Here is a 57671-nt window from a genome sequence, read left to right on the forward strand (position 1 = left end):
GGCCAACGCCTCGGCGCAGCCCTATGAACCGCTTGCCGCAGACAAGGTATGGGCGCTGCGGCTGGCGCGGACGAGGCTCGATTCGAGCAACATGCTGCTGCGCCACAAGACCAGCCGGCGGCAGCTCTACACCCATGCCCGCTCCGAATACCTCGTCACCCAGGCCGATGAGGTGCTGCTGGCCAATGAGCGCGGCGAGATCTGCGAAGGCACGATCACCAATGTCTTCGCCGATTTCGGCGACGGGGTGCTGGCAACACCCCGGCTCGACTGCGGCCTGCTGCCTGGCGTACTGCGCGGCGCGCTTCTGGATGAAGGCCGCGCCAGTGAAGCAATCTACAGCTTGAATGACCTGAAATCCGCCAAGGCGCTGTTCGTCGGCAATTCGCTGCGCGGGCTGATCCCGGCAAGACTGATCTGAGGCATGACGTCCCTACCCGCCCACACGCCGTACGACGGCTCGTCGAAACTCTTCACCATCGGGCTGAAGCCGCTCGACCCCGCGGACTGGATCGAGGTAGACGGCCATTTGCTGCCCTACCTCGCCGAAAAGCGCCGGCTCTATGCCGAAGTCCCTGAACGAGTCTTTGTCGAGCAGGACGGTACGCGCGACGCCCAGCAGGAAGTGCTCGAATTGCTCGGCGCTTACCTGCCGGAAAGATTTCCCGACACCCACCGGCGCAGCGATGCAGGCGTTGCGGTCGTGGGTGCGACGAGCCGTCCCACGATCCCCTCCAGCCTCGCCGGCGCCCCCCTCGTCGCGGCCTCGCTGCTGGTCCAGGAAGACCTGATCCTCATGCGGCGGGGCGAAGACGGCTGGCGGCTCGCCGCGGGTTCGCTGTGCTTTCCCTCGTCCTGGTCGCTTGTCGAAAAATTCGGCAAGCCGCTGCAGCAAATCCACGAGCCGGTGCCGGGCTTCGGCCCAGGCACAAGGCCGGCCGATGTGATCAACCGGATGTTCGATGGCCTGCAGGGCCAGGCTGTCGAACGTTACAATTGGTCGATCCAATCAGGCGATGCACTCTACCATCCGCTGTCCAATATCGAGCGCATCGACCGGGCCACCAGCCGGCCGACGCGTTTCCCCGACGGTGACGTGAAGACGCACGCCTTCATCCGGGTCGAGCGTCAGACGCTGCGCAAACTGCCCGCCTCACGCGACATCCTGTTCACCATCCGCATCCATCTTGACCCGCTCGCCGTGCTGGCGCGGCACCCGGACCGGGCAACGCTGGCAGCGTCCTTTGCCGCGCAGCTCGAAGCGCTCGATGTCGCCCAGCTCGACTACAAGGGCCTGACATCGGATCGCGATCGGCTGATCGCTGTCCTTAACCACATGGCCAAGCACGCGTAGTCGCTGGTTGGCGCTTTTCGCTGGTTTGTGACAATGATCTGTGGTGTAGCGCATGGCCGTTGGGCGAAAATGCCCGGCTTTTGCACGCAGTTGTCCAGCTTTTGCAGGCGGTTGCCCAGCTTTTGGACGGAGTTGAAGGAGTGCCCGATAAAATGGCGAATGAAAACTGGCCCGTTTACGGTGAGATCACCGGCCCCGTGGTGATGATCGGCTTCGGCTCGATCGGACGCGGAACGCTGCCGCTCATCGAGCGCCATTTCAAGTTCGACAAGTCGCGCATGACAGTCCTCGACCCCCGCGATACCGATCGCAAGCTGCTCGACGAGCGTGGCATCGCCTTCGTCCAGGAAGCGGTGACCGAGAAGAACTACAAGAAGCTTTTGACCCCGCTTCTGACCAATGGCGGCGGCCAGGGCTTTTGCGTCAACCTGTCGGTCGATACCGGCTCGGTGGACCTGATGCGGCTCTGCCGCAAGCTCGGAGTGCTCTATATCGACACCGTCGTCGAGCCTTGGCTTGGCTTCTATTTCGACGCCAAGGCCGATAATGCCAGCCGCACCAACTATGCGTTGCGCGAGGCGCTGATCAAGGAAAAGCACGACAAGCCGGGTGGCGCCACCGCGATATCGACCTGCGGCGCCAATCCCGGCATGGTGTCGTGGTTCGTCAAGCAGGCGCTGGTCAACCTCGCTACCGATCTTGGCATGGAATTCTCCGAGCCCGCGCAGGACGACCGCGAGGGCTGGGCCAAGCTGATGAAGAAGGCCGGCGTCAAGGGCATCCACATCGCCGAGCGCGACACCCAGCGCACCAAGAAGCCCAAGCCGATGGATGTGTTTTGGAACACCTGGTCGGTCGAGGGCTTCATCTCCGAGGGGTTGCAGCCAGCCGAGCTCGGCTGGGGCACGCATGAGACCTGGATGCCCAAGAACGGCAAGAAGCACAAGCATGGCTCCAAGGCCGCGATCTACCTGGAGCAGCCCGGCGCCAACACCCGCGTGCGCTCCTGGTGCCCGACGCCGGGACCGCAATATGGCCTGCTGGTGACGCACAACGAGGCGATCTCGATCGCCGATTTCTTCACCGTGCGCTCCAAGAAGGGCAAGGTTCAATACCGCCCGACCTGCCACTACGCCTACCATCCCTGCAACGATGCGATGCTGTCGCTGGACGAGATGTTCGGTGCGGCCGGCAAGCCGCAACCGGTGCACCACGTGCTCGACGAGAACGAACTGGTCGACGGTGTCGACGAACTCGGCGTCCTGCTCTACGGCCATGACAAGAATGCCTACTGGTACGGTTCGCAGCTGTCACTCGCCGAAGCGCGCAAGCTGGCCCCCTACCAGAACGCCACCGGCATGCAGGTCACCTCGGCTGTCCTGGCCGGCATGGTCTGGGCACTGGAAAATCCCGCCGCCGGCATCGTCGAGGCCGACGAGATGGATTACAAACGCTGCCTGGACGTGCAGTCGCCCTATCTCGGACCGGTCAAGGGCTATTATACCGACTGGACGCCGCTCGACAGACGCCCGGGCCTCTTCCCGGAGGACCTCGACCGAAGCGACCCGTGGCAATTCCGCAACATCCTCGTCCGATAGCAGCACCCGGACCATGCGCCATTGCCTTGCAATCGCCCGGAAATCGGGCGATTGAAGGGAGGCGGCCTGGGGTGGCGATGTGCGTCCGTTGAACGCTTAAGGCATACCCCGGCACTTTGGACGTTCGCGTCAATTCCCAGAAATCGGCCCGATTTGTGGGACGGCGCGTTTGGAGAGGATTTCATATGACGATTGCGCGCAAAGTTCTTTCGACGGGCCTGGCGGGCGCCCTTGCCTCGATGCTTGCTGCCTGTGCCACCAGCGGCCCAGATACGCCGCCCATGGCCGCCGCCCCGAAAGGGGTCGAAGGTTCCTGGATCGATGCCAAGGGCACTGGCCTGTCGACCTTCACCGGCGGCACCTTCACGACCGTCGCCACCGACACGGGACAGAAGCTTGCCGATGGCAGCTATACGATGACCGGCGCCACTTCGGTGCAGATCAACGGCACCTCACTGATCCGCCAAACCCCGGTAAGCTTCAATTGCCTGATGGTGTCGACCAGCCAGCTCAACTGCACCAGCTCCGCCGGCCAGAATTTCGTGCTGACGCGGCGCACCTGAACTCGGCGAACATTCCAGTCACAAAGGACGGCGGCCCCTCGGTCGCCGTTCTTTTTTGTGCCGGCAATAGCCCGGGTTTCGCGCCTGGAGATACCGCCGCATTTCCGCTTGCGTCGGCCCGAACGCGATGGGAACATGATCGAAACGCTGGCTGTAATACCAGTCGAGCAAGGGCGCCAGACGCCTCTGATCAGCCTACCGGGAGACGAAGATGAAGAAGCTTGCCGCCATTGCCGCCCTTTCCGCGTCGACGCTTGGCCTGTCGGCCGGCGCATCCTTTGCCGACTACACACTGAACGTCCTGCACATCAATGACTGGCACAGCCGCATCGAAGGCAACAACAAATACGAATCGACCTGCTCGGCCGAGGAGGAGACCAAGGGCGAATGCATCGGCGGCGCCGGCCGGCTGATCACCGCCATTGCCCAGGAACGCAAGAAGCTGGAGGGCCAGAACGTGTTGCTGCTCAGCGCCGGCGACAATTTCCAGGGTTCGATGTTCTACACGACATACAAGGGCAAGGTCGAAGGCGAGTTCCTCAATGACATGAAGTTCGACGCCATGGCACTCGGCAACCATGAATTCGACGACGGCGAGGCGGCGCTGGCGCCGTTTCTCGACATGATCAAGTTCCCGGTGCTCGGCGCCAACGTCAAGGCCAACGCGCAGTCCAAGCTCGGCGACCGCGTCAAGCCGTCGATCGTCGTCGAGGTCGGTGGACAGAAGATCGGCATCATCGGCGCCGTCACCAACGACACGCCCGAACTCGCCTCCCCTGGCCCCAACATCCAAATCGAGGACGACGTCAAGTCGATCACGGCCGAGGTCGAGAAACTCAAGGGAGAAGGCGTCAACAAGATCATCGCCGTGACCCATATCGGGTACAACAGGGAGCGCGACGTCATTGCCAAGATCCCTGGCATCGACATCGTGGTCGGCGGCCACAGCCACACGCTTCTGTCCAATACCGATCCGAAGGCGGCTGGCCCCTACCCGACCATGGTCGACAACCCCGGCGGCTACAAGGTGCCGGTGGTGCAGGCGGCGTCCTATTCGAAATATCTCGGCGAGTTCAAGGTGGTGTTCGACGACAATGGGGTCGTCAAATCGGCAAGCGGCGACCCGATCTATCTCGACAAATCGATCACGCCGGACCCAGCCGCGCTCGCCCGTATCAAGGAGCTTGGCGCGCCGATCGAGGCCTTGAAGAACAAGGAAGTGGCCGAGACCACCGACGTCATCGACGGCAGCCGCGAAAGCTGCCGCGCCAAGGAATGTGCGATGGGCAACCTCGTCTCCGACGCCATCCTCGACCGGGTCAAGGGACAGGGCGTCGAGGTCGTCATTTCCAACGGTGGCGGCCTGCGCGCCTCCATCGACAAGGGCACCGTCACCATGGGCGAGGTGCTGACCGTGCTGCCGTTCCAGAACACGCTGGCGACCTTCCAGATTTCTGGCAAGGACCTGGTCGCCGGCCTCGAAGGCGGCCTCAGCCAGATCGAGGACGGCGCCGGCCGCTTCCCGCAGGTGGCGGGCCTCAAATACTCCTTCGACAGATCGGTCGCGCCCAATGCCGGCCGCGTCAAGTCGGTGCAGGTGATGGAGAACGGCGTCTGGACGCCGATCAATCCGACCAAGGATTATCTGGTCGCCACCAACAACTATGTCCGCCAGGGCGGCGACGGCTACAAGGTCTTCGCCGAAAAGGCCAAGAACGCCTATGATTACGGCCCTGGCCTCGAACAGGTCGTGGCCGACTATCTCGGCGCGCACCGGCCCTATACGCCGAAGCTCGATGGCCGCATCACCGAGATCGCCGCGACGACAGCGGCAGCTCCCCCCGCCGAACCAACCAAGCCTGCCGAACCAGCAAAGCCCGCGCAGACCGCAGCGCCGGCGCCGGCCCCGGCTGCTAAACCGGCTGCACCGGCCATGCCGGAATTGCCTGCCAACTCAGGCGATATCGCCAACACGCCGCCGGCCATATCGACGCAAAACGCGCCTGCACCACCGGCTCCGCCGGCACCTGACGAACCGGCGAAGCCTGCCGAGACCGCTCCCGCGCCGGCCATTCCTGCCCCGGCGACGCCCGCGCCCGCCGAGCCGGCAAAGCCCGCTGAAGCCGCGCCAGCTACCGGCGGCCATGTCGTCGTGACTGGCGATACGTACTGGGCTCTGGCGAAGAAGGCCTATGGCGATGCGACCAAGTGGAAGCTCATTTATGAGGCGAACAAGGGGCAAAAACCGCATCGGCTTATGCCGGGCGCGACACTGAACATCCCGGCGAAGTAATTTCGCCCAGTTCCGCCACATCGCCCGCCCGGGGGAACCGGACGGGTTTATATTCTATGGCCTAATGCATGTCGCCCGGAAGTGTCCTCCGGGACCACGATATGCACAAATCAGAAGCTTACGGCAGGCCGGGCGAATCCTATCCGCCGCGACATGCTGCAAGGTGCGGCCAGACGCGGCATTGAAAGCTCCTGCAGGATGGTTAGGTTCACGTCTTGGAGACCCATATGCCGCTTTCCACTATTGTCGATCCCAAAGCCGCGAAAGCCCCTGGTCCACGGCCGGTCGGGCATCCGCCAGTCACGACCGGCAAGGTAGGGGTCATGCTGGTCAATCTTGGAACACCAGACGGCACCGAGTTCAGGCCGATGTGGCGTTATCTCAGGGAGTTCCTGTCCGATCCACGCGTTATCGAGCTCAACAAGGCGATCTGGTATCCGATCCTCTATGGGCTCGTGCTGACCACGCGACCGAAGAAGTCGGGCGCCAACTACGCCAGGATCTGGAATCGGGAGAAGAACGAGTCGCCTTTGCGAACCTATACCCGCGCACAAGGCGAAAAACTGGCCGAGGCACTACGCGATCTGCCCAACGTGGTCGTCGACTGGGCGATGCGCTACGGCAACCCTTCGACGTCGAGCGTCGCCGAAAGGCTGGTCGCGCAAGGCTGCGACCGCATCCTTTCGTTCCCGCTCTATCCGCAATATTCGGCAACGACGACCGCCACCGCAAACGACCAGCTGTTTCGCGCCTTGATGAAGATGCGGGCAGCACCTGCCGTCCGCGGCGTGCCGCCCTATTATGATGAACCTGTCTACATCGAGGCGCTGGCCAATTCGATCGAACGGCACCTGGCGGCCCTGGATTTCCAGCCGGAGGTGATCATCGCCTCCTATCACGGCATTCCAAAACCCTATTTCGAGAAGGGCGATCCCTATCATTGCCATTGCCTGAAGACGACGCGGCTGCTGCGCGACAGGCTCGGCTGGGACGAAAGAAAACTGATCACCACCTTCCAATCACGCTTCGGGGCGCAAGAATGGCTGCAGCCCTACACCGACAAGACCGTGGAGAAACTGGCCAAGGACGGTGTCAAGTCGATCGCCATCGTCAATCCGGGGTTTTCCGTCGACTGCATCGAAACGCTGGATGAGATTGGCCGCGAAGCGGCCGAGACCTTCCACCACGCCGGCGGCAAGAACTTCGCCCACATACCATGCCTCAACGACAGCCCGGAAGGCATGGCGGTGATCGAAGCGATGGTACGGCGCGAACTGTCTGGCTGGGTCTGACACCGGAACAACACCAGCTCCGGAGCGTTGAGCAGCGCCTCCGGGGAATCCGATGCTCCGCAAACTTGACCTCAGCACTGGCCGGCCCGTCTGGTCCGCCTATCGGGCGCCCGCGGTGCCGACTGGCAGTTTGACCCGGGACGTCAAGACCGATGTGCTGATCGTCGGCATGGGCATCAGCGGCGCCATGATGGCCGAGGCGCTGACAGCCGACGCTCACGCGGTGATCTGCATCGACCGGCGTGGGCCGCTGAAAGGATCGACGGCGGCAACCACCGCGCTTGTGCAATTCGAGATCGACCAGCCGCTTTCAACGCTCTCGGGGATGATCGGCAAGAGCCAGGCACGGCAGGCCTGGCGACGCTCGCGGCTGGCCGTTTCCAATCTTGCCGCCCGCATCGCCGAACTCGGTATCAACTGCGGCATGAGCCGCACCCAATCGCTCTATCTGGCTGGCACCGTGCTCGGCCCATCGGAACTCCGGGACGAAGCCGAGGCGCGGCAGATGGCCGGCATCGGCGCGACCTATCTTACATCGGCGCCACTGGCGGAAGCATTCGGCATCGACCGCGGTGGCGCCATCCTGAGCCATGGCAACATCGCGCTCGACCCGCGCAAGCTGACGGCAGGGCTGCTGCTCAAGGCGCTGGAGCGCCAGGCACGCTTTTACGCTCCCGTAGAAGCGACGGCGATCGAGGGCAGCGCCGATGAGGTGGTCGTGGCAACCACGGGCGGGCCCACCATCACGGCACGGCATGTTGTCCTGGCCACCGGTTACGAGCTGATCGACATAGTGCCGGCGGCCGCTCACCGGGTCATCTCGACATGGGCGATTGCGACATGTCCACAACCACGGAAGCTCTGGCCGGGCGCGGCGTTCATCTGGGAGGCGTCGGATCCCTACCTCTATGTCAGGGCAACCGCCGATGGCCGGGTCATCTGCGGCGGCGAGGACGAGGAATTCCTCGACGAGACGAGGCGCGATAAACTGATCGCCGACAAGAGCGCCTGCATTGCCGCAAAACTCGACCTGATGTTTCCGCACCTCGACGTCAGGCCCGAATTTGCCTGGACCGGCTCCTTCGGCACCACGACCACCGGCCTTCCCTACATCGGCACTCTTCCCAGGCACCCGCGAATCCGTGCCGTGATGGGTTATGGCGGCAATGGCATCACCTTCTCGCGGATCGCCGCCGAGATCGTCTCGGCTTCGATCCACGGGTTTGAAGACACGGATGCAAGCATATTTGCCTTCAACCGCTGAGTGCATACCCACAAACAATCCCTCATCACCTGATTGTAACGCTCCTGAAACACACTTAAGTCTTTGGTGAAGCCGGTTGCGCGGGAATGGCTCGCGCGGCCTGCTTCTGAGGGAGGGCCAGATGGATTTCAGTGGTTTCGATATTGCGGTCGTTGTTCTGGTGGCGCTTGTCGTACTGGTGCTGTTCAAGGGCATCAAGACAATCCCACAAGGATACAACTATACCGTCGAACGCTTTGGTCGTTACACCAAGACACTGAGCCCCGGCCTGAACCTCATCTTTCCGTTCGTCGATCGCATCGGCGCCAAGATGAACATGATGGAACAGGTGCTCGACGTTCCGAGCCAGGAGATCATCACCCGCGACAATGCCATTGTCGGTGTCGACGGCATCGCTTTCTACCAGATCCTCAATGCGGCACAGGCCGCCTATCAGGTTGCCGGCCTGCAGAACGCCATCCTCAACCTGACGATGACCAACATCCGTACCGTCATGGGTTCGATGGACCTCGATGAGCTGTTGTCGAACCGCGACGCCATCAACGAGCGCTTGCTGCGCGTCGTCGACGAGGCCGCGCATCCGTGGGGCATCAAGATCACCCGCGTCGAGATCAAGGACATCAACCCGCCCGCCAACCTGATCGAATCGATGGGCCGCCAGATGACCGCCGAGCGCAACAAGCGCGCGCAGATCCTGGCCGCCGAAGGCCTCAAGCAGTCGCAGATCCTCGAAGCCGAGGGCCGCAAGGAAGCCGCCTTCCGCGACGCCGAGGCGCGCGAACGCTCCGCCGAGGCGGAAGCCCGCGCCACCCAGGTGGTGTCGGAAGCGATCTCCAAGGGCGACGTCCAGGCACTGAACTACTTCGTCGCCCAGAAATATACCGAAGCGCTGGGCAAGATCGGCACCGCCACCAACAGCAAGATCGTGCTGATGCCCTTCGAGGCGTCGTCGCTGATCGGCTCACTCGGCGGTATCGGCGAAATCGCCAAGGAAGTCTTTCGCAGCGAAGGCACGACCGGCGCGCAAAGGCAGGCAGCACGTCCGCCTGTCGTCAGGCCCTCCGACAACTGAGATAGGCCACTCTCATGATCGACCGCATCGTTTCTGAACTCGGGCCGTGGAACTGGATGGTTCTGGGCTTCGTGCTCCTGGTGGTAGAGGTCATCGCACCGGGTTTCTTCATGCTTTGGATCGGGATCGCCGCTCTGATCGTCGGCGCGGTGTCGCTGCTGATCTGGGATGTCGCTATCTGGACATGGCAGGTCCAGGTGTTGCTATTCCTCGTGCTGTCGCTGGTTTCAGCCTTTGTCGGCAAGAAACTCATGGGCGGACACGACCAGCCAACCGATCAGCCGCTGCTCAATCGCCGTGGCGCCCAGATGGTCGGCAGGATGGCGACGCTCGCCGAACCGATCCGCGACGGCCGTGGCCGCATCAAGCTAGGCGACACGCTGTGGCGTGTCTCCGGCCCCGATCTGCCCGCCGGCACTCAGGTGCGTGTGACAAGCGCTGCGGACACGGACCTGGAACTGACGGTGGAACAGGTCCGAGCCTCCTGATGGCGCAAGCGCACAAGGCGTTGAGATTCAGGCCAGGCCGAGGCTAGAATGATGCATTTCGGGGTCGCTCTTGCGACTAGCGGGCGGACATTGAGTCCCTGAGCACCGGGCTACGCCGGCCGAAGCCTTCGCTACCACGATCCTTCATGAGTGCTTCGGCCCGCGCAGGCCGGAAGCGCAGAAAGCCTTCGTTCGCAGGTCGGCCCCACCTGAAGATCACTACCTTAGGCAGCGCCGATGCGCAGCAGGTCGTGAAAATGCACCACGCCCAGCGGCATGTTGTTCCTGGTCACCACCAGCGCACCGACATTGTACTCGTTGAGCAGCGCGATCGCAGTGCCTGCAAGCGTCTGCGGGTCGACGGTCTTGGGTGTGCGGGTCATCACCTCGTCGACGATGACGTCGGCCAGGTTGCGGTGCAGGTTACGCGCGACATCGCCGTCGGTGATGATCCCGGCCAGTTCGCCTTTAGCGTCGACGATCAGCACGCAGCCGACCTTCTTCTGCGACAGTGTCATCACCGCTTCCGGCATCTTGGTGCCGAGCGAAGCCAGCGGCATCTGCTCGCCGACACGCATGATCTCGGAGACCATGGTCAGGTTGGCGCCGAGCTGGCCGCCGGGATGGAAGGTGCGGAAATGGTCCGGCGTGAAGCCGCGCGCCTCGAGCAGCGCGATCGCCAGTGCATCGCCGATGACCAGTTGCAGCAGCGTCGACGTCGTCGGCGCCAGGCCATGCGGGCAGGCTTCCGGGGTGCGCGGCAAAAGCAGCACGACGTCGGCCGCGCGCGCCAGCGCCGAGGTTTCGCCGGAGGTGATGGCAATGAGCGGAATGGAGAAGCGCCTGGAATAGGCGACGATGCCCATCATCTCCTTGCTCTCGCCCGACCACGAGATCGCGATGATGGCGTCGTCCCTGGCGATCATGCCGAGATCGCCATGATTGGCCTCGACGGGATGGACGAAGAAGGCCGGCGTGCCGGTCGAGGCCAGCGTCGCGGCGATCTTCGAACCGATATGGCCGCTTTTGCCGACACCGGTGACGATGAGCCGGCCCTCGATCTTCGAGATCATCTCGACGGCCTGGGCAAAGGGTGCCGCCAGTCCGTTCTCAAGCGCCTCGGCAAGGGCCGCAATCCCCGCCTGTTCGGTTGTTACCGTTCTCAGAGCCGATTCGATCGACGCTTGCCTGTCCAGAGGCTTCTTATCGAGAGATCTCGCATGCATGGATGATGCGATTAGCGCTTTGCCGCCCGCCTGTCCAACGGAAATGGCCTCTGCATGACGGCCGGATGTGCGCGGTCGTCGGGGACGACGACAAGGATCAAAATAGAAGGCAGGATGCGGACCCGCATTGTCGCCCGCGGAAATACGCGTTTGGAGCCAGTGGGCGCGCGCGGCCTCAACCCTCCGTTAACCATCCCCATTTACGGTTCGGTAAGTATGGCGCGCGTGCGCCGCGCAAGCAGTGGTGGCGATGTCCGGGGTCCAGCCAGAAAAATTGAGAGGGCGACAGGGCAACGCGATCTGCGCCTTGCTGCTGGCGACCAGCGTCCTTGCCTTGCTGCGCCCTGCGCCACTCCATGCCCAGGAAACGGAACTGCGCGGAGAAGTGTCGGAATCGGCGATCCTGTCCGACCAGCAGCGCAAGGCGAGAAACCTGGTTCTTGCCCAGCAAGCGGCGGCCAACGCTGCCGCGCAGGACAATGCGCCGGCGCGAACGTATCTGCCGGCCAGCGCCGGCGCCGTTCCTGACGACGCGGACGCCGCGAACTCGACCACCAGCGTCTTCGACCCGCCCCAGGCCAGCGACGACGCCTCCGCCGACGCACCCACGCCACCCAAGCCACGCCGCGCTACGGCCGCCAGGCAGAATGCGGCCGACAAGGCAAAGGACAAGGTCGCCGACAAAAAGAAGAAGAAAAAGAGCACCACGGCGGCTACGGACCCAACCACCACCGCCACGACGGCCGCGACGGACGACACCGGCGATATCGCGGCGGATCAGGAAGCGGCCAATCGCCGTGCACTCACCATCGACAGTGTGGACAAGCAGAAACTCGACGCTGGCGCCGAGCGCACGGCCGCAATCGAGGGCCTGAACAAGAAACCCGAGGACGATCCGTTCGCTGCCACCGGCGTCAAATGGGGCTCCTTCATCATCCGGCCGACCATCGAACAGGGGCTGACGGCGACGACGAACGGCGATTCGAGCAGTGCCGGCACATCGGCGCTGCTGTCCGAGACGGCGCTGCGCTTTACCGCCGCTTCCGACTGGCGTGAAAACGCCGCGACCATCGACGGCTACGGAATTTTCCGTGAAACCGTGTCGGGCTACCCGGTTCACGATGCGCAGGGCCGCATCGAAGGCCAGCTCGATCTCGACCTCGACCATGAATTGCGCGCCATCGCCAAGCTCGGCTACGAAGCCGTGCCGGAATCCGCGTCCTCGCCCGATGCCATCGCCGGCGTCAGCACCCAGCCGCTGCGGCAGACCATCGACGGCAGCATCGGCGTCGAGAAAGCCGTCGGCAAGATGCAGTACACGTTGACCGGGGCGGTCTCGCACGACTTCTACGGTGACGCCAAGCTCTCTGACGGCACTTCGCTGTCGCAGAAAGATCAGGACAACACGTTCTACACTGCAACCTTGCGCACCGGCTACGAGATTTCCCCGGCGCTCACGCCCTTCACCGAGATCGAGGTCGGCCGCCGGGCGTACGACCAGCGCATCGACAATGAAGGCTTCGAGCGCTCCTCGACGCGTCTTGGCGCCCGCGCCGGCCTTCAACTCGATATGGGTGAGAAGCTGTCGGGCGAATTCTCGGCCGGTTGGCTCAGGGAGGCGATCGACGATAACAGCCTGGAAGCGATTTCGGGGGCCACTCTCAATGCCGACCTCAAATGGTCGCCGCAGCGCGGCACCACCATCGGCTTGACCGGCAAGACCACCGTCGAGACCACGACCACATCGGGCGAAAGCGGCGATATTCTCTACTCCGGACGCTTTACGGGCGAGCGCGTGATCCGATCCGATCTTACCGCGAATGCGGCCTTGGGCCTGGATTGGCGCGACTATGTCGGCATTGACGGCCACGACAGGATCTTGAGCGCCGAGGCCGGGCTGACCTGGTGGCTGAACCGCTATGCGGGCCTCACCAGCCGGGTAAGGACCGAAAAGCTGACCAGCAATCTGCCCGGCCGCGACTACACCGCCAACAGCATCTTCGTCGGGGTGAAAGTGCAGCGTTGAAGGCGTGCGCCAAGGCATGTCGAGGTTCAGGTCAGGCCGAGTCGAGAATGGCTGATACCGAGAACCGGAGCGGAGCGTACTTTGAGTACGTGAGCACAGTTGTACTGCGACGCAGTAGAACTGGGAATCGTACGAGCGGCCATTCGCAGGCCGGCATCACCTGAATATCGGCATACTCTAAATGGCTGCCCCGCGCCGTTCTGATGGCTTCATCTCGTCGAGCAGCGTGCGGATGACGCCGGCCATGCTCTGGTTCATGTCGCTGCGCCACAGCGCGAAAGCGACATTGGCCTCGACGAAACCTTCCGGCGAACCGCAATCAAAGGTGCGGCCCTTATAATGGTAGCCGTAGAAGGCCTGCTGCTTCTCCAGCTTCAGCATCGCGTCGGTGAGCTGGATCTCGTTCCCGGCGCCCTTTTCCTGGCCTTCCAGAATTCCAAAGATCTCGGGCTGCAGGATGTAGCGGCCGTTGATGTATAGATTGGACGGCGCGGTACCCGACTTCGGCTTCTCGACCATTTCGGTGATGCGGAAGCCGTGATGCGTGTCTTCGCCGCGTCCGACGATGCCGTATTTATGAGCCTCCGCCGGGTCGCATTCCTGCACGGCGATGATGTTGTTGCCGGTCTCCTCGTAGAGCTCGACCATCGCCTTCGTGCAGCTCTTTTCCGACTGCATGATCATGTCGGGCAATAACAGGGCGAACGGCTCGTCGCCGACCAGTTCGCGCGCGCACCAGACCGCATGGCCAAGACCCATCGGCACCTGCTGGCGGGTGAAGCTGGTCTGTCCCGGTGCCGGCTGCAGCCGCTGCAGCCGGGCAAGCTGCTCGTCCTTGCCGCGCTGTGCCAGCGTGTCATAGAGTTCGAACTGGATATCGAAATGGTCCTCGATGACCGCCTTGTTGCGGCCCGTGACGAAGATGAAATGCTCGATGCCAGCCTCGCGCGCCTCATCGACGACATACTGGATGACTGGCCTGTCGACGACGGTCAGCATCTCCTTGGGAACAGCCTTGGTGGCCGGGAGAAACCGCGTACCGAGACCGGCGACCGGGAAAACTGCCTTGCGAACTCTCTTCATACTTTCAATTATCCGTTTGCTGGCCAGCTCCGCAATCCCCGTCCCCCGACATTTTCGCGCCGGGATTGAAGATTAGTGGGGCGGCTGAGGGAAACTCCCACCGGTTAAAGCATCGAGGTGTCTTTTCGTTCCAGGCGACGCCTATGGTAAACTAATTCCTAACCCGGTTCGGCGATGAATGGTCTTTCCTAGGACAGAGAAGGAGGAAAAGATGTCCGTTCGCAATGCCGCAAAACGTTTCGCCAGCGTCATGACGGCGGCCAGCCTTTCGCTCGCTTTGCTTGTCCCCACCGGGCCGGCCTTCGCCGACGCCGGTTTCCGGCAATGGGTCGCGGGCTTCCGTGCCACCGCCGTGGCGGGTGGCGTTTCCGGCGCCGTCTACGACCAGGCTTTCCGGGGCATCAACGAGCCCGATCCGGTGGTACTGGAGAAGGCCCGCACCCAGCCCGAATTCACCGCGCCTGCCTGGGATTATTTCGACAACCGCGTCCATGACCAGTCCGTCGCCGTCGGACGGCAGATGGCGAAGAAATGGAAGCCTTGGCTGGACAAGATCGAGGCAAGATTCGGCGTCGACCGCTACGTTCTCCTGGCCATCTGGTCGATGGAATCGAACTATGGCGAAATTCTCAAGCGCGACGACATCATGCGCAACGTCATCCGTTCGCTGGCGACTTTGGGTTATGGCGACGCGAAACGGTCGAAATACGCCCGCACCCAGCTGGTCGCGGCGCTGAAGATCCTGCAAACCGGCGATATCGACGAGAGCCACCTGATGGGCTCCTGGGCGGGCGCCATGGGCCAGACCCAGTTCATCCCGACCAGTTACCAGCATTATGCCGTCGACATGGACGGCAATGGCAAGCGCGACATCTGGAATTCCGTCCCCGATGCGCTGGCGACATCAGCCAATTTGCTCAAGAAGAATGGCTGGCAGGCCGGCAAGACCTGGGGCTACGAAGTCACCTTGCCGGCCGGCAAACTTCCCGCCGGGTCGAAGACGCTGGCGCAATGGCAGGCGCTCGGCGTGGGCCGCGCCAGCGGCAAGCCGTTCAAGAACCTCACCGACAAGGCGACGCTGAAAGTGCCGGACGGTCGTGGCGGGCCGGCCTTCCTGATGGTCAGGAATTTTTCGGTCATCAAGGCCTACAACAATGCCGACAAATACGCGCTCGCCGTCGGTCTGCTTGCCGATGAGATCGCCGGCGGCAGCGGCCTGGTCCAGGATTGGAACCGGCCTTTTACCAAGCTCAGCTTCGAGGAACGGCAGGAGTTGCAGAAGCGGCTTTCCCAGCACGGCCTTTATGACGGCAAATTCGACGGCAAGATCGGCGACGGCTCGAAGACCGCCATCATGGCTTATCAGGCCAAGGTTGGCTTGACCCAGGATGGCTATCCGAGCTTGGAAGTGCTGAAATGGCTCAGGCAGAAATAGAGCCTGACGAAGTTGAGTAGGGAGGGAGCGATTGGTTTGGCATACGCGCGTCGGGACGTTTGTTCGTCGCATGCCGGTGCTGATCCTGGCCATCGCCGTGCTCGCGATTGCCGTGGCCGGAGCCGTCCATGCCCCAGCCATGGCGCAAGAACAGCCGCAGCAGAGCCGGGGCTGGTCTTTGCGCGACCTTCTGTTTCCGCGCCGCGGCGAGCGGGTCGAGGCGCCGCAGGACATCCAGAAGGCGAAACCTAAGCCGAAGAAGAAACCTCGTGCGCCTCGCCTTACCGAGGAGCCGGCAGCGCCCGTGGTCGAAAAAGCGCCGGACGCCCGCACCGTCCTGGTGGTCGGCGACTTCATGGCGGCTGGCCTCGCCGAGGGGCTGGACGAAGCTTTCGCCGAGAATACCGGCGTCAGGATCGTTGTCCGCAGCAATGGCTCGTCAGGCTTCGTGCGCGATGATTTCTACAACTGGCCCGAACAGATCAAATCGCTGATCGACACCGAAAAACCCGCCGTGGTGGTCGTCATGCTGGGTTCGAACGACCGCCAGCAAATGAAGGTCGGCGACGTGCGCGAACAGCCCCGCTCCGAAAACTGGATCAAGGAATACGAGCGCCGCACCGATGAGCTCGGCAAGGCAATCGCCACCGCCAAGGTGCCTTTCCTGTGGGTCGGCATGCCGGCCTTCCGGGTGCCGAAGATGACCTCCGACATGCTGGCCTTCAACGACATCTACCACAAGGCGGCCGAAAGCCACGGCGGCGAATTCGTCGATGTCTGGGACGGCTTCGTCGACGAGAACGGCGCCTTCGTCACCTCTGGCCCCGACATGAACGGCCAGCCGGTGCGACTGCGCGCCGATGACGGCATCAACGTGTCCAAAGCCGGCAAGCGCAAGCTCGCCTTCTATACCGAAAAGCCGCTGCTTAAGATCCTTGGACTGGCCGCGCCGGGAAGCGTGGCACCGACGACGGCGCCGGCGGGCGCACCGGTCGAGACCCCCGCTCCGGCGGCAGCGCCTATCGTCATCGATCGCACCCAACCCATGCTGCTCAGCGATCCCGCGCTCGACGGCGGCACAGAATTGCTCGGCGCCGCCCCGCCGCCGAAGGCCAATCCCGGCTCTTCCTGGCGAAAGGCTGGTGATCGAGGGCAAGGCGCCGGAGGCTTCCCCAGGTCGCGCCGACGACTTTTCCCAGCCGCCCAAGGCAAGTCCGGCGACGGCGGCAGCGTCCGACACCACCACGGCGATCAGCCCTTAACGCGGCAGGACGGTCGTCCCCATCAGCGCCTCGTCGATCGAGCGTGCCGCCTGGCGACCTTCGCGGATCGCCCAGACGACCAGCGACTGGCCGCGGCGAACGTCGCCCGCCGCGTAGAGCCGGTCGACGCTCGTACTGTAGTCGCGGTCATTGGCCTCGACATTCCTGGAACGGCGGCTGTCGGTGGTGATCTTCATTTCACCCTCGAGTTCCGCCGCAACGCCCGCCATCGCCGGGCCGGCAAAGCCGATGGCGATGAAGGCGAGATCCGCGCGGATGACGAATTCGGTGCCGGCGATCGGCTTGCGCTTGTCGTCGACCTCGCAGCACTTCACGCCCGTAAGCTGGCCTTCCTCGCCAATGAATTCGAGCGTCGCCACCTGGAATTCGCGTTCGGCGCCCTCGGCCTGCGAGGACGAGGTGCGCATCTTGGTCGCCCAGTAGGGCCAGACGGAGAGCTTGTCTTCCTTCTCGGGCGGCTGCGGACGGATGTCGAGCTGGGTGACGCGCACCGCGCCCTGGCGGAAGGCGGTGCCGACGCAGTCGGACGCGGTGTCGCCGCCACCGACGACGACGACATGCTGGCCACCGGCGATGATTGGATGCGACGGCCATGCCACCGACTGGATCGGCTCGCCGCCGACGCGGCGGTTCTGCTGCACCAGATAGGGCATCGCGTCATGCACGCCGCCAAGATCGTCGCCGGGAATGCCGGCAGCGCGCGGCGTTTCCGAACCGCCGCAATAGAGCACGGCGTCATATTCGGCGAGGAGTTCAGCCACAGGCTTGTCGACGCCGACATTGACGCCGCAATGGAAGCTGACGCCCTCGCCCTGCATCTGTTCGATGCGCCGGTCGATATAGTGCTTCTCGATTTTAAAGTCGGGAATGCCGTAGCGCATCAACCCGCCGGGGCGGCTCTCGCGCTCATAGACGTGGACGTCGTGACCGGCGCGGCCAAGCTGCTGGGCGGCCGCCATGCCGGCCGGGCCGGAGCCGATGATGGCGACCCGCTTGCCGGTCTTCTTCTCCGGCGGATAGGGCCTGATATGGCCGGTCTCGTAAGCCTTGTCCGCGATCGCCTGCTCCACCGTCTTGATGGCGACCGGAATGTCCTCAAGGTTCAGCGTGCAGGCTTCCTCGCAAGGCGCGGGGCAGATGCGGCCGGTGAACTCCGGGAAATTGTTGGTCGAGTGCAAGTTGCGGATCGCGTTGTCCCAGTCCCTGTTGTAGACGAGGTCGTTCCAGTCGGGGATCTGGTTATGGATCGGGCAGCCCGTTGGCCCATGGCAGAACGGAATGCCGCAATCCATGCAGCGCGCGGCCTGTTTCTCGACCTCCTTGTCCGACATCGGCAGCGTGAATTCACGGAAATGCCGGATGCGGTCGGAGGCCGGCTGGTACTTGTGCACCTGCCGGTCGATTTCGAGAAAGCCTGTTACCTTGCCCATAGTCCAGTTCCTGCTGTCCAGATGGTGCGGTTTTCGCCGCACCCGTTAACCTCTTGAGGCAGCCGTGGCAACCTTGAGCCCGAGGTCAAACAGTCGATGAAGGGGGCCGGGAAGCCTGGGCTCCCCGGCAATTCTCAAATCTATTCTGCCGCGACGCCCATGCGCATGCGTTCCATCTCGATCAGCGCGCGGCGGTATTCGACCGGCATGATCTTGCGGAATTTCGGCCGGAAAATCGTCCAGTCGTCGAGTATCTCGCGGCCGCGCACCGAACCCGTATAGTGCACGTGGTTCGAGATCAGCTGGTAGAGCCGTTCTTCGTCATGACTGGTCATATCGCCGGACACGTCGACGCGGCCCTTGTGGTCGAGATCGCCGCCATGGTGCAGCAGCTTTTCCATCAGATCATCTTCTTCCGGGACTGGCTCCAACTCGACCATGGCCATGTTGCAGCGCTCGGCGAAATCACCTGCTTCGTCCAGCACATAGGCGACACCGCCCGACATGCCGGCGGCAAAGTTGCGGCCGGTTTTGCCGATGACGACGACGACGCCGCCCGTCATGTATTCGCAGCCATGGTCGCCGACGCCCTCGACGACGGCGGCCACGCCCGAATTGCGCACCGCGAAGCGCTCGCCGGCAACGCCGGCGAAATAGGCCTCGCCCTCGGTCGCGCCATAGAGCACCGTATTGCCGACGATGATGGAGTCGGCCGCGACGATCCTTGCCTCTTCCGGTGGCCGGATGACGATGCGCCCGCCCGACAGGCCCTTGCCGACATAGTCATTGGCGGCTCCGACGAGTTCGAACGAGATGCCACGTGCCAGGAAGGCGGCGAAGGACTGGCCGGCCGTGCCGGTGAGTTTTACCTGGATCGTGTCCTCGCGCAGGCCCTTGTGCTTGAAGCGCTTGGCGACCTCGCCCGACAGCATGGCGCCCGTCGAACGGTCGACATTGCGGATGTCGACCTCGATCTTGACCGGCTGCTTGGTCTCCAGCGCGGGCTTGGCCAGATCGATCAGCTTGCGGTCGAGCACCTCGTCGATCGGATGCTTCTGCCGTTCGGTCCAATGCACCGCTTCATGCGGCGCATCGGGCTTGTAGAACATCTTCGAGAAATCGAGGCCGCGCGCCTTCCAGTGCTGGATCACGTCGCGCTTTTCCAGAAGGTCGGCGTCGCCGATGATCTGGTCGATATGGGTGAAGCCCATTTCGGCGAGCAGCGCCCGCACCTCTTCCGCCACGTAGAAGAAGAAGTTGATGACGTGCTCGGGCGTGCCCTTGAAGCGCTTGCGCAGCACCGGATCCTGCGTCGCGACGCCGACCGGGCAGGTGTTGAGATGGCATTTGCGCATCATGATGCAGCCGGCCGCGATCAAAGGCGCGGTCGAAAAGCCGAACTCGTCGGCGCCGAGCAGCGCGCCGATGATGACGTCGCGGCCGGTGCGCAGGCCGCCGTCGACCTGCAGCGCCACGCGCGAGCGCAGGCCGTTCAGCACCAGCGTCTGGTGCGTTTCGGCAAGACCCATTTCCCACGGGCTGCCGGCATGCTTGAGCGAGGTCAGCGGCGACGCACCGGTGCCGCCATCATAGCCAGAGATGGTGATGTGGTCGGCGCGCGCCTTTGCAACGCCGGCCGCGACAGTGCCTACACCAACCTCCGACACCAGCTTGACCGAGACGTCGGCCGCCGGATTGACGTTCTTCAGATCGTAGATCAGCTGCGCCAGATCCTCGATCGAATAGATGTCGTGGTGCGGCGGCGGCGAGATCAGGCCGACGCCCGGCGTCGAATGCCGAACCTTGGCGATGGTTGCGTCGACCTTGTGGCCGGGCAACTGGCCGCCCTCGCCAGGCTTGGCGCCTTGCGCGACCTTGATCTGCATCATGTCGGAGTTGACGAGATATTCCGCGGTCACGCCGAACCGTCCCGATGCGACCTGCTTGATCGCCGAACGTTCGGGGTTCTTGCCGCCACCTGGCAGCGGCAGATAGCGATCAGCCTCTTCGCCACCCTCGCCAGTGTTCGACTTGCCGCCGATCTGGTTCATGGCGCGGGCCAGCGTGGTGTGCGCTTCCCTGGAAATCGAGCCGAACGACATCGCCCCGGTCGAGAAGCGCTTGACGATGTCGGCCGCCGGCATGACGTCGTCGAGTGCGACCTTGGTGCGGCCGGTCTCATCCGCCAGCTTGATCTTGAACAGGCCGCGTATGGTCTGGGCGCGGGCCGTCTCGCTGTCGATCTGCGCCGAATAGTCCTTGAACGTCTCCCACGATCCCTGGCGCACGGCGTGCTGCAATGTGGCGACCGCGTCGGGCGACCACATATGCGCCTCGCCGCGCATGCGGAACAGATATTCGCCGCCGACCTCGAGGCTGTTGCGCAGCACCGGATCACTGCCGAAACCGTCCGTGTGACGGCTGACGGTTTCGCCTGCGACCTCATCCAGTCCGACGCCTTCGATCAGTGTCGCGGTGCCGGTGAAGTATTGCTGCACGAAATCGGTCTTCAGCCCGATGGCATCGAAGATCTGCGCGCCGCAATAAGACTGATAGGTCGAGATGCCCATCTTGGACATCACCTTGAGGATGCCCTTGCCGATCGACTTGATGTAGCGCGACACCACCTCGTAGGCGTCGACCTCCTCGGGCAGTTCGCCGCGCTTGTGCATGTCGAGCAAGGTGTCGAAGGCGAGATAGGGATTGATCGCTTCCGCGCCGTAGCCGGCAAGGCAGCAGAAATGATGCACCTCGCGCGGCTCGCCCGATTCGACGACCAGGCCGACCGCGGTGCGCAGCCCCTTGCGAATCAGATGGTGGTGCACAGCGGCCGTCGCCAGCAACGCCGGAATGGCGATGCGGTCCGGTCCGAGCTGGCGATCGGACAGGATGATGATGTTGTAGCCGCCGGCGACTGCCGCCTCCGCCCGCTCGCACAGTCGGTCGATGGCCCCCTGCATGCCGGCAGCACCCTCGCTCGACCCGTAGGTGATGTCGATCGTCTTGGTGTCGAAGCGGTCCTCGGTATGACCGATCGAGCGGATCTTCTCGAGATCGCCATTGGTCAGGATCGGCTGGCGCACTTCGAGCCGCTTGCGGCGCGAATTGCCGACCAGGTCGAAGATGTTCGGTCGCGGCCCGATGAACGACACCAGGCTCATCACCAGCTCCTCGCGGATCGGGTCGATCGGCGGGTTGGTGACCTGGGCGAAATTCTGCTTGAAATAGGTGTAGAGCAGCTTCGACTTGTCCGACATCGCCGAGATCGGCGTGTCGGTGCCCATCGAGCCCACGGCTTCCTGGCCGGTGGTCGCCATCGGCGACATCAATAGCTTGGTGTCTTCCTGGGTGTAGCCGAACGCCTGCTGGCGATCGAGCAGGCTGACGTCCCTGCGCAGTTCGCGCGGCTCGACCGGCTTCAGATCTTCGAGGATCAGCTGCGTGTTGGCGAGCCAGGTCTTGTAGGGGTGTTTGGTCGCGATCTCCGACTTGATTTCCTCGTCGGGGACGATGCGGCCCTTGGCAAGGTCGATCAAAAGCATGCGGCCGGGCTGCAGCCGCCACTTCTGGACGATCTTCTCCTCCGGCACCGGCAGCACGCCGGCCTCGGAAGCCATGATGACGCGGTCGTCATCGGTGACGATGTAGCGTGCCGGGCGCAAGCCGTTGCGGTCCAGCGTGGCGCCGATCTGGCGTCCGTCGGTGAAGGCGACCGCCGCCGGCCCGTCCCAAGGCTCCATCAACGCGGCGTGGTATTCGTAGAAGGCCTTGCGATCGGCATCCATGAGCTTGTTGCCGGCCCACGCTTCCGGGATCAGCATCATCATGGCGTGGCTGAGGCTGTAGCCGCCCTGGAACAGAAACTCGAGCGCATTGTCGAAGCAGGCGGTATCGGACTGGCCGTCATAGGAGATTGGCCAGAGCTTCGAGATGTTGTTGCCGAACAGTTCGGAATCGACCGACGCCTGGCGCGCCGCCATCCAGTTGTTGTTGCCGCGCACCGTGTTGATCTCGCCATTATGGGCGACCATTCGGTAGGGATGCGCCAGCTTCCACGACGGGAAGGTGTTGGTCGAGAAGCGCTGGTGGACGAGGATCAGCGCGGTCTCAAAACGCGGGTCCTTGAGGTCCCTATAGTAGGCCCCGACCTGATAAGCCAGGAACATGCCCTTGTAGACGATGGTTCGCGCCGACAGCGACACGCAGTAGGCGCCGATGTCCTTGTTGTCGTTCTCGGCGTAGATGCGGCCCGATATGACCTTGCGCAGCAGATAAAGTCTTGCCTCGTATTCCTCGTCGTCGGTGATGTCGGCCGTGCGGCCGATGAAGACCTGGCGGTGGAACGGCTCGGATGCGACGATGTCGGGCGCCTTCGATAGCGACGAATTGTCGACCGGCACGTCACGGAAACCGAGCAGCGGCAGCCCCTCGGACTGCGCCGATTCGGCGACGATCTCTTCGATATGTGCACGAAGGGCCGCATCCTTCGGCATGAACCAGTGTCCAACGCCGTACTGGCCTACCGGTGGCAGTTCGATACCTTGGGCCGCCATCTCCTCACGGAAAAAAAGATCCGGAAGCTGTACCAGCACGCCGGCGCCATCGCCGACCAGCGGATCGGCGCCTACGGCGCCGCGATGCGTCAGGTTCTCAAGCACGGCAAGCCCGTCCTTGACGATCTGATGCGACTTCACGCCCTTCATGTTGACGATGAAGCCGACGCCGCATGCGTCATGCTCGTTGCGCGGATCGTAGAGACCCTGGGCGGTCAGGCCGCCGGCAGTCGCGCGATTTTTGGTGGAGGTATTTTTGACGGCAGCCGCTTTCGTCTGCGCGGCCTGGCCGTTCGTCGCAGAGAGCGTCAATTCCGTCATTGTCCTGTCCTCCATTCCAGCCCTTCAGGCGCTGGTTTGCCTCGGCAAGCGCTTGGCTCACCCTGATCCTCGCGGCACGTCTTGCGAAATCCTTTTCGAACCATGCGGCTTTTCGCATGCTTCGCATCTGGTATCGTACAGGCCAGCGTCCGGCCGTCCACCTGTCGCTCGCGACAACAGCCGGAGAGGCCAATATGTTACGCCAATCCGGCCTGTTTTGTGCGACAAAATAAGACAGCACTACTGTCCTAAATTTTTATGGCAGAATTCGTAAACGCGCACAAGACCGATTCACAAAAAACTTGGAGCATCCGCGACATAAAATTACGCGGAGTTCCCGAAAAACGTAAGCTTAAGTCGTCCACGTTTGCCGCCACGTTGGCTGGCTTCAACGGTTTTCCGGCGCCTGGCCCTTGCGGTCGGCGCGTTAAACCGTTCAACTCCGGCTGAATTCCCCAACACAGGCAGATACATGTTCTTCGCTTCCGACAATTGGGCAGGCGCCCATCCCAATATCGTTGCCGGCCTGTCGGCCGCGGCCGGTGGCTTTGCCACTGCCTATGGTGACAGCGCCCTCGACGAGACGGTTTATCAGCGCTTCAGTGAAATTTTTGAACGCGAGGTCGCGGTGTTCTTCGTGGCAACCGGCACCGCCGCCAATTCGCTGTCGTTGACCACCTTCAACAAGCCGGGCGGCATTTCCTTCGCTCACCGAGAATCGCATGTCATCGAGGATGAATGTGGCGCGCCGGAGTATTTTTCCGGCGGCTCGCGGCTGCACGCCGTCGACGGTCCCCTGGGCAAGATCGATGCGCCCAATCTGGACAGGGCGATCGGCCGTTTCGCAAGCGAGATCGTCCATTGGGGCCGGCCGATGGCCGTCTCGATCACCCAGTCGACCGAGGTCGGCACCGTCTATGGTCTGGACGACATTGACGCGATCTCGGCCATCGCCAAACAGCATTCCGTGCCCCTGCACATGGATGGCGCCCGCTTTGCCAATGCGCTGGCCGCGCTCGACACCACGCCGGCCGAAATGACCTGGAAACGCGGGGTCGATGTCCTGTCCTTCGGCGGTACCAAGAACGGTTGCTGGTGCGCCGAGGCGATCGTGCTGTTCGACCTCGACCGTGCCAAGGAACTGGCCTTCCTGCGCAAGCGTGCCGCACAGCTGCTTTCGAAGTCGCGTTTCGTCGCGGCGCAGTTCGAAGCCTATTTCAAGGACGGGCTTTGGCTCGACACCGCCAGGCATGCCAATGCCATGGCCGCGCGCCTCGCAGCGGCGATCGAGGATTCGGCCACCGCCAAGCTCGCTTGGCTGCCGCAGGCTAATGAGGTGTTCGCGGTGATTAAGAAAACCGAAGCCGACAGACTGCAGGCGGCAGGCGCGGCCTTCTATGACTGGCACAGGCCGCATGGTTTTGACGGCCATATCGGCGAGGACGAACTGCTCTATCGCTTCGTCACCAGCTTTGCCACGACGACTGAGGAAGTCGACCGCTTTGGCCAGCTGATCGCCGGATAACAATCAAACTTCGGACAAAAAAGCGGCGCCTCGCGGCGCCGCTTCCGTCTCGGGAGGAGACTTTGGATTTTTATTCGGCTGTCAGGCTGCCGTCTTGGCCTCGATCTGCTTGGCCTTGGCCGGAGCCGAGGTGATCGCGATCTTGCGCGGCTTCAGCTCTTCGGGAATGTTGCGCTTGAGGTCGACGAAGAGCAGGCCGTTCTTCAGCGCGGCGCCGACGACTTCAACGTGATCGGCAAGCTGGAAGCGGCGCTCGAAGGCCCTGGAGGCAATGCCGCGATAGAGCAGTTCGGAACCCCCGCCGGTGCCCTCGTCCTTGCGCTCGCCCTTCACGGTCAGCACGTTACGGTGAGCTTCGATCGAGATTTCCTCGTCCGAGAAGCCAGCGACGGCCATCGAAATCCGGTAGGAATCCTCGCCGGTGCGCTCGATGTTATAGGGCGGATAGGTCTGCGCGCCGTCAGGCTGCGCAAGCGAATCCAGCATCGTGAAGAGACGGTCGAAGCCGACGGTCGAACGGTAAAGCGGGGAAAAATCAACGTGACGCATGAGGTGTTCTCCTGTTGAGCAACATGGTTTGCGTATGGTCGGTGCGAAACCCGCGAGCGGCGTTTCGGGAGGACCAGCGGCCCCGATTGGCGACCGCAACCCACATCTGGGGAGCGCTCGAAAGCATTTCAAGTTTCGTTTGACGGCAAAAAAGAACGAGGCGGCCAACCTTCGATGAACGGCAGATGAACCGGTGCTTCGGCGTCCGTTCAGACAGCCAGCGCTAAAGTGGCTTTCAAGATCAAGGATTGGCGGCGCCGGATTTACCGGGATGCCGCAACGAGGCCGAACCGGGTGTTAACGTCCCTTCCTCCCGGATCGACAGGGGCCGGAAGCGCGCTCAAAGCCGCTTCCGGCCTTCCCCGTCGCAGTCCTCCATAACCCGGATTTGCTTTGCTTTTGATGTGTTGGCGTCTATCACCGTAACGATGCCAGCCGCGACCGACTGGCGCGCAAGGACGCCGAGCACAAAGCGCCGAATGACGGATCTTTTCCACGACACTCCGCTCTTCAACGAAACCGAGGGCAATCCGCGACCGGAAAACGCCAAGGGCGGCTTTTTCACCACGCGCGACCGCAAGAAAATACGTTATGGCCTGTTCGCGGCGGTGGCGCGGCCGATGCGGGGCACCGTGGTGCTGCTCGGCGGCCGTAATGAGTGCATCGAGAAATATTTCGAGACCATCCGCGACCTTGCCGCACGCGGCTTTGGTGTCGCCATCCTAGACTGGCGCGGTCAGGGCGGTTCCGACAGGCTGATCCGCGATCGCCAGCGTGGCTATGTCAGGTCGTTCCGCGACTATACGGCTGACCTGGAGCAGTTCTTCGAAGAGATCGTGCTGCCGGACTGCCGCGGACCGTACTATATCCTCGCCCATTCGGCCGGCGCTGTGATCGCGCTGCTTGCCGCGCCGTCGATGGTGAACCGCGTGCGGCGCATGGTGCTGATCGCGCCGTTCCTGACATTGCCCGACCTGCCGGTCTCGATAGGGACGGTGCGCCGGATCTGTTCGGTTTTCTGCGCCCTGGGGCTCGGCTGGCTCTATGCCGCCTGGGGTCCAAGGCCGAGACACACGCTGCCCTTCGAAGCCAACAAGGTGACATCGGATCCGCAACGCTATCGCCGTAACACGCGGATTTTTGAAGAATATCCGCAAATGGCGCTCGGCGGCCCGACGATCCGCTGGCTGCAGGCAGCGGCGAAGGCGTCGGCAGCCATTAGCGACCCCGACTTCATGGCCCGCATTCAGGTGCCTCTGCTGATCATTGCCGCTGGCGCCGACCAGGTCGTCTCGACCAGGGCGGTGGAGGCATATGCGAGAAATCTAAGGCTGGGTTCGCTGTTGATGATCGACGGCGCCAAGCACGAGATCCTGCAGGAAGCCGATCTCTACCGCGAACAATTCCTCGCCGCCTTCGACGCCTTCGTCCCCGGCTCGGACGACCCGACAGCCTGACAGGCCCGCGGCTCCTCCAAGGCCGGCATGGCTGAACCCCATTGTCAGGAAGAAAGACGTCGGCGGCGTTCAAGCAGGTCTACGGATACGCCCCGCGGAATTCCAGCGCTCCATAGCCCGCGCCGACCGGAAGTGACCTCAGCCCCGCAGGGCAGCCATGGCGGCGGCATGAAGCTCCGGTGTCGCGGCCGCCAGCACGTCGCCGCCATTCTCCGCCGGCCCGCCATCGAAAGTGGTGACGACCCCGCCTGCCTTCTCGATGATCGGGATCAGCGCCACGATGTCGTAGGGTTTCAAGCCGGGATCGGCGACGATGTCGACGCTCCCCGAGGCGATCATGGCGAAGGCGTAGCAATCGGCGCCATAACGGGCGAGCTGGATCTGCCGCTCGAACGCGTCATAGCGATTGCGCGCTTCGCCCTTGAACAGCGCCGGCGTTGTGGTGAACAACGTGGCCTCGGCCAGCTTCGTCGTCTTGCGGGTGGTCAGCTTGCGGGGCCCTCCCGGCCCCTCATAGTGAGATCCAGAGGCGTTGGCGTAGAACAGCTCGCCGGTGAAGGGCTGCGCCATCATGCCGGCGACCGCGTCACCATCGATCGTCAGCCCGACCAGCGTCCCCCACACCGGCAGGCCGGAGATAAAGGCGCGCGTGCCATCGATCGGATCGATCACCCAGACATGCCGGCTGGAGATGTTCTCGCTGCCATGTTCTTCGCCCAGGATGCCGTGGTCGGGATACTCGGACGATATCAGCGCCCGGATGGCGCGCTCGGCCTCGCGGTCGGCCTCCGTGACCGGATCGAAGCTGCCTTTTTCCTTGTTGGCGACCGCGCCCTGGGCGCGGAAGCGCGGCAAGGTCTCCGCCGCCGCCGCTTGCGCGATACGGCGCATGAAATCGATGCTGATGTCCAACTGATTCTCCCGCTTTGCAGCGCGCCCGAGCCGGGCCTGCCGCGACTTCGCCGCCAAGACAAGCTTGTTTATCGATTTATACGCCGCGATGACTGTTGCCGGAATGTCACTCCAACGTCATCGAAACGCAATTTCCACATCACTCTGAATTAAAAAAGCCTAAACGTCGCTTGACATTTGTGCGCTGCACAATACCCTCAATCTCGGACAGGGTTTCCTGTCCATGCCCTCCTTGGGCGTTTCCTCCCTAGACTTCGACCGTATCGTGCAAACGATGCGGTCTTTTTTTCAGGCCCGCTCCTGGAGCGGGCCGCCCAAAGAAGCACACAAAATCTTGGGCAGTGTTACGCATGAGACAAGGCGTGGCCTTACTCCGCGGCCAGCGGCAGGTCGATGAAATGATGGTCCGGCATCGCCATCAGGTCGGCTGAAAACCGCGTCAGATCGTCGGCCAGCGCGTCGAAGCCGGCGGCTTTCTCGAAGGTCCGCTCATTCATGTAGAGCCCGCGATTGACCTCGATCTGCAGCGCATGCAAATGACGCGCCGGACGGCCGTAATGCTCGGTGATGAACCCGCCGGCATAAGGCTTGTTGTGGGCAACCGTATAGCCCATCGCGGTCAATAGGCCGATCGCGGTTTCGGTCAGGGCCGCGGTGGCCGAGATGCCGAAACGGTCGCCGATGATGAAATCCGGCCGCAGCCCGCTGTCGCCGACACGGATGCTCGCCGGCATCGAATGGCAATCGATCAGCACGGCAAAGCCGAACCGGGCGTGGGTCTTGGTCAAAAGCCGTTTCAGCGTTTCGTGATAGGGCTTGTAGACGGCCTCGATGCGGGCAACCGCCTCGGCGAGTGGCAAGCGGCCCGAATAGATGTCGAGCCCCTCGCCCACCAGCTTCGGCACGGTGCCGAGGCCGCCGGCCACGCGCGCGGAGCGGATGTTGCAGAAGGACGGCACCGGCTCGGCGAACATGCGTGGGTCGAGTTCCCAGGGCTCGCGGTTGACGTCAAGATAGGCGCGCGGGAAATTCGCCGCCAGCATCGGGGCGCCGAGCGCCACGGCGCCGCCGAACAACTCGTCGACATAGCAATCCTCCGAGCGGCGGATGGCATTGCGATCGAGCCTTGCCATGGCAAGGAAGCGTTCGGGATAGTAGCGGCCGCTATGCGGCGAGTTGAACAGGAAGGGGACGCGCTGCTCGGCGCCCGACCGGATTTCGAAGGGGGGAAAGACCGAAAAATCCTCGGCTGCCGTCTTCAATTTGAACGAACCCGAAAACACCAGTGCATCATGGCATGAAACTGCCACCTTGCTGGCCGCATGTCCAGCATTTCGGCGGTCGTGCCGCTGGGCAAATATGGGTCAGGCGCGTCCGCGTTCACTTGATGTTTACTCTCACCTCCTCATATACAGGATGGTTAACGGGCCTGCTCCACGGCAGTCTCGGGCGGGTGATTCGGACGGGATATCATGGCACGCATTCTTCTGGCGGAAGACGACGACGATATGCGCCGGTTCCTCGTCAAGGCGCTGGAGCGCGCCGGCTATCAGGTCAGCGATTTCGACAACGGCGCCAGTGCCTATGAGCGGCTGCGCGAGGAACCGTTCTCGCTGCTTCTGACCGACATCGTCATGCCGGAGATGGACGGCATCGAACTGGCGCGGCGCGCCACCGAGATCGATCCCGACCTCAAGGTCATGTTCATCACCGGTTTTGCCGCCGTCGCGCTGAACCCGGATTCCAAGGCTCCGAAAGACGCCAAGGTGCTGTCCAAGCCCTTCCACCTGCGCGATCTGGTCAACGAGGTCGAGAAGATGCTGCAGGCGGCTTGAACCGCCTTCCGCAAGCCGCCGGCGTCGGTCCACGGCTGCGGCGGGACGACGTGTTTTTCCTCTTTTCCTGCTATTGACGCGCCTGACCAAAAATGGTGTATGCGCGGCTTCGGATGGGCGTGTAGCTCAGCGGGAGAGCACTGCATTGACATTGCAGGGGTCACAGGTTCAATCCCTGTCACGCCCACCATCCAACCCACACATTCGGGCCTTGCAGCATGGCGCGCCTGTCTTGGCGCTACCGGAAATGGACGACGGGTGATCCGATCGCGAAACGCGTTTAGACCCCCGCGACAGCACACAGGCTTTTCATCCGCGAAATGGCAAGGTCGGGGTCGGCCAGCAACCCTGCCTGGTCGGCGAGGCGAAAGACTTCGGCATAATGGCGGATGCCGCGCGCCGACTGCATGCCGCCGACCATCGAAAAATGGTCCTGGTGGCCGTTGAGCCAGGCCATGAAGACAATGCCGGCCTTGTAATATTCAGTCGGCGCCTCGAAGATTTTTCGTGACAGCGGCACGGTCGGCGCCATCAGCGCGTCGTAGCCGGCACGATCGCCGTCAGCCAGTTTCGCCAGCGCGGCATTGGCGGCCGGCGCGATCGCGTCGAAAATGCCGAGCAGCGCATGCGAGTGCCGCTTGCCGTCTCCGGCGATCAGCTCGGGATAATTGAAGTCGTCGCCGGTGAACATCATCACGCCGTCCGGCAGCCGGTTCCTGAGCGCCACTTCCTTGCCGGCGTCGAGCAGCGATATCTTGATGCCTTCGACCTTGCCGGCATTGCGCTCCATGATGGCGATCACCGTATCGAGCGCGGTCTCGAAATCGTCACTTCCCCAATAGCCTTTCAAGGCCGGATCGAACATGTCGCCCAGCCAGTGCAGGATGACCTTGCCGGAGGCCTGGCCCAATATGCGGTCGTAAACCAGGGCGTAATCGTCCGGCCCCTTCGCCACGGCCGCCAGCGCGCGGCTGGCCATCATGATCGCCTTGCCGCCCTGGCCTTCGATGAAGGCGAACTGCTCCTCATAGGCGGCGACCACGTCGTCGACAGTCCGGGCCCTCGACGGAGCCAGATGGTCGGTTCCCGCACCCGAGGCGAGATCGGCGCCAGCGACGGTCCGCGCCTCCGCGATTGAACGGCGGATCAATTCCTGCGCATTCGTCCAATCGAAACCCATGCCGCGCTGCGACGTGTCCATCGCCTCGGCGATGCGGAAGCCGAGCCGCCATAGATGATGACGAAACGCCATCGTCCTGTCCCAATCGACAACGGGCCGCGACCATGGATCTGTCATTCCCAGCGGATCGGCGACGACATGCGCGGCGGCATAGGTGATGCGCGAAAACCGCGCGCCGATCACCGGCTGGACCGGCTGTCCGACAAGGGCGTAGGGTGTGCCGCGGCCACCCTCGCCAGGCAAGGCAATGTCCATGGTTGTCTCCCTTCGCGGCTCTATTAAATGGAACGTTCCAATAAAGCAACAAGCTTTGAGATTCGAGCTGGCCAAACTCGGCCAATGCTGCGCTGCACACGAAAAGCCTTGGGAGGCTATATTTGCCCACCCATGACCACTTCTCTTAATCGAGAAAAATCCTGATTGACTCATCCGTGGAACAGATATTAGAACGTTCCAATAAACCAATTGAAAAAACTGGGGAGGATATCTGGATGGCCAGCCGGGCGAAGGCGACGATCTTCGACATTGCCCGGGAAGCGGGCGTGTCCAAATCGACGGTGTCGCTCGTGCTCCAGGGCAGCGGGCTGATCCGCCCCGAAACCGCGGTCAAGGTCCGCAAGGCGATCGAGGATGTCGGCTATGTCTACAACCGCGGCGCCGCCAATCTGCGCAAGGCCCACTCCAACGTCATCGGCATGGTCATCAACGATCTCACCAACCCGTTCTTCGCCGAGCTGGCGGTCGGCATGGAACGGGTCTTCCAGTCGGCCGGCATCGTGCCCTTCATCGCCAACACGGCCGAGAATCCGGTGCGCCAGGAAGAGGTGCTGAAGTCTCTGATGGAACAGGGCGTCGCCGGGCTCATCGTTTCCCCGGCGCGCGGCACGACGCCAGGGGCGTTCCGGCGGCTGGAAATAGCCGGTCTGCCGATTGCCTTCGCAATGCGCCGGCTGCCTGAAAGCCGCATTCCGGTGATTGCTCCCGACAATCATCGGGGCGCCTATCTCGCGACCTCGCATCTGGTTGGCAAGGGGCATCGCCGCCTGGCCTTCTTCGGCGGCTCGTCCGACCTCGTCGTCTATCATGAGCGCCTGGGCGGCTTTCGCGAGGCCTGCGACACCCTCGGCATCGACGCCCGCGACGCGCTTATCATCGAAGGCGAGACCAATCGCAAGGGCGGCATGGCCTGCCTGGAAACGTCGCTCGCAATGACCGAGCCGCCAACCGCGGCCCTGTGCTTCAACGATGCCGTAGCCTTTGGCGTCATGCTGGCGCTGCGCAAGCGCGGACTTGAGCCGGGCGCGGATTTCGCTGTCGTCGGCTTCGACGACGTGGTCGAGGCCGAACATTATATGCCGCCGCTGACCAGCGTAGCGGTGGACTCCGCCGGCCTCGGCGAACGCGCGGCCCACGTCATGATCAAGATGATCCAGTCGCGCACCACGCGGGCCGAGGATCATATCGGCGCTGTCAATCTCGTGGTCAGGGAAAGCTGCGGCCCGGATCGCCGCACGCGAAAAAGGCCCGCGGCGGCGGGAACCGCGACATGAGCGTCAAATGGGGGCTGATCGGCTCCAGCACGATCGCCCGGCAATTCATGATCGACGCCATTCGCGCGCAACCCGATGGCGAAATATCAGCGGTGATGAGCTCCAACCCCGAACGCGCCATGGCCTATGCAATGGAAAATGGCATTCCAGCCGCCGTATCAAGTCTCGATGCCTTGCTCGGATCCGACATCGACGCCGTCTACATCTCGACCACCAATGAACTGCATTTCGAACAGGCGCTGGCCGCCGCCAGGGCGGGAAAGCATGTGCTGTGCGAGAAGCCGCTGGCGCTGACCAGCGATGATGCACGCAAGATGGTCGCCGCGGCCAAGGCCGCGGGCATCGTGCTCGGTACCAATCATCATCTGCGCAATGCCGGCGCGCACCGTGCCATGCGCGACGCCGTTGCCGCGGGCCGCATCGGCAACCCCATTGCCGCGCGTGTCTTCCATTCCGTCTACCTGCCCGAAAACCTGCAGGGCTGGCGCATCACCAGACCGGAGGCGGGCGGCGGGGTGGTGCTCGACATCACCGTGCACGATGCCGACACGCTGCGCTTCGTGCTTGGCGACGATCCGGTCGAGGTTTCCGCTTTCACGCAATCCGCCGGCATGGCCGGCAGCGGGCTGGAAGATGGCGCCATGTGCCTCTGGCGCTTCAAATCGGGCCTTATCGCGCAATCGCATGAGGGATTCACCACCAGGTTTGCCGACACCGGCTTCGAGGTGCACGGCTCGCGGGGCTCGCTCATCGCCCGCGATGTGATGACGCAAAAGCCGGCCGGCTCGGTCCTCTTGCGCACCGCCAGCGGCGAAGAACAGTTGAGCTTCGACCGCGAGGACCTCTACACGAGGTCGGTACGCGGGTTCCATGCCGCGGTCCGCGGCGAGGGCCAGCCTCCCGCCACCGGCGAGGACGGCATCTGGTCGCTCGCCTCGGCCGAGGCGGCATTGCAATCGGCGGCTTCCGGCAAGACCGTCAAGATCGACCCGAAACTCGGGAGCATGAATTGAGCAAGGTCGTCTCATCGGCGCACGCCGCCGGCCTGATCAAGGACGGCGTGGTCGTCTCGGTGTCCTCGTCGAGCGGCCTCGGGTGTCCGGACGCCGTGCTCGCCGCGATCGGCGAACGCTTCGATAGCGAGGGCCATCCGAAGGATATCACCACGCTGCACCCGATCGCCGCCGGCGACATGTATGGCATCAAGGGCATCGATCATCTGGCGAAGCCTGGCCTCTTGAAGCGTACGCTGTGCGGCTCCTATCCGTCAGGCCCCTCCTCCGCCGAGCCGCCGCAAATCTGGAAGATGATCGGCGACAATGCGGTTGCCGCTTATAACGTGCCGTCCGGCATCCTGTTCGACATGCACCGCGAAGCCGCGGCCAAGCGGCCGGGCGTGCTGACCAAGGTCGGCCTCGACACTTTCGCCGACCCCCGCCATCAGGGCTGCGCCATGAACGCCGCCGCCGGCGAACCCATCGTGTCGGTGCAGCAATTCGACGGCGAGGAATGGCTCTATTTCCGCGCCATCGTGCCCCAGGTCTCGATCATTCGCGCCACCACGGCGGACGAGCGCGGCAACCTGACCTACGAGCATGAGGGCGCCTATCTCGGCGGCCTCGAACAGGCGCTCGCCGCCCGCAACAATGGCGGCATCGTCATCGCGCAGGTCAAGCGCGTCGTCGAGAACGGCACGCTGAAGCCGCATGACGTGCGCGTGCCCGGCGTGCTGGTCGACCATATTGTCGTCGCGCCGGACCAGTTGCAGACGACGCTGACGCCTTACGACCCGGCGATTTCAGGTGAAATCTTCCGGCCGCTGTCGAGCTTCCGCACGCCGGAGATGAATGTTCAGAAGGTAATCGCCCGCCGTGTCGCCATGGAGCTTCGCGACGGCATGGCCGTCAACATCGGCTTCGGCATTTCGGCCAACGTGCCGCGTATTCTTCTGGAAGAAGGCCAGCACGGCAAGGTCACCTGGCTGATCGAACAGGGCGCGGTCGGCGGCGTGCCGTTGCTCGACTTCAAGTTCGGCTGCGCCTCCAACGCCGAGGCGATCATGCCCTCGCCGCACCAGTTCATCTATTTCCAGGCCGGCGGCTTCGACGCTTCGCTGCTCTCTTTCCTGCAGATCGACCGCCACGGCTCGGTCAACGTCTCCAGGCTTTCGGCGCGGCCGCATGTCACCGCAGGCGCCGGCGGCTTCGTCGACATCACCTCACGGGCGAAGAAGATCGTCTTTTCCGGCTTCTTCAATGCCGGGGCCAAGCTGTCGCTCGCCAATGGCGGCATCCGCATCGACCAGGAAGGCAAGGTCAGGAAAGTCGTCGAGGAGGTCGAGCACATCTCCTTCTCCGGCAAGCGCGCCGTCGCGCAGGGACAGGACATCACCTATGTCACCGAGCGTTGCGTCATGAAGTTGACGCCGGACGGGCTGATGGTGACGGAACTGGCGCCGGGCATCGACCTCGAGCGCGATGTGCTGGCGCAGGCCGAGATCCCGCTCAATGTAGCCAACGACCTTAAGGTGACGCCGGCGCCGCTCTACCAGGATCGGCCGATCGGCCTGTCCCTGAATGGCGGCGCCTTGCTCGGAGGCGCGCATGGCTGAGCGCCTCGTCACCTTCGAGCGGGATGGCGCGATCGGCGTTGTCACCTTGCGCCGTCCGGAAAAGTTCAACGCGCTCGATATCCCGATGCTGCGCGCGCTGGAAGCGGCGCTGGAGGAGGCGGAAAGCGCGGAGGAAGTCCGTGTCGTCCTCATAAGCGGACAAGGCAAGGGGTTTTGCGCCGGCGGCGATGTCGAGGCCTGGGGGAGCATGAGCGCAGCCGATTTCCAGGTGCAATGGGTGCGCTACGGCCACCGTGTCTTCGACCGGCTGGCGCGGGTGCGGCAACCGACCATCGCCGTTCTGTCCGGCCACGCGCTCGGCGGCGGGCTGGAACTGGCTGTGGCTTGTGATTTCCGCGTCGCCGAAACGCAGGTGAAGCTCGGCTTCCCCGAGACCTCGATCGGCGTCGTCCCCGGCTGGTCCGGCACGCAACGCGCGGTGCGTCGCTTCGGAGCCCAGACGGTGCGTCGCATGGCTGTCGGTGGCGAGATTTTCCTGGCACCGGAAGCGCTTGCGCTGGGTGTCGTCGACCGCGTCGTCGAAACCGGCAAGGCGTCGGATGAAGCCAGGATCTGGGCTGAAAAAATCGCCGAACGCGGACCACTGGCGACCGAAGCCGCCAAGCTGATGATCGCGGTTGCGGAGGGCGAGGAAAGTGCCGCTGCGACAGAAGCCTTGGCCAGCGGCTTCATCGCGCTCACCGGCGATCTCAAGGCCGGCGTCGGGTCCTTCAAGACCAAGCAGAAGCCCGTGTTTTCGCGTTCCTAGGACAGAGTGGAAATCATATGAATGCACCTCTGAGGATTTCCATGCCTGCCGAGGCCTCCGTGGCCCCTAAAGCATACAAGCTTCTGATCGACGGCAAGCATGTCGATGCCCGCGATGGCCGCGTGCTGGCACGCAAGAGCCCCGGCCACGGCTTCATGGTTTCACACTATGCCCAGGCGGGTGCCGCCGAAGTGGAAGCAGCGATGCAGGCGGCGCACAGGGCCTTCGAGACCGGCCCCTGGCCGCGCATGAAAGCGTCCGAACGCGCCGCGCTCCTGCTCAAGGCCGCCGACCTGATCGAGATCCGGCTGGAAGACATCGCCCGGCTCGATGCGCTGGAATCCGGCAAGCCGATCGCCCAAGCGCGCGGCGAGATCGGCGGCGCCGTCGACATCTGGCGCTATGCCGCCTCGCTTGCCCGAACGTTGCACGGCGAAAGCTACGCCAATCTCGGCGATGCCATGCTGGGCGTCGTGCTGCGCGAGCCGATCGGCGTCGTCTCGATCATCACGCCGTGGAATTTCCCGTTCCTCATCGTCAGCCAGAAGCTGCCTTTCGCGCTCGCCGCCGGCTGCACGGCCGTGGTCAAGCCAAGCGAGATGACGTCTGCCTCGACCTTCGTGCTTGGCAATATCCTCTTGGAAGCCGGCGTTCCCGCTGGCGTCGTCAATATCCTCGCCGGTCTCGGCGCCGATGTCGGCGCGCCGATGGTCAGCCATCCCTTGGTCGAGATGGTTTCGTTCACCGGTTCCACCCGTGTCGGCAAGATGACCATGGCCGCGGCCTCGAATTCCCTGAAGAAGGTTTCGATGGAACTCGGCGGCAAGAACGGTCAGGTCGTCTTCCCCGATGCCGATCTCGAGGCAGCTGCCGATGCCGCGGTATTCGGCGGCTTCTTCAACGCCGGCGAGTGCTGCAATGCCGGCAGCCGGCTGATCGTGCATGAGGCGATCGCCGACGACTTCCTGGCCGCCGTGAAGGCATTGACCGCCAGGGTAACCGTGGGCGATCCGCTCGACGACCTAACCAAGGTCGGCGCGATGATTTCGTCCGACCATCTGGCCAAGGTAACGGGCTACGTCGCGGCCGCAGCGAGTGAGGGCGGCAGCATCTACAGTGGCGGCGCGCAACTCCCTTCCAATGCCGGCCAATATCTCGATCCGACGATCTTACGCAACGTCACCGAAAACATGACTGTCGCGCGCGAGGAAGTGTTCGGGCCGGTGCTCTCGGTGCTGACTTTTGAATCGATTGAAAAGGCGTTGCGTATCGCCAACAACACGCCCTATGGTCTGTCGGCGGGTGTGTGGAGCGCCAGCATCGACACCTGCATGTCGGTGGCGCGGGGCGTGCGTTCGGGGACGGTCTGGGTGAACACGTTCATGGAAGGTTATCCAGAACTGCCGTTCGGGGGCTACAAGCAGTCGGGCCTGGGCCGCGAACTCGGCAAGCGCGCTGTCGAGGACTATACCGAGGAAAAGACAATCCAGTTTCATCGCGGCCAGCGCACCGGTTGGTGGGTCGGCTGAGTTGGGAAGAACCCGGTGGGCTGCCACCGGTCGTGTAATGCAACAAGGGAGGAAGTACATGTTGCGCAAACTGCTTATCGGAACGGCGCTCGCTTCGGGCCTGGCTTTCGCGGCCCATGCCGAGGACGTCAAGGAAGTGCAGATGCTGCATTGGTGGACGTCGGGTGGCGAAGCGGCTGCTCTCAACGTGCTCAAGGGCGATCTGGCCAAGGAAGGCTATGCCTGGAAGGACGTCCCCGTGGCGGGCGGCGGCGGCGATGCCGCCATGACCGCGCTGAAGGCGATGGTCGCGGCCGGCAACTATCCGACCGCCTCGCAGATGCTCGGCTACACCGTGCTCGACTATGCCGCTGCCGGCGTCATGGGCGACCTCACCGAGACGGCGAAGAAGGAAGGTTGGGACAAGTCGGTTCCGGCCGCCCTGCAGAAATTCTCCGTCTATGAGGGCAAGTGGGTTGCCGCTCCGGTCAACGTCCACTCCGTCAACTGGCTTTGGATCAACAAGGCGGTGATGGACAAGATCGGCGGCACCGAGCCGAAGACCTTCGACGATTTTATCGCCCTGCTCGACAAGGCCAAGGCGGCCGGGGTCACCCCGCTCGCGCTTGGTGGCCAGAACTGGCAGGAAGCGACCATGTTCGATTCCGTCGTGCTGTCGACCGGCGGACCTGAGTTCTACAAGAAGGCGATGAACGACCTCGACGACGCGTCGCTCAAGTCCGACACGATGAAGAAGTCGTTCGACAATCTCGCCAAGCTCGTCACCTATGTCGACCCGAACTTCTCGGGCCGCGACTGGAACCTCGCCACCGCCATGGTCATCAAGGGCGATGCGCTGGTGCAGGTCATGGGCGACTGGGCCAAGGGCGAGTTCCACGCCGCCAAAAAGACGCCGGGCACGGACTTCCTCTGCTACCGCTTCCCGGGCACCGACGGTTCGGTGATCTACAACTCGGACATGTTCGGCATGTTCAACGTCCCGGACGACCGCAAGGCCGCCCAGGTCGCTCTGGCCACCGCCACCTTGTCGAAGAGCTTCCAGTCGGCCTTCAACGTCGTCAAGGGTTCGGTTCCGGCCCGCACCGACGTGCCTGACACCGACTTCGACGCCTGCGGCAAGAAGGGTATTGCCGACCTGAAGAAGGCCAACGAAGGCGGCACCCTGTTCGGCTCGCTGGCCCAGGGCTATGGCGCGCCTCCGGCTGTCGCCAATGCCTATAAGGACGTCGTCTCGAAGTTTGTCCACGGTCAGATCAAGACCTCGGACGAGGCCGTGACCGAACTGGTCAAGGCGATCGACGACGCCAAGTAAGCGCCGGCCACAAAACACCTTCCCCGCTCCGGCGGGGAAGGTTTCCGGTCCGTGAGGCCGATCGGCCGGACGCCGACGGGAGGAACCCCATGAGCAGTGTAGCGACAACCCAGATCAAGCTGACACCGGAGCGGTCGCGCACCTCTGTGCGCTCGCGCCTGCAGGATGCCTTGCCCAAGATCGTGCTGGCGCCGAGCTTCGCCATCACCATCGTCTTCGTCTACGGCTTCATCCTGTGGACGATCTACCTGTCCTTCACCAACTCCAAGACCTTCCCCTCCTATGCCATTACGGGCGCGCGCGCCTATCAACGATTGTGGGGCTGGACCTTCGACACCGACCCGCCATCGAGTTGGTACACGTCGATCACCAACATGGGGATTTTCGGCTTTCTCTACATTTTGATCTGCCTGGCGCTCGGCCTGTTCCTGGCCATCCTGCTCGACCAGAAGATTCGCGGCGAAGGGGTTTTGCGTCCCATCTACCTCTACCCGATGGCGCTCTCCTTCATCGTCACCGGCGTTGCCTGGAAATGGTTCCTCGACCCCGGCCTCGGTCTCGAACAGACGCTGCATCAATGGGGTTGGACGAGCTTCCATTTCGACTGGATCAAGAACAAGGATTTCGTCATCTATACCGTGGTCATCGCCGGCGTCTGGCAGGCCTCCGGCTTCATCATGGCGATGTTCCTGGCCGGTCTGCGCGGCATTGACGGGGAGATCATGAAGGCGGCGCAGATCGACGGCGCCACCACCTTCCAGCTCTATCGCCGCATCGTCATTCCGCTGTTGCGGCCGATCTTCCTGTCGGCCTTCATCGTGCTCGCGCACCTTGCCATCAAATCCTACGACCTAGTCGTGGCACTGACCAGCGGCGGCCCCGGCGGCTCGGCCTGGCTGCCGTCCAACTTCATGTATGAATACACCTTCAAGCGCAACGAAATGGCCGTCGGCTCGGCCAGCGCCGTGATCATGCTGATGACCATCGTCGCCATCATCGTGCCCTATCTCTATTCGGAACTTAGGGAGAAGTCGCGATGAGCGCCGTGACCCCTCCCGTCCACCAGGCCAGCGGCGGCATGAACGTCAAGATCGTCAACCGCATCGTGATCTACGGGCTTCTCGCGCTGTTCGCGCTGTTCTACCTGATGCCGCTATTCGTCATGCTGGTGACCTCGTTCAAGACCATGGACGAGATCCAGAACGGCAACATGCTGGCGCTGCCAAAGGCGCCGACCTTCGACCCCTGGTTCAAGGCCTGGGGCGAGACCTGCGTCGGCCTCACCTGCGCCGGCATCAAGGGTTATTTCTGGAACTCCATCAAGATGGTGGTTCCGGCCGTGCTTATCTCGACCATGTTGGGCGCGCTCAATGGCTACGTGCTGACCAAATGGCGTTTCCGCGGCGCGACCCTGGTGTTCGGGCTGATGCTGTTTGCCTGCTTCATCCCGTTCCAATCGGTATTGCTGCCGATGGCGACGATCCTGGGCAGCCTCGGACGGTTCGGCGTGACGCTGCAGAACACGGTCGGAACCAGCTTCGGCCTCGGCAACCCGACGGTGAACCTGGTGTTCGTCCACGTCGTCTACGGCATCGGCTTCACCACGCTGTTCTTCCGCAATTATTATGAGGCGTTCCCGACCGAACTGGTCAAGGCCGCGCAGGTCGACGGCGCCTCCTTCTTCCAGATCTTTCGGCGCATCATGCTGCCGAACTCGATGCCGATCTTCGTCGTCACCGTCATCTATCAATTCACGAACATCTGGAACGACTTCCTGTTCGCCTCCGCCTATGCCGGCACCGGCGACGCCATGCCGATGACGGTGGCGCTCAACAACGTCGTCAACACCTCGACCGGCGTCGTCGAATACAACGTCAACATGGCGGCCGCGATGATCGCGGCCCTGCCCACCCTCCTCGTCTACGTGCTCGCAGGCCGCTATTTCGTGCGTGGCCTGATGGCGGGCGCGGTCAAAGGATAACCCAATGGCTTTTCTGGAAATTGATGGTCTGAGGAAGCGTTTCGGCCAGGTCGAGATCCTGAAGGGGATCAATCTCGAGCTGGAAAAGGGCGGCTTCCTGGTGCTGGTCGGCCCTTCCGGCTGCGGCAAGTCCACTTTGCTCAATACCATTGCCGGACTGGAGACGATCACCTCTGGCGATATCCGCGTCGACGGCCGCACCATCACCGATCTGCACCCATCCAAGCGCGACATCGCCATGGTGTTCCAGAGCTACGCGCTCTACCCGAACATGACGGTCGCCGGGAACATCTCCTTCGGCATGGAGATGCGCGGCGTGCCGGCCGACGAGCGCCAGAAGGCGATCGACAAGGTGGCGAAGGTGCTTCAGATCGGCCATCTGCTGAACCGCAAGCCGAGCCAGCTGTCGGGCGGCCAGCGCCAGCGCGTCGCCATGGGCCGGGCGCTGGTGCGCGACCCCAAGCTGTTCCTGTTCGACGAGCCGCTTTCCAATCTCGACGCCAAGCTGCGCGTCGACATGCGCATCGAGATCAAGCGCCTGCACGCCACCACGGGCACGACGATCGTCTATGTCACCCACGACCAGATCGAGGCGATGACGCTGGCGACCAAGATCGCCGTCATGCGCGACGGCGAGGTGCAGCAATTCGGTACGCCGGCCGAGATCTACAACAACCCCAGCAATGTCTTCGTCGCCGACTTCATGGGTTCGCCGGCGATGAACCTGATCCCGGCGACCATCGACGGCAATGGCGGCGACCTTGCCGTCGTGCTCGATCGCGAGGCACGCCAGCCGATCACCTTGCCGATGGCCAACGCCCCTGCCGGATTGTCGGCGTTCAAGGGCAAGCCGGTCATCTTCGGCGTTCGTCCGGAGGCGCTCACCGATCCGGAAGGCGCGGAGCGCAACGCCTCGCAAATCGCCACCGCCGATTGCCATATCGAGGTGGTGGAGCCGGCCGGTTCCGACACCTTCGCCGTCACCAATCTCGGCGGCAAGGGCGTGGTGGCGCGACTACGCGCCGATGCCAACATCCAGCCCGGTACCAACACGCCGCTCGCCTTCAACCTGACCAAGGCGGTGTTCTTCGATCCGGCGACCGAGAGCCGTATTCGTTGATGCGTGTCGCCCAAAAGTGGGTCTGGTTTTGGGGCAATGACATGCATCAGAACAAAGACCTCTAGACAATGACAAACCCGGATATCGTCATCATCGGCTCCGGCATCGGCGGCGCCACGGTTGCCGCCGGCCTGGCCGGCAGCGGCGCCTCGATCCTGATGCTGGAACGCGGCGAGCCGTTGCTGGCAACGCCGCATGCGCGCGACACGCGCTCGATCTTCGTTGACGGCCACTACCGGCCGAAGGAGATGTGGCGCGAGGCCGGTGGCGCTGCATTCAACCCGGGCAATTACTACTATGTCGGCGGCAATTCGAAATTCTTCGGCGCGGTGCTGATCCGCTACCGCAAGGAGGATTTCTCCACCATGGAGCACTTCGGCGGCGTCTCGCCGGCCTGGCCGTTTTCCTATGATGAATTCGAGCCTTGGTATTCCAGGGCAGAGCAGCTTTTCCGCGTCCGCGGCACGCTCGGCGAGGATCCGACCGAGCCGTTCCACTCGGTCCCCTATGCCTATACGCCTGTGCCCGACGAGGCGCCGATCGCGCGTGCCCGCGCCGAGCTCAAGCGGCTGGGCCTGCATCCGGCCTCGCTGCCGCTCGGCGTCGACATCGACACCTGGCTGAAGGAGGGCAGGACTGGCTGGGACGCCTTCCCCAATACTGGCCAGGGAAAGATGGACGCCCAGACCGCACCCCTGGCGGCGGCACTGAACGATCCGAACATCAAGCTCGAAACCGGCGCCTATGTCGAATATCTCGAGACTGCTCCGGACGGCAAAACCATATCGGCGGTTCATTACCGCCAGAACGGCGAGCTGAAGAAGCTGTCGCCAAAACTGGTCATCCTGTCGGCCGGCGCGGTCAATTCAGCGGTCATCCTGCTGCGCTCGCCTTCTCCCGATGGCAAAGGCCTCGCCAACCGCTCCGACCAGGTGGGTCGCAATTTCATGAACCACAATTCGAGCGCCATGCTGGCGATCGATCCGCGCCGCAGGAACGATGCCGTCTACCAGAAGACGCTGATGCTGAACGACTACTATCTCACGGGCGGCAAGGGCGGCAAACCGCTCGGCAATGTCCAGCTTCTCGGCAAGATCGACGGCAACATGCTAAAGGCCAATGTGAAACGGGTGCCGAAATTCGTGCTCGATTTCATGGCCGGCCATGCGGTCGACTGGTATCTGATGTGCGAGGACCTGCCCGACCCCGAAAGCCGCATCATGGTCGACGGTAAGGACATCGTCATGCAATGGCGGCGCTCCAACATGCAGTCGCTCGACGGGCTGACCAAGGTGATGCGCGAGAATTTTCGCGCCTGCGGTTATCCCCTGGTGCTGTCGCGCCCTTTCGACAAACGCACGCCCTCGCACCAGTGCGGCACGGTGAAAATGGGCGATGATCCGGCGACGTCGCCGCTCGATCCGTTCTGTCGCGCCTTCGAGCATAAGAACCTGTTCGTCGTCGACGCCAGTTTTCTGCCGAATTCGGCCGCCGTGAACCCTGCGCTGTCGATCGCGGCGCAGGCGCTGCGTGTCGCCGAACACATCCGCAAAGCGGACCTCGCCGCATGACCCGCCCGGCGGCCATCGTCACCGGCGGCGCGCGCGGCATCGGCCTTGCCTGCGCCGAAGCGCTGGCCGACGCCGGCTTCGACATTCTCGTGGCCGACCTTGCCGAAACAGCCGCAGGCGAGCTCGCCGCTGACATAACCGCGCGCGGCGCGAAATTTGCCTATGTCAGTTGCGACATCGCCGATCTTTCTAGCCACGCCGCCTTGGTCGAAACCGCCATGCGCGACCTCGGCCGCGTCGATTGCCTGGTCAACAATGCCGGCATCGGCGCCGTCGTGCGTGGCGATCTGCTCGACCTCAAACCCGACAATTTCGACCGCGCGCTTGGCGTCAACCTGCGAGGCACCGTATTCCTCAGCCAGGCGGTCGCCAGGGCGATGCTCCGCCAGCGCAGCGATCATCCAAAATCGATCATCACCATCACCTCGGTCAGCGCCGAGATGGCCTCGCCGGAACGCTCCGAATATTGCATCTCGAAGGCAGGGCTTTCGATGTGGGTGAAGAATCTGGCGCTCAGGCTCGCCCCGGAAAACATCGGCGTGTTCGAGCTGCGGCCGGGCATTATCCGCACCGACATGACGGCGGGCGTGACCGCCAAATATGACGCTTTGATAGACAGCGGCCTGGTGCCGGCGAAACGCTGGGGCGAAGCGTCCGACATCGGCGCCATGGTGGCCGCGCTCGCTGCCGGGAGACTGGGCTTTTCGACCGGCTCGATCATCAATGTCGACGGCGCGCTCTCCGTGCCGCGGCTATGAACGGATGAGACAATGACCGACTATATCATCGTGGGCGCCGGCCCGGCCGGCTGCGTGCTGGCCAACCGGCTGAGCGAGGATCACTCCAATTCCGTGCTGCTGCTCGAAGCCGGCGGCAAGGATTGGCACCCCTATATCCATATGCCTGCGGGCTTCGCCAAGATGACCAAGGGCATCGCCTCCTGGGGCTGGTCGACGGTGCCGCAGAGGAACATGAACGACCGCGTCTTCTGGTACACGCAGGCCAAGGTGGTTGGTGGCGGCTCCTCCATCAACGCCCAGATCTACACGCGCGGCAATGCCCGCGACTACGACGCCTGGGAGAAAGAGGAAGGGCTGGCCGGTTGGGGCTACCGCGACGTGCTGCCCTATTTCAAACGGGCCGAGAACAACCAGCGCTACGCCAACGATTTCCACGGCGACGAGGGCCCGCTCGGCGTGTCGAACCCGATTTCGCCGCTGCCGATCTGTGAGGCCTATTTCCGCGCTGGCCAGGCGATGGGCATTCCCTTCAATCCGGATTTCAACGGCGCTGCCCAAGAAGGCGTCGGCTACTATCAGCTGACCCAGAAGGATGCCCGGCGCTCCTCCGCCTCGGTCGCCTATCTCAGGCCGATCCGCGCTCGCAAGAACCTCACCGTCCGGACCGACGTACTGGTCACCCGCATCGTCGTCGAGAACGTCCGCGCCATCGGCGTCGAGGTGGTCGACAGGCCAGGCGGCGAGACAAAAATCCTGCGCGCCGACCGCGAGGTGATCGTCTCGTCCGGCGCCATCGGTTCGCCTAAGCTTTTGATGCAGTCGGGCATCGGCCCGGCCGACCACCTGAAATCGGTCGGCGTCACGCCGGTGCACGACCTGCCCGGCGTCGGCTCCAACATGCAGGACCATCTCGACCTGTTCGTCATCGCCGAATGCACCGGCGACCATACCTACGACAATTATGCCAAGCTGCACCGCACAGCCTGGGCTGGCCTGCAATATCTGCTGCTGAAGAAGGGACCGGTGGCTTCCAGCCTGTTCGAGACCGGCGGCTTCTGGTACGCCGACCCGACCGCCGCCTCGCCCGATATCCAGTTTCATCTGGGTCTTGGCTCCGGCATCGAGGCTGGCGTCGAGAAGCTGAAAAACCCGGGCGTCACCTTGAACTCGGCCTTCCTGCGCCCGCGCTCGCGCGGCACGGTGCGGCTGAAAAGCGCTGATCCCACCGACCATCCGCTGATCGACCCCAACTACTGGTCCGATCCCTATGACCGCGACATGTCGCTCAAGGGCCTGCGGCTGGCGCGCGAGATCATGCGGCAGAAGGCGCTTGCCCCTTACGTGCTGCGCGAGGTGCTGCCCGGCCCGTCGCTCGCCAGCGACGATGAGCTGATCGACTATGCCTGCCGCACGTCCAAGACCGACCACCATCCCGTCGGCACCTGCCGCATGGGCAATGACGACATGGCGGTGGTAGCGCCGGACCTGAGACTGCGCGGCATCGAGGGGCTGCGCGTCTGCGATGCGTCTGTCATGCCGCGCGTGCCTTCCTCCAACACCAATGCGCCGACGATCATGGTCGGCGAAAAGGGTGCCGACCTGATCCTCGGCCGCGAGCCGCTGCCGCCGGCGGTGTTTTCCGGCAACCGCGTGGCATAGGAGCAGAAAATGATCAGGCACTGTGTCTTTGTCAGGTTCCGCAACGACATCGGCGTCGATGAGCGCAAGGCCATTCACGCCGATCTCGAGGCGCTTCGCTCCGTCATCAACGGCATGGGCACCGTCCGGTTCAGCACCAATGTCAGCCCAGAGCCTTTCGCGCGAGGTTTCAGCCATGGCTTCACCATCGATTTCCGTGATGCCGCCGCCCGCGACGCCTACCTCGTGCATGAGGCGCATCAGCGTGCCGGCGCCCGGCTGGTCGCGGCCCTCGAAGGCGGCACGGAGGGATTGATGGTCTTCGATCTCGATCTTACGAAAAAGTGACCGCCGGCCTTCCGAAAGCCGGCTGATCTCTGTTCTCTTTTGCCGACAGGGCGACATATCGTTCCTTTGGGGGATGCATAGGAGGACGCCTTGAACCTCACTACCGAGCAGAAGAAAACCGTCCTGGCCTCATTCCTGGGCTGGACGCTCGATGCTTTTGATTTCTTCCTTCTGACATTCCTGCTCACCGATATTGCGACTGAATTCCAGACGGATGTCCCGGCAGTATCAAAGGCACTGTTCCTGACCTTGGCCACGCGCTTCATCGGCGCGTTCTTCTTTGGCATGCTAGCCGACAAATACGGGCGCAAGCCCATTCTCATGCTCAACATCGTCAGCTATTCGGTGATCGGCGCGCTCGCCGCCTTCTCGCCCAATCTCGGCATCTTCCTGGCGCTGCGGGCCTTGTTCGGCATCGCCATGGGCGGCGAATGGGGCCTTGGCAGCTCGCTTGCCATGGAATCCGTCCCGCCGAGCGCCCGCGGCATTGTCTCGGGCATCCTGCAATGCGGCTATCCGGCCGGCTATCTGCTGGCGGCGGTGGTGTACGGCCTGCTCTACCAGCAGACGATCGGCGGCTACACGATCGGCTGGCGCGCCATGTTCCTGCTCTCCTTCGTCCCGGCGCTGATCGTCCTGTTCATCCGCTCGCATGTGCCGGAATCTCCTGCCTTCGTCGAGGCACAGAAAACCGCTCGACCGGGAATGCTGGAGACCTTACAGAAGCACTGGGGCGTCGCGCTCTATGCTGTCGTGCTGATGATGTTCTTCAACTTCTTCAGCCATGGCACACAGGATCTCTACCCGACTTTTTTGAAGAAGCAACATGGCTTTGATCCGCATACGGTGAGCTGGATCACCATCGTTGCCAACATCGGCGCCATCGTCGGCGGCCTGGCATTCGGCGCGCTGTCCGAGAAGATCGGCCGTGTCAACGCCATCACCCTGGCCTGCATCATCGCCCTGCCGGCAATCCCGCTATGGGCCTACAGTTCCACGCCGTTCATGCTGGCCATCGGCGCCTTCATCATGCAGGTCGCGGTGCAGGGCGCTTGGGGTGTCATCCCCGTGCACCTCAACGAGCTTTCTCCCGGTGCGGTGCGCGCTACCTTGCCCGGCTTCATCTATCAGGCTGGCAATCTCGCCGCTTCCTATGGCGGTCCATATCAGGCCGGGATCGCCGAAGCCCCCGGCGGCAGCTATGGCTATGCGCTGGCGCTTTTTGCCGGCGTGGTCGCCGTCTGCATCATCGTCGTCATCCGCTTCAGTCCGGAGCGGCGCGGCCAAGTAATGACGGTGCTCGGCTGAGAGGTCAACCCATCCTCAGCGCGATGACGCCTGCAACAATGCTGAGCGCGGCGGCGCCGCGCCACCCTGTCATCTTCTCGCCGAGGGCGTAGACCGAGATCATCATGGCAAACAGGATCGAAGTCTCGCGCAGCGACGCCACCGAGGCGATCGGCGCCTTGGTCATCGCCCACATGACGATCCAGTAGGCGGCGCCGGAAAGCACGCCGGTGAACAGTCCCGTCTTCCAGTCGCCCGCCAGAACGGGCAGCGCCTTGGGCCCTCGGAAAACGAGGCACAGCACCAGCGCCCCAAATGCATCGCAGATGAACAGCCAGGCGGCATAGCTCTGCGCCGTTGCCGCCAGCCGCGCGCCGCTGCCGTCGGACAGCGTGTAGCTGGCGATGAAGATCGACGTGCCGAGCGCATAGCCGACCGCGCGCAGGTTCAGCTTCTCCAGATGCGCGCCACCGCGAAATGACATAACCAGCGTGCCGGCCGACAACAGCAGGATGCCAAGGATGGCAAGCGGCGCCGGCACTTCGGCGACGACGAACATGCCGCCAATCGCGGCCAGCAGGGGTGCCGTGCCACGCGCCAGCGGGTAGGTCTGGGCGAAATCGCCGGCTTGGTAGGCTCCGATCAGGAAGGTGCGATAGCCCATGTGGAAGATCACCGAAGCGATGATGTAGGGCCAGACCTCCGCCTTCGGCACCTCGACGAAGGGCAGCACGACGAGGGCAGCAGTGCCCATGCCGAGCGTCATCAGCGTGATCGACAGGAAGCGGTCGAGATGCACCTTGACCAGGGCGTTCCAGATCGCGTGCATGGCGGCCGCGGCAAGCACCGAGAAGAAGACGAAAAGCGTCATAGGGAGCTCATCGACCTCCCCAGCCGAAGGGCGTCTCGAGATCGATGTCGACCCGGACCGGGAAGTGGTCGGAAGCCACCTCGCCGATGTCTGATCCAACCGAACGCACACGCCCGGCCAGCATGCCGCCGACGAAGCAATGGTCAAGCCGGCGCTTTGCCAGCCTGCCGTCGATGATCTTCTCATGCGTATGGAAATCCGCCACCGGCTCGCTGGCGACAGAAGCGGCATCGACCAAGCCGTCGAGATAGGCAGCACCCCGATGATAGGGCGTGCCGCCGACAATTCGGCGATATTCGGCGCTGCCGGGTTCCATGTTGAAATCGCCCATCCAGATTGTCGCCAGCGGATTTTCCGGCTCGACTTCCCCATGTGTCCAGTTACGCGAAGGTTCGTCATCCGCGCCGCTCCACGGTCCGCCTTCCGATTGTGCCCGGCGGTGCTCGGTCATGAGATAATCAATCTGCTCCAGCCGCTCTTCCGCCGCGATGTGCGCGAGATGCAGCGACAGCACCCTGACCGGCCCCGCCGGCGTGCGGATCATGCATTCGAGCGCGGCGTTGCGGGTGTTGAGCGGCCGCAGTGTGCGGCGCATCGGCAGCGCGTGCAGTCGCGACCAGACGATCGGCAGCTTCGACATGACCATGGTGCCGAACTGCCGGCGGCGATTGACCAGGCGGCCGTCACGCAGCTCGCTGGCATCCATGTCGAAGGCTGGGCCGTAGACCCAGTGATACCCGGCCAGCAACTGGGAAAGCATCTCCGGCTGGTCATCGAAATCGCTGCGCTGCCAGTGCCGCTCGACCTCCTGCAAGGCGATGATGTCGGCGCCGGCGACAAGGCGTGCCGCACGCGAAAGATCGTAGCGTCCGTCGCTGCCGAATCCGTACTGGATGTTGTAGCTGACCAGCTTCATTGCTTATCCGGCTCACTTTTCGATGTTGGCAGTAGCGGTTCGGCTGATCGCTTGCAATGTGCAGGAGGACAGATGGGGCTTGGGCCAGCAGGGCAGCAATCGAGACGCGGTATCTGCTAGTCGGTGGTCAGCGGCTGGAACCGCCCTGCCGGCGATGCCGCAAGCTCCGTCCAGTCGATCTCTTCCTCCAGACGGTGATAGGCTTCGTCGCCGATGGTGCCGTCGCGGCGCAGCTCCTCCAGGGCATCGCGCTGGCTTTTGATGGCATAGAGACGCAGCCTGTCATATTCGGTCGCGGCCTGGGCGTCCTCGGGATTTTTGGCGACCTTGCGCTGGGCGGCATATTGCTCGCGCACAGCGGCTGCGGCGCTCGAGGTCTTGCCGCTCAATACATCGAGAGCAGCCTGCATCACCACGACGCGCGCCTTCGCGACCTCCCGGTCGACCGTTTCGTCGGGATCCAGTTTCAGGATGCGCAGCAGCGGCTTCAGGCTCATTCCTTGCAGCACCAGGGTGCCGAGCACGACCGTGAAGGCGGCGAGCACGATCGGATCGCGAGCAGGAAATTCGACCGGCAAGGCGAATGCCGCCGCAAGCGTTACCAGTCCGCGCATGCCGCACCAGCCGATGAGCACGCCGCCGCGAAAGGACGGCGTATCCGGCTGGTGCTCGGCGCCGCCAAAGCGGGCAAACCACCTGATGATTGCACCGCAGCCCAGCACCCAGATCAGGCGCGAAACGATGACGACCGCCAGCACTGCCGCGGCAAAGATGAACGCGTCGAGCTCTCCCGTACCGGCGAGCCGTCCGACGATCGACCGCGCCTGCAGACCCATCAGCACGAAGGCCAGCACGTTGAGCACGAACACCGCCGTCTCCCAGACCGAATAGGAACTGACACGCTTTCTCGCTGACATTCGGCGCGGCGCGGTCTGCGCGATGGTCATGGCGTAGACGACGATTGTGATGATCGCCGAAAGACCCAACCTGTCCGCCAGAATCCAGACACCGAACGTGCCGGCGAACTGCACAACGGTGCCGCTGGCGGCGTCCTCGATGCGGCTCAGCGTGGCGAGCGACAGCCGGCCGAGTACATAGCCGGCCGCCAGGCTTCCAACGGTCGACAAGGCGACCATGGGCGCGGCGCTGCTCAGCAGGAACGGACCGAGTGCGGCGCCGACAGCGATACGGTAGATCAGCAGCGCGGTTGCATCGTTGAGCAGGCTCTCGCCTTGCAGGATGGTGGTGATGCGATGCGGCACCTTGAACTGTCCGAGCACGGCCGACGCCGCGACGGCATCGGGCGGCGCTACGATGGCGCCAAGGGCGACAGCCGCGGCGATCGGCAGGCCTGCCATCTTCCAGCCGAGCAGCGCAACCGCTGCGGTGATGAAAACAACCGCCCCCAAGGCCAACAGCGCGAGCGGCAGCCGGTTGCGATTGAGGTCGCGCAACGAGGTGTCATAGGCGGCGTCGAGCAGCACGGGGGCGATGAACAAGGCCAGCGCCAGTTCCGGGTCGATTTCGATGGTGGGCATGCCGGGCAGGAAGGCGATGCCCGCGCCCGCCAGCGCCAGCAACGACGGATAGGGAACTTGCAGCCGCCGCGACAGCGCCGTCAGCGCGACTGCAATCAACAGGAGGATAAGCGTCAGTTCGAAAAGAGCCATGCTCTATCGTAGCCGCCGAACGAGGCGATTGGCAGTGCCAAAGTCATGGTCGTGAAACAACAGGGACACCTCTGGCACGGGCCGTGTCGCTGCCGACAGCATGAGAAATCCCGATGGCTGGCGCGCCCGTTTGGGAGCGCCTTCCGACAGCGGACTACCTAGTGCAGCACCAGCATATCGCTCGACGAGAACGAAATCTCGGCCTTCTCTCCGACCGCGGGCGGCGGGGTGGCGGAGTTGTTGAACGTGTCGAGCGACACCGTGTTGCCGCCGATGCCGACACGGACCCGGATAACCGAGCCGAGGAAGTGCACTTCGGAAATCTCTCCGGTCAGGCTGGAGTCGCGGCCGGGCTGGCGGCCGAGCGAAATCGCCTCGGGCCGCAGCGCCAGAGACAGCGTGTCGCCGGACTTCGAGCCGTTGAGCTTGCCTTTGAGCGAGACTTCCTGCGTGTTGACCTGCACCTTGCCGGAGGCGGCGTCGGTGACCTTGCCTTCGAGCACGTTCAGCGTGCCGACGAAATTGGCGACGAACTTGGTCGCCGGCCGGTTGTAGATCTCGAACGGCGTCGCGACCTGCTCGGCCTTGCCGCCATACATCACCGCGATGCGGTCGGAGATCGACAGCGCCTCTTCCTGGTCATGGGTGACGAAGATTGTGGTGATGCCGAGCTTCTTCTGGATCGAGCGGATTTCTTCGCGGAGCGACACGCGCACCTTGGCGTCCAGCGCCGACAGCGGCTCGTCGAGCAACAGGAGCTTCGGCTTCGGCGCGATCGCGCGCGCCAGTGCGATGCGCTGCTGCTGGCCGCCGGACAGCTGGTAGGGATAGCGGTCCGCCATCTGCGGCAGCCTGATCATGTCGAGCATCTCGGCGACGCGCCTGTCGGCATCGGCCTTGTTCATGCCGGCAACCTTCAGCCCGAAAGCGATGTTCTGCGCCACGGTCAGGTTCGGGAACAGCGCGTAGGCCTGGAACACCATGCCGACATTGCGCTGGTTAGGCTTCAGCCGCGTGATGTCCTTGCCGGCGACGACGATCTTGCCGGCCGATGGTTCCTCGAAGCCGGCGACCATGCGCAGCACCGTCGTCTTGCCGCAGCCGGATGGCCCCAGGAACGAGACGAACTCGCCCGGCTCGACGTCGAGGCTGAAATCCTGCACCACGGTGTTGGACCCGTAGGACTTTCGCACATGCTGGATCGACAGGAATGGCTCGGCCATGGCTTTTTCTCTCAGGTCAGTTCGGGCGGTTCGCCGATTTCGGCGCGAAGCGGGACAGGATCTGGATGAGCGACATGCAGCCCCAGGTAATGGCGAAGGCGATGATGGCAAGGGCTGCCGGTTCATAGGCGCGGTTGGCGCCGACGTTTTGCAGATAAGGGCCGAAGGCCGGACGGTTGAGGAGGCTCGCCATGGTGAACTCGCCGATGACGATGGCAAAGGTCAGGAACGCGCCCGACAGCACGGCGATCAGGACATTGGGCAGGATCACCCGGCCAATGATCGTGCCCCAGCCGGCCCCCAGGATCTGCGCTGCTTCGGTCAATGTCCGCACATCGATGGTGCGCAGCCCGGTATCGACGGCGCGATACATGTAAGGCAGAGCCAGCGTCGCATAGCCGATCACCAGGAGGGCATTCGCTCCCATATTGCTGCCCAGGAACGGCAGCGGGGAATTCGAGCCGTACATCCGGATATAGCCGAAGACGATGACGATGGCTGGAATGACCAGCGGCAACAGCGTGATGAATTCGACGATCGGCCTGAGCCGCGGCAGGCGCAGCCGGATCCAGTAGGCCGCCGGCACCACGATCAGCACGCCGAGAATGATGGTGAAGACGGCCGCTACCACCGAATACAGGAAGGTCGACTGGAAGCGAGCGTCGCCCAGCACGATCTGGTAGGCGTCGAAGGAATGGACGCCGCGGCGCATGCGCAACGAGAACTCGACAGTCGCCATCAGCGGAATGAAGAAATAGGCCGCGCCGACAATGAAGACGACCCAGGCCCAGAATTTGCCCGACTTCATTTGAGCCACCTTTCGGACCGGGTCCGGAACCAGATGTAGAAGACGTTGGCCAAGCCCGTGATGACGATCATGCCGAAGGCGATGGCATAGCCGAGCTGCGGGTTGTGCAGCACGTCGCCATTGATCTGCGAATAGAGCTTGATGGGAACGATGTTGAGTGCCGGGCCGGCAAACGCGTAAGCCGTGGCGATGGCGCCGAAGGAATTGGCGAACAACAGGATGACGGTGCCAAGGAAGCTCGGCCATATCACCGGAATGACCACCATGCGCCAATACTGCGACTGGGTGGCCCCGAGCGTGGCGGCGGCCTCGCCCCATTCCTTCTTCAAGCCGTCGATGGCCGGCACGATGATGACCACCATCAGCGGAATCTGGAAGAACAGATAGACCGCGATCAGGCCCGATGTCGTGAGGAAATTGAAGCCCATCGCGTAGATGTTCACATTGAGAACGTCACGCAGAAGCGTTGTGACGATGCCGACGCGGCCGAGGGTAGCCAGGAAGGCGAAGGCCAGCGGCAAGCCGGCGAAATTCGAGGCGACACCCGAAAAAGTCAGGGTCGCCGAGCGGGTCCAGTTGGGAAGGCCGCCGCGCACGATGGCGATGGCAATCGCGAGCCCGGCGAAGGCACCGATGACGGCCGACCAGAAACTGATCTTGATCGAAACCCAATAGGAAGCGCTGATCGAGGGATCGCTGATCAGCTGCAGGATGTTATCCAGCGTCAGCTGACCGTCGCCATTCTGGAAAGCGCCCAGGACGAGATAGATCGTCGGCAGGATCAGGAACATCAGGACGAAGATGAAGAAAGGCGCCACGCCAATCCACTGCATCGGAAAGCGGAAAGTGGTCGCCTCGTTCGGCGGCGCGGGCTTGGTGGTAACGGACTGATTTGAGAGCGTAAGATCGGTCATGCGCCGGCTACCGTCTTCGAGGGGAAGCCGGGCGGCCTCGCGGCCGCCCGGTGGATTTCAAGCGTTACTTGACGTTGGCGCCGACAACGGCGTCCCAGTTCTTGCTGATGGTCTCCTTCGCCTTGCCCTGCTCGTCGAGCGTCGGGAAGGCGGCCGACGCGTAGGACTCCGCTGGCGGCAGCTTGGCCAGAACGTCCGCGGGGATCTTGCCGTTCTTGGCAAGATCGTTGAAACGGATCGGGTGGCAATAGCCCTTCAGCCAGCCGACCTGGCCTTCGTCGGAATAGAGATATTCCATCCACAGCTTGGCTGCATTCGGATGCGGCGCGAAGGCGCTGATCGCCTGCACATAAACACCGGCGACAACGCCGGTCTTCGGCACGATGACGTCGACGGGCGGGTTGCCCTTCAGCGTGTCGCGACCGGCGAGCGCGTTGTAATCCCAGTTGATCAGGATCGGGGTCTGGCCCTGGGCAAGCGTTGCCGGCTTGCCGACGACCGGCACGAAATTGCCGGCGGCGTTGAGCTTCTTGAAGAAGTCGAGGCCAGCGGTGCCAGCGGCCTCACCAGCAGCCGCGCCACCGGAAAGGCCCGCGGCGTAGACGGCCTGGATGGCCTGGTTCGAAGCGCGCGGATCGCCGGCAACGGCGACCGCGTTGGCGAATTCGGGCTTGAGGAGATCGGCCCAGTCCTTCGGCGACTCCTTGATCAGGTCCTTGTTCACCATGAACGAGAGCACGCCATAATAGTCGCCGTACCAGGCGCCATCGGCATCCTTGGCGCTGTCCGGGATCGAGTCCCAGGTGGACACCTTGTATGGCATCAACAGGCCATCGGCCTTGGCGGTCGGGCCGAAGGACAGGCCGACGTCGATGACATCAGGAGCCTGCGGACCCTTGTTGTCCTTGTTGGCCTTGATCGCCTCGACTTCATCGCCGGAGCCGGCGTCGGGGTTGAGTTCGTTGACGGTGATTTCCGGATACTTCGCCTTGAAGCCGGCGATGACGTCGCCGTAGCCGCACCAGTCATGCGGCAAGGCGATCGTGGTGAGCTGGCCTTCGGCCTTGGCGGCCTTGATGAGATCGTCCATCGAAGCGGCGGACGAAATCACCGACGACACCATCAGGGTCGCGGCCGAAAGGGAAAGCATTTTCCCCGTGAATTTGAACATGTGTTCTCTCCATTGAACTGACGCCGTTGGACGTCTGCGATGCGGTATCGTTTTCGTGTGACAGCCAGATGAAAGCTTTGTGAAACCGGCGCCTCGCAGCGTGAAAAGTTAACTCTTTTTAACGGACTGTAGCAATTAGCCATCACTTAATTTTCCGGCTAATCATTAATCCGCCCCTATATCGCCCCTTCCCCTCTCCTTTCCCCTCGTTTCCCGATCAACTTCCGCACCCCGGAACCGGCCTCAGACCGTCCCGGCGATGGCGTTTTCGAGCAGTGTCAGCGCCGCCTTCTTGGTCAGCTTGACCGGGTTGCCGCCGGCCGTCGGATCGACCACCGCCATGTCGGCGATCAGCCCCTTGCGCTTCTTGTCCATGTCGAGCCCCTTGATCAGGCCCGGCAGCGCGTGCGGCACCTTCAACTCCTTGCGCAGCTTGATAACGGCCTTGGCGAAGCCGTCGAAACCGCCCTTGATGCCGCAATAGGCGGCGAGCCGGGCAATACGCTCCTCGATGGAGTCGCGATTGAAGGCCAGCACATAAGGCATGAACACGGCATTGGTCATGCCATGATGGGTGTCGTAGAGCGCGCCGATCGGATGCGACAGCGAGTGGATCGCACCCAGCCCCTTCTGGAACGCCGCAGCGCCCATGGCGGCCGCGCTCATCATGTGGGCGCGGGCGACGAGGTCCTTGCCGTTGGCATAAGCCTTCGGCAGGTTCTCGAACACCAGGCGTATGCCTTCGACGGCAATGCCGTCGGCCATCGGATGATAGCCCGGCGCGCAATAGGCTTCGAGGCAATGGGCAAGCGCGTCCATGCCGGTGCCGGCGGTGATGAAGGAAGGCATGCCGACCGACAGCTCCGGATCCGCGATGACGATCGCCGGCAACAACTTCGGATGGAAGATGACCTTCTTGGTATGCGTCTCCTCGTTGGTGATGACACCGGCGCGGCCGACCTCCGAGCCGGTGCCGGCGGTGGTCGGCACCGCGATGATCGGCGCGATGGCGTCGGAGTTGGCGCGCGTCCACCAGTCGCCGACATCCTCGAAGTCCCAGACCGGCCTGACTTGGCCGGCCTGGAAGGCGATCAGCTTGCCGAGGTCGAGCGCCGAGCCGCCGCCGAAGGCGATGACGCCGTCATGCTTGCCCTTCTTGAACACCGCGATGCCGGCGGTGAGGTTGGACTCGACCGGGTTCGGCTTCACCTCGGAGAAGACGCCATAGGGCACCTTGGCCTCGTCGAGAATCCTTAGCGTCGAGGCGACGACCGGCAGTTTCGCCAATCCCGGATCGGTGACGAAAAGCGGCCGCTTGATGCCGGTGGCCGCGAGCACCTCCGGCAGTTCCTTGATGCGCCCGGCGCCGAAACGAACAGTGGTGGGGTAGTTCCATTTGGAGATGAGCTTGGACATTTTTGTCTTTCGAAAATTAGATGGCTTCACGCAGATGGAATGATTTCGGCCGGGTCAAATTGTCATAGCCCAGTGCCGACAGGGCAACGCCCTTGCCGGTGTCCTTGACGCCGGTCCAGACCAGCGCCGGATCAAGATAGTCGCAGCGGTTCATGAACACCGTGCCGGTCTCGACGCGGTCGCCGATCGCCACCGCATGCTCGGTGTCGCGCGTCCAGATCGAGGCCGTCAGCCCGTAGGGGCTGTCGTTCATCAAAGCGATCGCCTCTTCATCGTTGCGCACCTTCATGATGCCGACGATCGGCCCGAAACTTTCCTCGCGCATGACGCTCATCTGGTGGTCGACTTGCGTCAGCACCTCCGGCGCCAGATAGGGCGAGCCGGTCTTGTCGTTAGCCAGCTTCATGTCGATATGCGCCTTGGCGCCCTTGCGCAGCGCTTCGGCCTTCTGCTCGCGGATCAGATCGGCAAAGCGCGCCTGCGCCATCGGTCCCATCGTCGTCGCCTGCTCCAGCGGATTGCCGACGACATAATTCCTGGTCTCGGCGATGAAGCCTTCGACGAACTCGTCATAGACCGTCTCGTGCACATAGACGCGTTCGATGCCACAGCAGCACTGGCCGGAATTGAAGAAGGCGCCGTCGACCAGATTGGCCACGGCATGGTCCATCTTGGCGTCGGGCAGCACATAGGCCGGATCCTTGCCACCAAGTTCGAGCCCAAGCGTCATGAAGGTGCCTGCCGCCGCCTTTTCGATAGCACGGCCGCCAGCGACCGATCCGGTGAAATTGACATGGTCGATCTTGCCGGAACCCAGCAGTTTTTCGGTCTGTGCATGGTTGAGCACGACATTCTGGAACACGCCCTTTGGCAGGCCAGCCTTGTCGAACGCCTGTTGGAAGCGCTCGCCGACCAGCAACGTCTGCGCGGCATGTTTGAGGATGACGGCGTTGCCGGCCATCAGCGCCGGCACGATGGTGTTGACCGCTGTCAGATAGGGATAGTTCCATGGCGCGATCACCATGACCACCCCAAGTGGATCCTTCTTCACATAGCGCCGGAAGCCGTCCTTCGGGTTGGAGGCCGGCACGGACTTGAGCGCCGCTTCCGCGATCTCGACCATATAGTTGGTACGCTCCTTGACGCCGCCGAACTCGCCGCCATAACGAACGGGACGCCCCATCTGCCAGGCGATCTCCGGCACGATCTCGTCTGATATCGCGACCAGTGCTTCCAGCATCGCGAGCATGTACTTGCCACGCTCGACGATCGGCGTCCGCGCCCACTTCTCCTGCGCCGCCCTGGCGAGCTCGACCGCGGCGTTGATCGCCTGGTCGGTAGCGACCGGCCGCTCGGCATAGATCGAGCCGTCGATAGGGGATTTTAGTTTGACCGTTTCGGTCATCGTTTAAGTCCTCGCACTTCTGTACAATCGAAATCACATGGCTTGACGCTGCCCCTCACACCTTTCTTCACGGGAGAGGGTA

The 57671-nt window shown here is 63.2% G+C and carries 45 protein-coding genes, 1 tRNA gene and 1 pseudogene (1 of these 47 cut by a window edge); 30 read left to right on the forward strand and 17 right to left on the reverse strand.

Annotation, left to right across the window (positions count from 1 at the left end):
* The 9 genes from ACVWWD_RS02530 to ACVWWD_RS02570 all read left to right on the forward strand — a co-directional run.
* Positions 1-421 carry the 3' portion of an aminotransferase class IV family protein gene (locus ACVWWD_RS02530; RefSeq protein ID WP_352552675.1) on the forward strand. The gene continues 242 nt to the left of window position 1, outside the view, so the window shows 421 of its 663 coding nt (coding positions 243-663); the start codon falls outside the window, past its left edge; its stop codon occupies positions 419-421.
* 3 nt (positions 422-424) lie between these two features.
* Positions 425-1354, forward strand: coding sequence for a heme-dependent oxidative N-demethylase family protein (locus tag ACVWWD_RS02535; RefSeq protein ID WP_352552673.1), 930 nt, complete (start codon positions 425-427; stop codon positions 1352-1354).
* Positions 1355-1506: 152 nt separating this feature from the next.
* Complete coding sequence (locus tag ACVWWD_RS02540; RefSeq protein WP_023781283.1) at positions 1507-2952, forward strand: homospermidine synthase; 1446 nt, start codon at positions 1507-1509, stop codon at positions 2950-2952.
* Positions 2953-3137: 185 nt separating this feature from the next.
* Positions 3138-3515, forward strand: a complete 378-nt coding sequence (locus tag ACVWWD_RS02545; RefSeq protein ID WP_023770500.1) for a hypothetical protein — start codon at positions 3138-3140, stop codon at positions 3513-3515.
* A gap of 211 nt (positions 3516-3726) precedes the next feature.
* A complete protein-coding gene (locus ACVWWD_RS02550; RefSeq protein WP_352552670.1) occupies positions 3727-5808 on the forward strand; it encodes a 5'-nucleotidase C-terminal domain-containing protein in 2082 nt (693 codons plus the stop codon).
* 227 nt (positions 5809-6035) lie between these two features.
* Complete coding sequence (hemH, locus tag ACVWWD_RS02555) at positions 6036-7100, forward strand: ferrochelatase (protein ID WP_352552668.1); 1065 nt, start codon at positions 6036-6038, stop codon at positions 7098-7100.
* Positions 7101-7152: 52 nt separating this feature from the next.
* Positions 7153-8364, forward strand: coding sequence for an NAD(P)/FAD-dependent oxidoreductase (locus tag ACVWWD_RS02560; RefSeq protein WP_352552666.1), 1212 nt, complete (start codon positions 7153-7155; stop codon positions 8362-8364).
* Positions 8365-8485: 121 nt separating this feature from the next.
* Positions 8486-9436, forward strand: coding sequence for an SPFH domain-containing protein (locus ACVWWD_RS02565; protein ID WP_015315843.1), 951 nt, complete (start codon positions 8486-8488; stop codon positions 9434-9436).
* A 14-nt stretch (positions 9437-9450) separates the two neighbouring features.
* Complete coding sequence (locus ACVWWD_RS02570; RefSeq protein ID WP_352552664.1) at positions 9451-9924, forward strand: NfeD family protein; 474 nt, start codon at positions 9451-9453, stop codon at positions 9922-9924.
* 224 nt (positions 9925-10148) lie between these two features.
* Here the strand turns inward: ACVWWD_RS02570 and ACVWWD_RS02575 are convergent, their stop codons facing one another.
* On the reverse strand, positions 10149-11150 hold the full coding sequence (locus tag ACVWWD_RS02575) for a KpsF/GutQ family sugar-phosphate isomerase (protein ID WP_023793879.1): 1002 nt from the start codon (positions 11148-11150) through the stop codon (positions 10149-10151).
* Between the two features lie 250 nt (positions 11151-11400).
* On the opposite strand from ACVWWD_RS02575, the gene ACVWWD_RS02580 reads away from it, so the two are divergent.
* A complete protein-coding gene (locus tag ACVWWD_RS02580; RefSeq protein WP_352552662.1) occupies positions 11401-13176 on the forward strand; it encodes an outer membrane beta-barrel protein in 1776 nt (591 codons plus the stop codon).
* A gap of 177 nt (positions 13177-13353) precedes the next feature.
* On the opposite strand, the gene galU is transcribed toward ACVWWD_RS02580, so the two are convergent.
* Positions 13354-14259 carry a UTP--glucose-1-phosphate uridylyltransferase GalU gene (gene galU / locus ACVWWD_RS02585; protein ID WP_435054044.1) on the reverse strand — a complete coding sequence of 302 codons (906 nt, stop codon included), beginning with the start codon at positions 14257-14259 and terminating at the stop codon, positions 13354-13356.
* A gap of 211 nt (positions 14260-14470) precedes the next feature.
* Between galU and ACVWWD_RS02590 the strand changes: the two genes are divergently transcribed.
* Complete coding sequence (locus tag ACVWWD_RS02590) at positions 14471-15694, forward strand: lytic murein transglycosylase (RefSeq protein ID WP_023770506.1); 1224 nt, start codon at positions 14471-14473, stop codon at positions 15692-15694.
* Positions 15695-15764: 70 nt separating this feature from the next.
* Positions 15765-16956 (forward strand): annotated as a pseudogene (locus ACVWWD_RS02595) (DUF459 domain-containing protein).
* Here the strand turns inward: ACVWWD_RS02595 and ACVWWD_RS02600 are convergent.
* Both ACVWWD_RS02600 and gltB read right to left on the reverse strand, forming a co-directional pair.
* Positions 16953-18407, reverse strand: coding sequence for a glutamate synthase subunit beta (locus ACVWWD_RS02600; RefSeq protein WP_352552659.1), 1455 nt, complete (start codon positions 18405-18407; stop codon positions 16953-16955). The pseudogene ACVWWD_RS02595 and the gene ACVWWD_RS02600 sit on opposite strands and share 4 nt — an antisense overlap.
* Before the next feature lie 140 nt (positions 18408-18547).
* Positions 18548-23281, reverse strand: a complete 4734-nt coding sequence (gene gltB / locus ACVWWD_RS02605) for a glutamate synthase large subunit (protein WP_352552656.1) — start codon at positions 23279-23281, stop codon at positions 18548-18550.
* A gap of 472 nt (positions 23282-23753) precedes the next feature.
* Between gltB and ACVWWD_RS02610 the strand changes: the two genes are divergently transcribed.
* Complete coding sequence (locus ACVWWD_RS02610) at positions 23754-24806, forward strand: threonine aldolase family protein (protein WP_352552654.1); 1053 nt, start codon at positions 23754-23756, stop codon at positions 24804-24806.
* 81 nt (positions 24807-24887) lie between these two features.
* On the opposite strand, the gene ACVWWD_RS02615 is transcribed toward ACVWWD_RS02610, so the two are convergent.
* On the reverse strand, positions 24888-25355 hold the full coding sequence (locus tag ACVWWD_RS02615; protein WP_352546762.1) for an Hsp20 family protein: 468 nt from the start codon (positions 25353-25355) through the stop codon (positions 24888-24890).
* A gap of 479 nt (positions 25356-25834) precedes the next feature.
* Here ACVWWD_RS02615 and ACVWWD_RS02620 point away from each other — a divergent pair, with 479 nt between their 5' ends.
* Positions 25835-26812, forward strand: coding sequence for an alpha/beta hydrolase (locus ACVWWD_RS02620; protein WP_352546761.1), 978 nt, complete (start codon positions 25835-25837; stop codon positions 26810-26812).
* A 138-nt stretch (positions 26813-26950) separates the two neighbouring features.
* On the opposite strand, the gene hisN is transcribed toward ACVWWD_RS02620, so the two are convergent.
* Positions 26951-27724: a histidinol-phosphatase gene (gene hisN, locus ACVWWD_RS02625; RefSeq protein ID WP_352546760.1), complete on the reverse strand. Its 774-nt coding sequence runs from the start codon at positions 27722-27724 to the stop codon at positions 26951-26953.
* 368 nt (positions 27725-28092) lie between these two features.
* Complete coding sequence (locus tag ACVWWD_RS02630) at positions 28093-29034, reverse strand: N-formylglutamate amidohydrolase (RefSeq protein ID WP_023770513.1); 942 nt, start codon at positions 29032-29034, stop codon at positions 28093-28095.
* Between the two features lie 162 nt (positions 29035-29196).
* On the opposite strand from ACVWWD_RS02630, the gene cpdR reads away from it, so the two are divergent.
* Positions 29197-29559: a cell cycle two-component system response regulator CpdR gene (cpdR, locus tag ACVWWD_RS02635; RefSeq protein WP_006199474.1), complete on the forward strand. Its 363-nt coding sequence runs from the start codon at positions 29197-29199 to the stop codon at positions 29557-29559.
* A gap of 115 nt (positions 29560-29674) precedes the next feature.
* Positions 29675-29749: transfer RNA gene (locus ACVWWD_RS02640), tRNA-Val, on the forward strand.
* A 90-nt stretch (positions 29750-29839) separates the two neighbouring features.
* Here the strand turns inward: ACVWWD_RS02640 and ACVWWD_RS02645 are convergent.
* Complete coding sequence (locus tag ACVWWD_RS02645) at positions 29840-30994, reverse strand: dihydrodipicolinate synthase family protein (RefSeq protein ID WP_023781271.1); 1155 nt, start codon at positions 30992-30994, stop codon at positions 29840-29842.
* Between the two features lie 236 nt (positions 30995-31230).
* Here ACVWWD_RS02645 and ACVWWD_RS02650 point away from each other — a divergent pair, with 236 nt between their 5' ends.
* From ACVWWD_RS02650 to ACVWWD_RS02715, 14 genes are all read left to right on the forward strand, one after another.
* On the forward strand, positions 31231-32289 hold the full coding sequence (locus ACVWWD_RS02650) for a LacI family DNA-binding transcriptional regulator (RefSeq protein ID WP_023770516.1): 1059 nt from the start codon (positions 31231-31233) through the stop codon (positions 32287-32289).
* On the forward strand, positions 32286-33302 hold the full coding sequence (locus ACVWWD_RS02655; protein WP_023770517.1) for a Gfo/Idh/MocA family protein: 1017 nt from the start codon (positions 32286-32288) through the stop codon (positions 33300-33302). Before ACVWWD_RS02650 ends, ACVWWD_RS02655 begins: the two co-directional genes overlap by 4 nt.
* On the forward strand, positions 33299-34900 hold the full coding sequence (locus ACVWWD_RS02660; RefSeq protein ID WP_023793863.1) for an acyl CoA:acetate/3-ketoacid CoA transferase: 1602 nt from the start codon (positions 33299-33301) through the stop codon (positions 34898-34900). The genes ACVWWD_RS02655 and ACVWWD_RS02660 overlap by 4 nt, the downstream gene beginning before the upstream one ends.
* Positions 34893-35669, forward strand: a complete 777-nt coding sequence (locus ACVWWD_RS02665; protein ID WP_352546759.1) for an enoyl-CoA hydratase/isomerase family protein — start codon at positions 34893-34895, stop codon at positions 35667-35669. The genes ACVWWD_RS02660 and ACVWWD_RS02665 overlap by 8 nt, the downstream gene beginning before the upstream one ends.
* 17 nt (positions 35670-35686) lie before the next feature.
* Positions 35687-37198 carry an aldehyde dehydrogenase family protein gene (locus ACVWWD_RS02670; RefSeq protein WP_352546758.1) on the forward strand — a complete coding sequence of 504 codons (1512 nt, stop codon included), beginning with the start codon at positions 35687-35689 and terminating at the stop codon, positions 37196-37198.
* A 58-nt stretch (positions 37199-37256) separates the two neighbouring features.
* Positions 37257-38510, forward strand: coding sequence for an ABC transporter substrate-binding protein (locus ACVWWD_RS02675; protein WP_352546757.1), 1254 nt, complete (start codon positions 37257-37259; stop codon positions 38508-38510).
* A gap of 89 nt (positions 38511-38599) precedes the next feature.
* Positions 38600-39550 (forward strand): carbohydrate ABC transporter permease, encoded by a 951-nt coding sequence (locus tag ACVWWD_RS02680; protein ID WP_015315823.1) that lies wholly within the window; start codon positions 38600-38602, stop codon positions 39548-39550.
* Positions 39547-40491 (forward strand): carbohydrate ABC transporter permease, encoded by a 945-nt coding sequence (locus ACVWWD_RS02685; RefSeq protein ID WP_352546756.1) that lies wholly within the window; start codon positions 39547-39549, stop codon positions 40489-40491. The genes ACVWWD_RS02680 and ACVWWD_RS02685 overlap by 4 nt, the downstream gene beginning before the upstream one ends.
* A gap of 4 nt (positions 40492-40495) precedes the next feature.
* Entirely contained in the window at positions 40496-41611 is a 1116-nt protein-coding gene (locus ACVWWD_RS02690; RefSeq protein WP_023781265.1) for an ABC transporter ATP-binding protein, read from the forward strand.
* Between the two features lie 68 nt (positions 41612-41679).
* Complete coding sequence (locus ACVWWD_RS02695; RefSeq protein WP_023781264.1) at positions 41680-43182, forward strand: FAD-dependent oxidoreductase; 1503 nt, start codon at positions 41680-41682, stop codon at positions 43180-43182.
* Positions 43179-43940, forward strand: a complete 762-nt coding sequence (locus ACVWWD_RS02700; protein ID WP_023781263.1) for a 3-ketoacyl-ACP reductase — start codon at positions 43179-43181, stop codon at positions 43938-43940. Before ACVWWD_RS02695 ends, ACVWWD_RS02700 begins: the two co-directional genes overlap by 4 nt.
* 12 nt (positions 43941-43952) lie before the next feature.
* The gene (locus ACVWWD_RS02705; protein WP_352546755.1) at positions 43953-45581 is read left to right on the forward strand and encodes a GMC family oxidoreductase; all 1629 of its coding nucleotides are present in this window, start codon (positions 43953-43955) and stop codon (positions 45579-45581) included.
* 9 nt (positions 45582-45590) lie between these two features.
* Complete coding sequence (locus ACVWWD_RS02710) at positions 45591-45908, forward strand: Dabb family protein (protein WP_352546754.1); 318 nt, start codon at positions 45591-45593, stop codon at positions 45906-45908.
* A 90-nt stretch (positions 45909-45998) separates the two neighbouring features.
* Positions 45999-47216 carry an MFS transporter gene (locus ACVWWD_RS02715; protein WP_023770527.1) on the forward strand — a complete coding sequence of 406 codons (1218 nt, stop codon included), beginning with the start codon at positions 45999-46001 and terminating at the stop codon, positions 47214-47216.
* 4 nt (positions 47217-47220) lie between these two features.
* Here the strand turns inward: ACVWWD_RS02715 and ACVWWD_RS02720 are convergent, their stop codons facing one another.
* The 9 genes from ACVWWD_RS02720 to ACVWWD_RS02760 all read right to left on the reverse strand — a co-directional run bounded on the left by ACVWWD_RS02720 (position 47221) and on the right by ACVWWD_RS02760 (position 57589).
* Positions 47221-48066, reverse strand: a complete 846-nt coding sequence (locus tag ACVWWD_RS02720; RefSeq protein WP_352546753.1) for an EamA family transporter — start codon at positions 48064-48066, stop codon at positions 47221-47223.
* Positions 48067-48073: 7 nt separating this feature from the next.
* Complete coding sequence (locus tag ACVWWD_RS02725; RefSeq protein ID WP_352546752.1) at positions 48074-48982, reverse strand: endonuclease/exonuclease/phosphatase family protein; 909 nt, start codon at positions 48980-48982, stop codon at positions 48074-48076.
* A 116-nt stretch (positions 48983-49098) separates the two neighbouring features.
* Positions 49099-50652, reverse strand: coding sequence for a cation:proton antiporter (locus ACVWWD_RS02730; protein WP_352546751.1), 1554 nt, complete (start codon positions 50650-50652; stop codon positions 49099-49101).
* A 158-nt stretch (positions 50653-50810) separates the two neighbouring features.
* Positions 50811-51875: an ABC transporter ATP-binding protein gene (locus tag ACVWWD_RS02735; protein WP_023770532.1), complete on the reverse strand. Its 1065-nt coding sequence runs from the start codon at positions 51873-51875 to the stop codon at positions 50811-50813.
* A gap of 16 nt (positions 51876-51891) precedes the next feature.
* On the reverse strand, positions 51892-52683 hold the full coding sequence (locus ACVWWD_RS02740; RefSeq protein ID WP_023770533.1) for an ABC transporter permease: 792 nt from the start codon (positions 52681-52683) through the stop codon (positions 51892-51894).
* Positions 52680-53597, reverse strand: coding sequence for an ABC transporter permease (locus tag ACVWWD_RS02745; protein WP_023770534.1), 918 nt, complete (start codon positions 53595-53597; stop codon positions 52680-52682). The genes ACVWWD_RS02740 and ACVWWD_RS02745 overlap by 4 nt, the downstream gene beginning before the upstream one ends.
* Before the next feature lie 64 nt (positions 53598-53661).
* Positions 53662-54768 carry an ABC transporter substrate-binding protein gene (locus tag ACVWWD_RS02750; protein WP_023770535.1) on the reverse strand — a complete coding sequence of 369 codons (1107 nt, stop codon included), beginning with the start codon at positions 54766-54768 and terminating at the stop codon, positions 53662-53664.
* Positions 54769-55011: 243 nt separating this feature from the next.
* A complete protein-coding gene (locus ACVWWD_RS02755; protein ID WP_023770536.1) occupies positions 55012-56184 on the reverse strand; it encodes an iron-containing alcohol dehydrogenase in 1173 nt (390 codons plus the stop codon).
* Positions 56185-56200: 16 nt separating this feature from the next.
* Complete coding sequence (locus tag ACVWWD_RS02760; protein ID WP_352574787.1) at positions 56201-57589, reverse strand: aldehyde dehydrogenase family protein; 1389 nt, start codon at positions 57587-57589, stop codon at positions 56201-56203.
* Positions 57590-57671 lie beyond the last annotated feature (82 nt).

This window comes from Mesorhizobium sp. URHB0026 (assembly GCF_054059755.1).

Bases quoted from the DNA above. Each gene is read 5' to 3' on its own strand.
- ACVWWD_RS02570 (WP_352552664.1), top strand. From the start codon at position 9,451: ATGATCGACCGCATCGTTTCTGAACTCGGGCCGTGGAACTGGATGGTT.
- ACVWWD_RS02755 (WP_023770536.1), bottom strand. From the start codon at position 56,184: ATGTCCAAGCTCATCTCCAAATGGAACTACCCCACCACTGTTCGTTTC.
- ACVWWD_RS02745 (WP_023770534.1), bottom strand. From the start codon at position 53,597: ATGACCGATCTTACGCTCTCAAATCAGTCCGTTACCACCAAGCCCGCG.
- ACVWWD_RS02545 (WP_023770500.1), top strand. From the start codon at position 3,138: ATGACGATTGCGCGCAAAGTTCTTTCGACGGGCCTGGCGGGCGCCCTT.
- ACVWWD_RS02710 (WP_352546754.1), top strand. From the start codon at position 45,591: ATGATCAGGCACTGTGTCTTTGTCAGGTTCCGCAACGACATCGGCGTC.
- galU (WP_435054044.1), bottom strand. From the start codon at position 14,259: ATGAAGAGAGTTCGCAAGGCAGTTTTCCCGGTCGCCGGTCTCGGTACG.
- ACVWWD_RS02700 (WP_023781263.1), top strand. From the start codon at position 43,179: ATGACCCGCCCGGCGGCCATCGTCACCGGCGGCGCGCGCGGCATCGGC.
- ACVWWD_RS02600 (WP_352552659.1), bottom strand. From the start codon at position 18,407: ATGGGCAAGGTAACAGGCTTTCTCGAAATCGACCGGCAGGTGCACAAG.
- ACVWWD_RS02535 (WP_352552673.1), top strand. From the start codon at position 425: ATGACGTCCCTACCCGCCCACACGCCGTACGACGGCTCGTCGAAACTC.
- ACVWWD_RS02735 (WP_023770532.1), bottom strand. From the start codon at position 51,875: ATGGCCGAGCCATTCCTGTCGATCCAGCATGTGCGAAAGTCCTACGGG.
- ACVWWD_RS02725 (WP_352546752.1), bottom strand. From the start codon at position 48,982: ATGAAGCTGGTCAGCTACAACATCCAGTACGGATTCGGCAGCGACGGA.
- ACVWWD_RS02720 (WP_352546753.1), bottom strand. From the start codon at position 48,066: ATGACGCTTTTCGTCTTCTTCTCGGTGCTTGCCGCGGCCGCCATGCAC.
- ACVWWD_RS02690 (WP_023781265.1), top strand. From the start codon at position 40,496: ATGGCTTTTCTGGAAATTGATGGTCTGAGGAAGCGTTTCGGCCAGGTC.
- ACVWWD_RS02740 (WP_023770533.1), bottom strand. From the start codon at position 52,683: ATGAAGTCGGGCAAATTCTGGGCCTGGGTCGTCTTCATTGTCGGCGCG.
- ACVWWD_RS02615 (WP_352546762.1), bottom strand. From the start codon at position 25,355: ATGCGTCACGTTGATTTTTCCCCGCTTTACCGTTCGACCGTCGGCTTC.
- ACVWWD_RS02675 (WP_352546757.1), top strand. From the start codon at position 37,257: ATGTTGCGCAAACTGCTTATCGGAACGGCGCTCGCTTCGGGCCTGGCT.
- ACVWWD_RS02680 (WP_015315823.1), top strand. From the start codon at position 38,600: ATGAGCAGTGTAGCGACAACCCAGATCAAGCTGACACCGGAGCGGTCG.
- cpdR (WP_006199474.1), top strand. From the start codon at position 29,197: ATGGCACGCATTCTTCTGGCGGAAGACGACGACGATATGCGCCGGTTC.
- ACVWWD_RS02760 (WP_352574787.1), bottom strand. From the start codon at position 57,589: ATGACCGAAACGGTCAAACTAAAATCCCCTATCGACGGCTCGATCTAT.
- ACVWWD_RS02655 (WP_023770517.1), top strand. From the start codon at position 32,286: ATGAGCGTCAAATGGGGGCTGATCGGCTCCAGCACGATCGCCCGGCAA.
- ACVWWD_RS02665 (WP_352546759.1), top strand. From the start codon at position 34,893: ATGGCTGAGCGCCTCGTCACCTTCGAGCGGGATGGCGCGATCGGCGTT.
- ACVWWD_RS02565 (WP_015315843.1), top strand. From the start codon at position 8,486: ATGGATTTCAGTGGTTTCGATATTGCGGTCGTTGTTCTGGTGGCGCTT.
- ACVWWD_RS02560 (WP_352552666.1), top strand. From the start codon at position 7,153: ATGCTCCGCAAACTTGACCTCAGCACTGGCCGGCCCGTCTGGTCCGCC.
- ACVWWD_RS02750 (WP_023770535.1), bottom strand. From the start codon at position 54,768: ATGTTCAAATTCACGGGGAAAATGCTTTCCCTTTCGGCCGCGACCCTG.
- ACVWWD_RS02730 (WP_352546751.1), bottom strand. From the start codon at position 50,652: ATGGCTCTTTTCGAACTGACGCTTATCCTCCTGTTGATTGCAGTCGCG.
- ACVWWD_RS02575 (WP_023793879.1), bottom strand. From the start codon at position 11,150: ATGCATGCGAGATCTCTCGATAAGAAGCCTCTGGACAGGCAAGCGTCG.
- ACVWWD_RS02550 (WP_352552670.1), top strand. From the start codon at position 3,727: ATGAAGAAGCTTGCCGCCATTGCCGCCCTTTCCGCGTCGACGCTTGGC.
- ACVWWD_RS02695 (WP_023781264.1), top strand. From the start codon at position 41,680: ATGACAAACCCGGATATCGTCATCATCGGCTCCGGCATCGGCGGCGCC.
- ACVWWD_RS02685 (WP_352546756.1), top strand. From the start codon at position 39,547: ATGAGCGCCGTGACCCCTCCCGTCCACCAGGCCAGCGGCGGCATGAAC.
- ACVWWD_RS02670 (WP_352546758.1), top strand. From the start codon at position 35,687: ATGAATGCACCTCTGAGGATTTCCATGCCTGCCGAGGCCTCCGTGGCC.
- ACVWWD_RS02610 (WP_352552654.1), top strand. From the start codon at position 23,754: ATGTTCTTCGCTTCCGACAATTGGGCAGGCGCCCATCCCAATATCGTT.
- ACVWWD_RS02590 (WP_023770506.1), top strand. From the start codon at position 14,471: ATGTCCGTTCGCAATGCCGCAAAACGTTTCGCCAGCGTCATGACGGCG.
- gltB (WP_352552656.1), bottom strand. From the start codon at position 23,281: ATGACGGAATTGACGCTCTCTGCGACGAACGGCCAGGCCGCGCAGACG.
- ACVWWD_RS02540 (WP_023781283.1), top strand. From the start codon at position 1,507: ATGGCGAATGAAAACTGGCCCGTTTACGGTGAGATCACCGGCCCCGTG.
- ACVWWD_RS02650 (WP_023770516.1), top strand. From the start codon at position 31,231: ATGGCCAGCCGGGCGAAGGCGACGATCTTCGACATTGCCCGGGAAGCG.
- hemH (WP_352552668.1), top strand. From the start codon at position 6,036: ATGCCGCTTTCCACTATTGTCGATCCCAAAGCCGCGAAAGCCCCTGGT.
- ACVWWD_RS02580 (WP_352552662.1), top strand. From the start codon at position 11,401: ATGTCCGGGGTCCAGCCAGAAAAATTGAGAGGGCGACAGGGCAACGCG.
- ACVWWD_RS02645 (WP_023781271.1), bottom strand. From the start codon at position 30,994: ATGGACATTGCCTTGCCTGGCGAGGGTGGCCGCGGCACACCCTACGCC.
- ACVWWD_RS02620 (WP_352546761.1), top strand. From the start codon at position 25,835: ATGACGGATCTTTTCCACGACACTCCGCTCTTCAACGAAACCGAGGGC.
- ACVWWD_RS02705 (WP_352546755.1), top strand. From the start codon at position 43,953: ATGACCGACTATATCATCGTGGGCGCCGGCCCGGCCGGCTGCGTGCTG.